Source organism: Klebsiella sp. GB_Kp056, from assembly GCF_040064755.1.
Lineage (GTDB): Bacteria > Pseudomonadota > Gammaproteobacteria > Enterobacterales > Enterobacteriaceae > Klebsiella > Klebsiella quasipneumoniae.
Map to the genome: position 1 here is coordinate 113,149 of NZ_JBEAJA010000038.1, position 40,869 is coordinate 154,017.

44 protein-coding genes and 1 other RNA gene (1 of these 45 only partly in view) are annotated in these 40,869 nt (G+C 56.2%); 15 read left to right on the forward strand and 30 right to left on the reverse strand.

The annotated features are described in order from the left end of the window. On the reverse strand, positions 1-46 hold the 5' end (the start) of the coding sequence (locus tag ABLV52_RS05905; protein WP_050533704.1) for a penicillin-binding protein activator. Its footprint begins 2,063 nt before the window's first position; only the first 46 of its 2,109 coding nucleotides appear in the window; it begins with the start codon at positions 44-46; the stop codon falls past the left edge of the window. A 63-nt stretch (positions 47-109) separates the two neighbouring features. Here ABLV52_RS05905 and rsmI point away from each other — a divergent pair, with 63 nt between their 5' ends. Continuing rightward, positions 110-973, forward strand: a complete 864-nt coding sequence (gene rsmI / locus ABLV52_RS05910; RefSeq protein WP_004144878.1) for a 16S rRNA (cytidine(1402)-2'-O)-methyltransferase — start codon at positions 110-112, stop codon at positions 971-973. 114 nt (positions 974-1,087) lie between these two features. Beyond that, complete coding sequence (locus ABLV52_RS05915; RefSeq protein WP_162550800.1) at positions 1,088-1,990, forward strand: Fic family protein; 903 nt, start codon at positions 1,088-1,090, stop codon at positions 1,988-1,990. Between the two features lie 34 nt (positions 1,991-2,024). Here the strand turns inward: ABLV52_RS05915 and ABLV52_RS05920 are convergent, their stop codons facing one another. The 10 genes from ABLV52_RS05920 to ABLV52_RS05965 form a co-directional block, all read right to left on the reverse strand. Then, positions 2,025-2,798, reverse strand: coding sequence for a DeoR/GlpR family DNA-binding transcription regulator (locus ABLV52_RS05920; RefSeq protein ID WP_008806611.1), 774 nt, complete (start codon positions 2,796-2,798; stop codon positions 2,025-2,027). A gap of 110 nt (positions 2,799-2,908) precedes the next feature. Continuing rightward, entirely contained in the window at positions 2,909-3,952 is a 1,044-nt protein-coding gene (gene gatD, locus ABLV52_RS05925) for a galactitol-1-phosphate 5-dehydrogenase (RefSeq protein ID WP_348890143.1), read from the reverse strand. A 49-nt stretch (positions 3,953-4,001) separates the two neighbouring features. After that, complete coding sequence (locus tag ABLV52_RS05930; protein WP_008806609.1) at positions 4,002-5,384, reverse strand: PTS galactitol transporter subunit IIC; 1,383 nt, start codon at positions 5,382-5,384, stop codon at positions 4,002-4,004. 5 nt (positions 5,385-5,389) lie between these two features. Further along, positions 5,390-5,674, reverse strand: coding sequence for a PTS galactitol transporter subunit IIB (gene gatB, locus ABLV52_RS05935; protein ID WP_002918119.1), 285 nt, complete (start codon positions 5,672-5,674; stop codon positions 5,390-5,392). Positions 5,675-5,700: 26 nt separating this feature from the next. Then, a complete protein-coding gene (gene gatA / locus ABLV52_RS05940) occupies positions 5,701-6,168 on the reverse strand; it encodes a PTS galactitol transporter subunit IIA (protein ID WP_008806608.1) in 468 nt (155 codons plus the stop codon). Between the two features lie 14 nt (positions 6,169-6,182). Next, complete coding sequence (gatZ, locus tag ABLV52_RS05945; protein ID WP_348890145.1) at positions 6,183-7,454, reverse strand: tagatose-bisphosphate aldolase subunit GatZ; 1,272 nt, start codon at positions 7,452-7,454, stop codon at positions 6,183-6,185. Positions 7,455-7,630: 176 nt separating this feature from the next. Then, the gene (locus ABLV52_RS05950) at positions 7,631-8,446 is read right to left on the reverse strand and encodes an HPr family phosphocarrier protein (protein WP_032456650.1); all 816 of its coding nucleotides are present in this window, start codon (positions 8,444-8,446) and stop codon (positions 7,631-7,633) included. A 10-nt stretch (positions 8,447-8,456) separates the two neighbouring features. Then, on the reverse strand, positions 8,457-9,869 hold the full coding sequence (locus ABLV52_RS05955) for a PTS fructose transporter subunit IIBC (protein WP_004206144.1): 1,413 nt from the start codon (positions 9,867-9,869) through the stop codon (positions 8,457-8,459). Between the two features lie 10 nt (positions 9,870-9,879). Continuing rightward, positions 9,880-10,794, reverse strand: coding sequence for a 1-phosphofructokinase (pfkB, locus tag ABLV52_RS05960; protein ID WP_348890147.1), 915 nt, complete (start codon positions 10,792-10,794; stop codon positions 9,880-9,882). Between the two features lie 24 nt (positions 10,795-10,818). Beyond that, positions 10,819-11,673, reverse strand: coding sequence for a tagatose bisphosphate family class II aldolase (locus ABLV52_RS05965; protein ID WP_004206142.1), 855 nt, complete (start codon positions 11,671-11,673; stop codon positions 10,819-10,821). Positions 11,674-12,023: 350 nt separating this feature from the next. On the opposite strand from ABLV52_RS05965, the gene ABLV52_RS05970 reads away from it, so the two are divergent. Continuing rightward, entirely contained in the window at positions 12,024-12,827 is an 804-nt protein-coding gene (locus ABLV52_RS05970; RefSeq protein ID WP_072140524.1) for a DeoR/GlpR family DNA-binding transcription regulator, read from the forward strand. Next, positions 12,827-13,777, forward strand: a complete 951-nt coding sequence (locus ABLV52_RS05975) for a sugar kinase (RefSeq protein ID WP_004206140.1) — start codon at positions 12,827-12,829, stop codon at positions 13,775-13,777. The genes ABLV52_RS05970 and ABLV52_RS05975 overlap by 1 nt, the downstream gene beginning before the upstream one ends. A gap of 54 nt (positions 13,778-13,831) precedes the next feature. On the opposite strand, the gene garD is transcribed toward ABLV52_RS05975, so the two are convergent. Then, complete coding sequence (garD, locus tag ABLV52_RS05980) at positions 13,832-15,403, reverse strand: galactarate dehydratase (protein ID WP_348890150.1); 1,572 nt, start codon at positions 15,401-15,403, stop codon at positions 13,832-13,834. Positions 15,404-15,967: 564 nt separating this feature from the next. On the opposite strand from garD, the gene garL reads away from it, so the two are divergent. From garL to ABLV52_RS06005, 5 genes are all read left to right on the forward strand, one after another. Next, on the forward strand, positions 15,968-16,738 hold the full coding sequence (gene garL, locus ABLV52_RS05985) for a 2-dehydro-3-deoxyglucarate aldolase (protein ID WP_044524826.1): 771 nt from the start codon (positions 15,968-15,970) through the stop codon (positions 16,736-16,738). Positions 16,739-16,764: 26 nt separating this feature from the next. Continuing rightward, positions 16,765-17,655 carry a 2-hydroxy-3-oxopropionate reductase gene (garR, locus tag ABLV52_RS05990; RefSeq protein ID WP_032454164.1) on the forward strand — a complete coding sequence of 297 codons (891 nt, stop codon included), beginning with the start codon at positions 16,765-16,767 and terminating at the stop codon, positions 17,653-17,655. Between the two features lie 248 nt (positions 17,656-17,903). Beyond that, positions 17,904-18,286: RNase P RNA component class A (rnpB, locus tag ABLV52_RS05995), an RNA gene on the forward strand. Between the two features lie 587 nt (positions 18,287-18,873). Next, the gene (locus ABLV52_RS06000) at positions 18,874-19,752 is read left to right on the forward strand and encodes a mechanosensitive ion channel domain-containing protein (protein ID WP_117129065.1); all 879 of its coding nucleotides are present in this window, start codon (positions 18,874-18,876) and stop codon (positions 19,750-19,752) included. Positions 19,753-19,884: 132 nt separating this feature from the next. Continuing rightward, entirely contained in the window at positions 19,885-20,292 is a 408-nt protein-coding gene (locus tag ABLV52_RS06005; RefSeq protein WP_048298394.1) for a Spy/CpxP family protein refolding chaperone, read from the forward strand. A gap of 73 nt (positions 20,293-20,365) precedes the next feature. Here ABLV52_RS06005 and ABLV52_RS06010 read toward each other — a convergent pair whose 3' ends face one another. Both ABLV52_RS06010 and ABLV52_RS06015 read right to left on the reverse strand, forming a co-directional pair. Beyond that, positions 20,366-20,533, reverse strand: a complete 168-nt coding sequence (locus ABLV52_RS06010; RefSeq protein WP_004206134.1) for a hypothetical protein — start codon at positions 20,531-20,533, stop codon at positions 20,366-20,368. A 24-nt stretch (positions 20,534-20,557) separates the two neighbouring features. Continuing rightward, complete coding sequence (locus tag ABLV52_RS06015) at positions 20,558-21,259, reverse strand: pirin family protein (RefSeq protein WP_023291096.1); 702 nt, start codon at positions 21,257-21,259, stop codon at positions 20,558-20,560. A gap of 104 nt (positions 21,260-21,363) precedes the next feature. Between ABLV52_RS06015 and ABLV52_RS06020 the strand changes: the two genes are divergently transcribed. Continuing rightward, positions 21,364-22,260, forward strand: a complete 897-nt coding sequence (locus ABLV52_RS06020; protein ID WP_004144865.1) for a LysR family transcriptional regulator — start codon at positions 21,364-21,366, stop codon at positions 22,258-22,260. A gap of 39 nt (positions 22,261-22,299) precedes the next feature. On the opposite strand, the gene ABLV52_RS06025 is transcribed toward ABLV52_RS06020, so the two are convergent. From ABLV52_RS06025 to ABLV52_RS06075, 11 genes are all read right to left on the reverse strand, one after another. Beyond that, the gene (locus tag ABLV52_RS06025; protein ID WP_017900662.1) at positions 22,300-22,668 is read right to left on the reverse strand and encodes a DUF805 domain-containing protein; all 369 of its coding nucleotides are present in this window, start codon (positions 22,666-22,668) and stop codon (positions 22,300-22,302) included. A 126-nt stretch (positions 22,669-22,794) separates the two neighbouring features. Next, positions 22,795-23,781, reverse strand: a complete 987-nt coding sequence (locus ABLV52_RS06030) for a glutathione S-transferase family protein (protein WP_023291095.1) — start codon at positions 23,779-23,781, stop codon at positions 22,795-22,797. Positions 23,782-23,860: 79 nt separating this feature from the next. Further along, the gene (locus ABLV52_RS06035; protein WP_002917920.1) at positions 23,861-24,253 is read right to left on the reverse strand and encodes a DoxX family protein; all 393 of its coding nucleotides are present in this window, start codon (positions 24,251-24,253) and stop codon (positions 23,861-23,863) included. Positions 24,254-24,613: 360 nt separating this feature from the next. Continuing rightward, positions 24,614-24,910: a YqjK-like family protein gene (locus ABLV52_RS06040; protein WP_023291094.1), complete on the reverse strand. Its 297-nt coding sequence runs from the start codon at positions 24,908-24,910 to the stop codon at positions 24,614-24,616. Then, entirely contained in the window at positions 24,907-25,305 is a 399-nt protein-coding gene (locus ABLV52_RS06045) for a phage holin family protein (protein ID WP_023291093.1), read from the reverse strand. Before ABLV52_RS06045 ends, ABLV52_RS06040 begins: the two co-directional genes overlap by 4 nt. A gap of 2 nt (positions 25,306-25,307) precedes the next feature. Further along, on the reverse strand, positions 25,308-25,613 hold the full coding sequence (locus tag ABLV52_RS06050) for a YqjD family protein (RefSeq protein ID WP_002917916.1): 306 nt from the start codon (positions 25,611-25,613) through the stop codon (positions 25,308-25,310). A gap of 45 nt (positions 25,614-25,658) precedes the next feature. After that, positions 25,659-26,027 (reverse strand): DUF1090 domain-containing protein, encoded by a 369-nt coding sequence (locus ABLV52_RS06055; protein WP_004206124.1) that lies wholly within the window; start codon positions 26,025-26,027, stop codon positions 25,659-25,661. Between the two features lie 149 nt (positions 26,028-26,176). Continuing rightward, a complete protein-coding gene (gene mzrA, locus ABLV52_RS06060; protein WP_072096611.1) occupies positions 26,177-26,554 on the reverse strand; it encodes an EnvZ/OmpR regulon moderator MzrA in 378 nt (125 codons plus the stop codon). A gap of 8 nt (positions 26,555-26,562) precedes the next feature. Beyond that, the gene (gene yqjA, locus ABLV52_RS06065) at positions 26,563-27,225 is read right to left on the reverse strand and encodes a DedA family general envelope maintenance protein YqjA (protein WP_023291090.1); all 663 of its coding nucleotides are present in this window, start codon (positions 27,223-27,225) and stop codon (positions 26,563-26,565) included. A 341-nt stretch (positions 27,226-27,566) separates the two neighbouring features. Further along, positions 27,567-28,343 carry a transcriptional regulator ExuR gene (gene exuR, locus ABLV52_RS06070; protein WP_004206120.1) on the reverse strand — a complete coding sequence of 259 codons (777 nt, stop codon included), beginning with the start codon at positions 28,341-28,343 and terminating at the stop codon, positions 27,567-27,569. Positions 28,344-28,473: 130 nt separating this feature from the next. Next, complete coding sequence (locus tag ABLV52_RS06075) at positions 28,474-29,775, reverse strand: MFS transporter (protein WP_023291089.1); 1,302 nt, start codon at positions 29,773-29,775, stop codon at positions 28,474-28,476. 480 nt (positions 29,776-30,255) lie between these two features. Between ABLV52_RS06075 and uxaC the strand changes: the two genes are divergently transcribed. The 3 genes from uxaC (at position 30,256) to ABLV52_RS06090 (ending at position 33,859) form a co-directional block, all read left to right on the forward strand. Next, positions 30,256-31,668 carry a glucuronate isomerase gene (gene uxaC, locus ABLV52_RS06080; RefSeq protein ID WP_023291088.1) on the forward strand — a complete coding sequence of 471 codons (1,413 nt, stop codon included), beginning with the start codon at positions 30,256-30,258 and terminating at the stop codon, positions 31,666-31,668. Between the two features lie 18 nt (positions 31,669-31,686). Further along, positions 31,687-33,174, forward strand: a complete 1,488-nt coding sequence (locus tag ABLV52_RS06085) for an altronate dehydratase family protein (protein WP_348890154.1) — start codon at positions 31,687-31,689, stop codon at positions 33,172-33,174. A gap of 130 nt (positions 33,175-33,304) precedes the next feature. Then, positions 33,305-33,859 (forward strand): YgjV family protein, encoded by a 555-nt coding sequence (locus ABLV52_RS06090; protein WP_044524823.1) that lies wholly within the window; start codon positions 33,305-33,307, stop codon positions 33,857-33,859. Positions 33,860-33,874: 15 nt separating this feature from the next. Here the strand turns inward: ABLV52_RS06090 and sstT are convergent, their stop codons facing one another. The 5 genes from sstT to ABLV52_RS06115 all read right to left on the reverse strand — a co-directional run bounded on the left by sstT (position 33,875) and on the right by ABLV52_RS06115 (position 38,819). Beyond that, positions 33,875-35,122: a serine/threonine transporter SstT gene (gene sstT / locus ABLV52_RS06095; protein WP_048335387.1), complete on the reverse strand. Its 1,248-nt coding sequence runs from the start codon at positions 35,120-35,122 to the stop codon at positions 33,875-33,877. 267 nt (positions 35,123-35,389) lie between these two features. Beyond that, the gene (locus ABLV52_RS06100) at positions 35,390-36,361 is read right to left on the reverse strand and encodes a TerC family protein (RefSeq protein WP_004188496.1); all 972 of its coding nucleotides are present in this window, start codon (positions 36,359-36,361) and stop codon (positions 35,390-35,392) included. A 272-nt stretch (positions 36,362-36,633) separates the two neighbouring features. Further along, positions 36,634-37,623: a Gfo/Idh/MocA family oxidoreductase gene (locus tag ABLV52_RS06105; protein WP_023291084.1), complete on the reverse strand. Its 990-nt coding sequence runs from the start codon at positions 37,621-37,623 to the stop codon at positions 36,634-36,636. 73 nt (positions 37,624-37,696) lie between these two features. Next, positions 37,697-38,197, reverse strand: a complete 501-nt coding sequence (locus ABLV52_RS06110) for a M48 family metallopeptidase (RefSeq protein ID WP_032454156.1) — start codon at positions 38,195-38,197, stop codon at positions 37,697-37,699. Between the two features lie 19 nt (positions 38,198-38,216). Continuing rightward, positions 38,217-38,819: an XRE family transcriptional regulator gene (locus ABLV52_RS06115; protein ID WP_043520967.1), complete on the reverse strand. Its 603-nt coding sequence runs from the start codon at positions 38,817-38,819 to the stop codon at positions 38,217-38,219. 43 nt (positions 38,820-38,862) lie between these two features. Here ABLV52_RS06115 and ABLV52_RS06120 point away from each other — a divergent pair, with 43 nt between their 5' ends. After that, positions 38,863-39,570 (forward strand): B3/4 domain-containing protein, encoded by a 708-nt coding sequence (locus ABLV52_RS06120; protein WP_348890157.1) that lies wholly within the window; start codon positions 38,863-38,865, stop codon positions 39,568-39,570. A gap of 85 nt (positions 39,571-39,655) precedes the next feature. Next, complete coding sequence (rlmG, locus tag ABLV52_RS06125) at positions 39,656-40,786, forward strand: 23S rRNA (guanine(1835)-N(2))-methyltransferase RlmG (protein WP_180266145.1); 1,131 nt, start codon at positions 39,656-39,658, stop codon at positions 40,784-40,786. The last annotated feature ends 83 nt before the right edge of the window (positions 40,787-40,869 follow it).

The following is a 40,869-nucleotide window of genomic DNA, read 5'->3' on the forward strand; positions in this document are numbered from 1 at the left end:
GCAGACAGCGCGCGGGCTTAGAACGAAGAAATGTTGACGGTACCATAAGTGTCCAGTGATATTTTTTTGGCTCAATGCTCAATATTAAATCGGCAATACGGACGAGACAATGAAACAACACGAATCAGCGGATAATTCTCAGGGGCAGCTCTATATTGTGCCCACTCCGATAGGAAATCTGTCTGATATCACGCAGCGCGCACTGGAGGTGTTGCAAGCCGTTGATTTAATTGCTGCGGAGGATACCCGCCACACCGGTTTGCTGCTGCAGCATTTTGCGATTAACGCCCGCTTGTTTGCGCTTCATGACCATAACGAGCAGCAAAAGGCGGAAACACTTCTCGCTAAACTGAAAGAAGGGCAAAACATCGCGCTGGTCTCCGATGCCGGCACGCCGCTGATTAACGACCCAGGCTACCATCTGGTGCGCACCTGTCGTGAAGCGAATATTCGCGTCGTACCGCTGCCGGGACCCTGCGCGGCCATCGCCGCCCTCAGCGCCGCCGGTTTGCCCTCCGATCGTTTCTGCTATGAAGGCTTCCTGCCGGCGAAATCGAAAGGCCGTCGCGATACCCTGAAAGCGCTGGAAGAAGAGCCGCGCACCCTCATCTTCTACGAGTCTACCCACCGGCTGGTGGAGAGTCTGGAAGATATCTGCGCGGTACTGGGAGAATCCCGCTACGTGGTGCTGGCCCGCGAGCTAACCAAAACCTGGGAATCGATCCACGGGGCGCCGATTGGCGAGCTGGTGGCGTGGGTCAAGGAAGACGAAAACCGGCGCAAAGGCGAGATGGTGCTGATCGTCGAAGGCTTTAAGGCGCAGGAAGAGGCGCTGCCGGCGGCGGCGCTGCGTACCCTGGCGCTGCTGCAGGCGGAGCTGCCGCTGAAGAAAGCCGCTGCGCTGGCCGCGGAGATCCACGGTGTGAAGAAGAATGCGCTGTATAAGTATGCCCTGGAGCAGCAGGGGGAGTAAGCGATGAGCCGTTACCAACCGCCGTTTAGCATCACACCCACGGTCCTCAACCTTGTCGTTGAGATTGGGGAATTGCTTGGGCATTGGTCGGCGAAACGTGGACAAACATCGCCGTTGCTGCGTAAAGAAAACCGCATTCGTACTATTCAGGCGTCACTCGCGATTGAACATAATAGCCTGAGCATGGAACAGGTAACGGCGCTGCTGGAAGGCAAACGGGTTCTCGCGCCGGCTAAGGATATTCAGGAAGTGAGAAATGCCATTCGTGCTTATGAATTAATGCCCGGATGGCATGCGGCAAATATTAGGGATCTTCTGACGGCGCATAAAACGCTGATGACAGGGCTGGTTGATCGTCCTGGCGCTTTACGTGGCGGAAACGTCGGCATTTATCGCGGTACGCAGGTGGTACATATGGCTCCACCTGCTGCTCAAGTCCCAAGATTGATCGCTGATTTACTCAGCTGGCTGGAACACACCGAGCTTCATCCTTTGATTGCCAGTTCAGTTTTCCACTATGAGTTTGAGTTCATTCACCCTTTCGCTGATGGCAATGGTCGGATGGGGCGTTTATGGCAGACGTTGATTCTAAGCCAGTGGCGTCAGGAATTGGCCTGGCTGCCCGTTGAAACGCTGATCCACCATCAGCAAGAACGTTATTACGACATTTTAGGTGTTTGTGACAAAACCAGTGATTGCACGCTATTCGTGACCTGGATGTTGCAAAATATCCTGGCGGCGCTGAAAGAAGGTCTGGAGACTTCATTCGTCGTGTCGGAAGAAATGTCGGAAGAAATGTCGGAAGAAATGTCGGAAGAAATCGACGTTAAAGTAGTTCCACCGGAAAACGCAATTTTGCGTTTGCTAACCGGAAACCCGGAATTGACGGCGAGAGCGCTGGCGGAGATCTTGGGGATATCAGCACGTACGGTTGAGCGCCATCTGCAAGGGCTACAGGCGAAAGGGAGATTGATTCGCATAGGCGCTAAAAAAGGTGGAAGCTGGCTGGTTAAGTAGAACCAGCCGCCATGGTGTTCCACTCAGCGTGCAATCACACTATCTTCAGTTCCACCTTCTTGCTGCTTAACGCTGCGCGGTCATTTTCACTGATACCGTCATCGGTGATTACGCAGTCTATCTTTTCCATCGGCAGTACCTGGTTAAAGCCCCGGCGATTAAATTTACTGGCGTCGAGCACGGCGATAACCTGATGTGCGGCGGCGGCCATCACGCTGCTGATGGAGTAGCCTTCATTAAAGGTGGTGATGCCGTTGGTGGCGTCGATACCGTCGGCGCCGACAAACATCAAATCGGCGCAGATTCCCTGCAGAGAACGTTCGGCAATCGTCCCGTGCATGGAGTGCGTTTTATGCCGCACGGTGCCGCCGCAAACCACCAGGGTGATATCTTTATTTTCCGCCAGGGTAAACGCGGCGGGCAGGCTGTTGGTGATAACGGTGATATTGGTCATCCGCACCAGTGCCTCGGCAATCAGCAGGGTGGTGCTGCCGCTATCGAGGATCACCGTCATACCTTCACGGATCATGGCTACCGCGGCCTGGGCGATGCGCTTTTTGGGATCGCTGGCAAGCTGATAGCGGTCTTCCAGCACCACTTCCTGATTCTCTGCGTCGGTCAGGTCGCTGCCCGCGCGGGCGGCGCCGCCGTGAAAGCGGGTTAACAGCCCTTTTTCTTCCAGTAAGCGAAGATCGGCACGGATCGTTACCTCAGAGATGCCAAAGAGATTCGAAAGGTCTAGAACCAATACGCTGCCCTGCGTATTCACCATATCGACAATTTTGTTCCTTCGTTCAAATGAGTTCATCTTGATTTGCCTGATAATTAACTCATCTCAGTGTAATCGAAGGATAACGAAAGTTGAACGATAATTTTCGAAAGGTTACATGAGCCAGCCCTCAGGGCTGGCTCATGCAGTCAGGAGAGTTTGAGCAGGATTTTACCCTGCATCGGTGCGCCGTTTAGCGCCTGAACTTCACGCGCAAAGCTCTCCGCGTCACCGCGGTGGGCTATTAGCGGTGCCAGCTGCAGGCGTTTTTCTGTCAGCAGGCGGGTGGCCGTTTGCCACTCTTCTCCTGGCCACGGACCAGAGTAATTCATCCAGCTACCGACAATATTCAACTCTTTACGCAGGATCTGCCCGAAGGTGGCGGCCGGGAGGGTTAAATCGTTATGAAGCGTGCCGACCAGCGCCAACTGCGCCCGCGGACCGGCGGCCTCAATCGCCAGCGTGACGGTCTGCGGCGTGCCGGCGGTCTCAAGGACTAACTGGTCGAACTGAATGGCTTCCAGCGCCTGCTGAATCGCCTGGCCGCTCATTTCGCGGCTGTTGAACACTCGGGTCGCGCCAAGGGCTTTGGCCAGCTCCAGTTTCTGCGGATTGATATCGATCGCCGTGACGCTGTTGGCGCCCAGTTCGCGGGCGCACTGTAATGCCAGCAGGCCAATGGTGCCCACACCGATAATAATCACGTTTTTACCTTCGCAACCCTGCGCCAGGTGGAAGGCGTGGAGGCCAACGGTTATCGGCTCGATAAACGCGCCGTCATCAATCGGCATCTGATCCGGCAGGCGGAACAGGTTGGCGCGCTTCACCACCACATATTCGGCGTTGCCACCTTCGCTGCGTGAGCCGACAAACTGATATTGTTTACATAAAGAGAAATACTCGCGCTGGCACTGCGGACACTGAAAGCAGGGCAGCAGTGGCACGCAGGCGACGGCATCGCCGGGCTGCAGATCAGTTACCGCCGCGCCGTAGGATTCCACATAGCCGCTGAATTCGTGCCCCAGCGTAATAGGGTAGTAATGCGCGCCTTTGGCGAAAATGCGCGGGATGTCGGAGCCGCATAATCCGGAACTGACCACTTTGACCAGGACATCGTGTTCCGTTTGCAGCGTAGGGATAGGGCGTTCTTCAACGCAGACGTTCCCCTCAGCATGGATTACCACTGATTTCATAACATTCTCCAGCTATAAGATTCAGGGGAGCGACCGCTCCCCTTTTAGATCAAGACATGCCTGTACTTTGTTGTGGGGCAGCGCTTTTTTCTGCTTTTTCCACCGCGATGAAGCGACGGGCACGACGCCAGGTCAGCAGAACGCCAGTCAGATAGATAATGCCGATGACCGCGAAGCCCACCACGTTCTGCCAGGTAAAGAGCTGGATCAGCAGCCAGGTAATCGGTGAACCGCCCTGGTCCATTGAGGCCACCATACCGCCGGCTTTCAGGGCCCCGGCGTTTGCCGCCAGCTGGGTGTGCAGGCCTATGGTCTGGGTGGCGATCCATAGGGTGATACCCATAATGATGACCCCGGAAATCAATGTGCGGAACAGGTTCCCTTGATGTACCGCGACTGCCATCGCCACGAAGAAGCCGATGGTGGCCAGGTCGCCAAACGGCAGGACCTGGTTGCCAGGAACCACGACGGCGATAAGAATGGTCAGCGGGATGAAGATCAGGCTGGCGGAGACCACCGAGGTATGACCGAGCAGCAGCGCCGGGTCGAGACCAATCAGAAATTCCTGGCCGCCGAATTTGGCCTGCAGACGTTTACGCGCCTGTTTGGCTATCGGTGTGAGGCCATCCATAATCGGTTTGATCACCCGTGGCATCAGCAGCATCACCGCTGCGGTTTTCACCGCAAGCTGGAGAATGCTCTTCAGGTCGTAACCCGCCAGCGCGCCAATCACAAGGCCCATGACGAAGCCAACGGTAACCGGTTCACCGAAGGGACCGAAGCGTTTCTGGATATCATCGGCGCTAAAGTGAATACGGTTAAGACCGGGGATCTTGTCGATGATGGTATCGACAAGCACGGCAACCGGCCCTAAATACGCCGAACTGCCGTGCGGGATCGCAATACCCTCGAGGCCAAAGAAATCGCGGGTATCTTTGGCAAACCAGTCGCCCAGCTTATACACAAAGGCGGCATGCACTACCACGCCGAGAATACCTATCCAGTACGATCCGGTAGCGATATGCAGCATCGCGCCGGTAAAGGTCATATGCCAGATGTTCCAGATATCGACATTCACTACGCGGGTCATACGGGTAACCAGCATCACGATATTAACCACGATGGCCACCGGGATCGCCACCAGGGCGATTTGCGACGCCCAGGTCATCGGTGATGAACCCGGCCAACCGATATCGATCACGTGAAGATTAATCTGGAAATGCTCCGCCATCGCCTTTGCCGCCGGGCCGATGGAGTCGAGCATCAGGCCAATGACCAGGCCGATACCGACGAAACCGATCCCGATATGCAGACCAGATTTGAAACAATCCCCGAGCTTCATCCCCAGTAACTTGGAGAAAATAATGATCACGATCGGCAGCATCACCGTCGGACCGAGATCGAGGATATAACGCATGATTTCGCTAAACATGGCGTTTACTCCGCGAGGATGCCGAGGATTTTCTGTTGTAAGGCTTCAATGCCGACGCCCGAAACGAATGGCATGCCGTGTACCACCGGAATGTCGCCAAAGGTCCGCTCCACGCGCGCGGTGGTGCAGATCAGGTCCGCCCCGTCCATGTAGGTTTCGATTTCATTGACCCGGCACTGCACCAAATCCAGTTCAATATTGTGGTCTGCACACAGCTCTTTAATCTCTTCAGCCGCCATCGTGGAGGTGGCGACGGCACCGCCACAGGCGACGATAACTTTACGTTTCATAGGGTACCCCTTTTATTATCAGTATCTTATGAAGCCACGGCGTTAAGCTCAGGCTCAAGGATAAATTGCTGGAACCGCACCGGCAGCTGATCGTCGGAAGCGGCGAGCAGTGCCTCCAGCGTGTGCGGATTTTGTAGCTCACTAAATAACCGGCGCAGTAGCTTCAGCTGTGCCGCCGGGTTTTCAACAATCAGCGCGATGATGAGCGAAACGTCGATTTCGCCGTCGTCATCAGCGCGCTGAAAAGGAACCGGCGCATCCGGACGAATCAGGTAAATGGCCGGCGATTTGGCGTGGACGGCTTCACAGTGCGGGATAGCGACAGCATGCTGCTCCAGGGCGATGCCGGTGGGAAAAGTCGCTTCGCGTTCGAGCAGGGCGGCGGGATAGCTGTCGTGTACGACGCCTCGCGCCAGCATCTCTGCGCCAATGTGTTCCAGCGCCTGCTGGCTGGAACTGAAATGAATGCCGGTACGAACAAACAGTTGACTCATATATCCTCTTAACTTCAGGCGATTTCAGAAGAACAGCCGTAGCGGTAGGCACGCAGAACATCCTGGATTTTGTCGAGGATCAGCGCGTGCGGCTCGGCGTTCAGTGCATTCAGCGACAGTCGTTCAAACTGCACCGGCATATACTGGCTGATAAGCCCCAGCGGCAGCTTAGCGTCGGTCAGATTAGCGATAAGTTTCTCAACGCTCTGGCGAATACGCGGATGCGGCCAGTAATAACGGATACGGTCGGAAAGACTGAAGTGGATATCGACCATCGCCTGGCTCCAGGTGGGGCGATAGTATTTTTTCCAGTAGCCGGGTTCGTTAAGCATCACTTCGTCGATCACCTCCATCACGCGACTGCGAGACTCCGGGGCGATCAGCTCATTTTCCATTTGGGCGAGGGCAAAGATGGCTTCACGCAGGGCAAAGGTGAGCGCCGGGCCGACTTTCAGGATGGCGAAGTGGTCGCGAACCAGCGCGCGATAAGCCTGGCGGGTTTGGTAGTCGGTGGAGTGCGCTTCGTAGACCATCGGGGTGCTTTCGATCCAGGCGGAAAGCGCTTTCGCTTCCTGCGGCTGGTAATGAATGATTTGCGTATGGTCAAACTCCACGCCTGGCTGCACGACGATGGCGATCACGCGTTCCAGCGCGGCGTCGAGGCCCAGCTTGCGGAAGGCGGCTTCATGGGTTTCGAGCGTCGCGGCGGCATCCTGCGCCCGGGTGACATGTACGCTGCCGATGGTGCTGGCCTCACCGCCGGGAACCGGAACTTCGGTCCCGATGACGTAGGTCAGGTGGCGCTTTTGCTCAGCGCTGGCGGTCTCTTCGGCAGCCTGACACAGGCGGGCGGCGCGCTCAGCAACCACACCAGGATCCAACGGCACCGGATCGTCAGCACAGGACATTGACGCATCAAGATGGATTTTGCTAAAGCCGGCGGCGACGTAGGCCTTGATCAGGTCGATTGATTTTTCCATCGCCACGGCTGCTGGTTCATCTTGCCAGCAGTTCGGCCCGAGATGATCGCCGCCAAGAATAATGCGCTCAGCCGGGAAACCGACGGTACGCGCGATGTTGTAGACGAAGTCGCGGAAATCGGCCGGCTGCATGCCGGTGTAGCCACCAAACTGATTTACCTGGTTGGACGTCGCTTCGATCAGCACCTTGTTGTTGGTCGGCAGATCGAAACGTAACGCCGCTTCGATAACCAGCGGATGCGCTGAACACACTGAACAGATGCCGATATGTTCGCCGGACTTGTGGCGAGAGATAATTTCTTTCATTTACAACCTCCGTTTTCTTTCGAATATATTCGTTATGTTTTGTTTTGGTCGCAAATGGCTTTGTTTTGAATTGTGATCTGTATCGATAAATAGTGATGTAACGCAGTGAAAGGTGTCGTCTTTCGAGACAAAAACGCCCTGACCAGGAAGGCAGGGCGTTTTTAATTGATTGAAAATTAACTAAATAGTCGGGAGAGCCAGCTGCGTTTCGTTTTGACGGTTTCCTGAGAGACCTGCTGCGGCTGGGCGGCAATTTCGCCGAGACCGGCGTTAAAAGCGTCGCCAATGGCTTTTAACGCCTGCTGCGCATCGTTGCCGCTGGCCATAAAGTGCAGACGATGACCCTGTTTGGCACCCAGCGATACGACGCGCATCAGATTTTTGGCATCAACAATCGCGGAGCGCGTATCCAGGTTTTCGACCTGGATTTGCGATCGCCACTGCTTGACGGCTTTCACCAGCACCGCGCTGGGGCGGGCATGAAGACCGTGCGGATTGCGCAGGGTAAAGGTGGCCTCTTCGTCAAAATGCGGCGCGGGTTGCGGTTCTTCGCCTGCCGGCAGAGGGATATCGCCAGCGAGAATTTCCAGCACCGCCTGAGGGGTATCGGCGCGCGTCAGCGCCTCAGGCACCCGATCGTCGCCCAGGGCATGGGTGAGCTGGCGCAAAATATCGAGATGCTCATTGTCCTGAGCCGCAATACCGACAATCAGATAGGCGGTTTGCTCCTCACCCCAGTCAATCCCCTGCGGACAAGCCAGCACCTTAACGCCCGTTTTGAGCACTGCGTCGCGACTGTGCGGCGTACCGTGGGGAATGGCGATGCCGTTGCCCAGATAGGTGCTGATTTGCTCCTCGCGCTCGCGCATGCCTTGCAGATAGGCTGCTTGCGTATGTCCGGCCTGAGTCAGGGCTGCAACGACACGCTGTAGCGCCTCGTCTTTCGTTTTGACCTGACGATCGAAACAAATATCGGCAGAAGTCAGTTGCATAGCGTGCTCCTTATTTCATGGCGCCAGCAAGAGCTGTCGCTTTGTCAGTGCGTTTTTGCCACAGCCGCCAGCATCCCAGCATAAGTGCGCCGCAGGCGGAACCGGCGAGAATGCACAGCACCCACATCAACGGTTTGCTGACCAGCGGCAGGATTAAGAAGCCGCCGTGCGGTGCCGGAACCTGAATATGCAAGCTGTAGCTGAGTACCGCAGAAATTGAGGAGGCGATCATCATCATCGGGATCACCCGCAGTGGATCCTTGGCGGCGAAGGGAATTGCACCTTCGGTAATGTGCGTGCAGCCGAGGATATAGTTGACCATCCCGGCGGCGCGTTCTTCCTCGCTAAAGCCTTTCGGAAAGAACGTGGTCGCCAGGGCGATGACCAGCGGCGGCGTAATGCAGGCGGCAGACACACCGGCCATAAAGAAATAGTTACCTTGCCCCAGCAGCAGCGTACCGGTGACATAGGCCGCTTTGTTGACCGGCCCGCCGAAATCGAAGGAACACATTGCGCCGACCACGATCCCCAGCAGGATGGGGTTGGCTTCCTGCAGAGAACTGAGCCAGTTCATCATGCCATTGTTGATCGCTGCCACCGGCTGGCCGAGCAGGACCATCATCACGCCAATCACCAGGACGCCGATCAGCGGCATAATGAAGATCGACTTCAGCCCTTCGTACTGCCGCGGCAGACCGTCGAGCAGATGACGGATCAGCAGCATAAAATACCCAGCTGCAAAACCGGCGATGATCCCACCGAGGAACCCGGCGCCGGTGGCGTTCGCCAGCAGGCCGCCGACAAAACCGGCAACCATACCCGGGCGGCCAGATATCGACCAGGCAATGTAGGCGGTAAACACCGGCACCATGATCGAGAACGCCTGCTGACCGACTTTCATCAGGGTGGCGGCAATCACGTTATACTGCGGTGAATTCGGATCGGCGGAGTAGATGCCCCACAGGAAAGAAACGGCGATTAAGATCCCGCCGGCGACAACGAACGGCAGCATGTTGGAAACGCCGCTCATCAGATGTTTGTAAATCTGTCGGCCGAAGGATTCTCGCTCATATTTCTCGGCGGGATCCGTCGTCGCGGAGAGTCCCTGGCGACGCTGCGCCTGACCGTTAACGACTTTATTAATTAATTCCGCCGGATGGTGAATGGCTTCTTTAACCGGCACCTCGATAACGGGTAAGCCATTAAAACGTTCGGCATTAACATCTTTATCGGCAGCGATAATTACGCCATAAATATCCTTTAGGTCTTCCGGCGTAATGGCATTTTCTACGCCGGAAGCGCCATTGGTTTCGACTTTTATTTCAACGTTTAATTTTTTCGCTGCGGTTTTTAAGGCCTCTTCAGCCATAAATGTATGAGCAATACCTGTAGGGCAGCCGGTAACGGCAATAATTTTTTTCATAATCGGACCTTTATAATTGGACGATCTGAAGTTGTTGTAATAATTCTTGCGTACGGTTTAATTTGCCAAGCCCGGCGGAGGCGGCAACATCGGCGCCGGTGGCGCTGGCCAGCGCCAGCGCCTGGGGAATATCGTCTGTGTTAAGCCATTGGCTGAGGAACGCGCCCAGCGCGGCATCGCCAGCGCAGGCCGAGCTGACCAGCTCGATTTTCGGGGCCGAGCAGAACCACAGCTGCTCGCCATTCGAAAAGTAGAGTCCTTGCGCGCCAAGGGTCAGCAGCACGTTACGGGCCCCGAGCTGGTGGAGCGTTTGCATTGCTTCGCGTACCCGCCGTGGGTTGCTGACATCCAGACCAAAGATCTCTTTCAGCTCGTCGTCATTGGGCTTAATCAATAGCGGACGCCACTCTAACAGCTGGCGCAGCACCGGGTGGCTGATATCTAAGATGACTTCACACCCTTTTTGCTGACACAGCACTAGAATCTCGCTATAAAACCGGCTCTCTATTCCCGGTGGCAGACTGCCGCTGATAACTAAATAATCACCAGGCGCGACGCACTGTAAATGATAAAGAATTTGTTCTTTTCCTTCATCGTCAATCCGCGCGCCGGGATTTACCAGTTTGTATTCATCGCTGCCGTCGTTAATAAAGATATTAATACGGGTGGGTTCAGCGACCCATGCCGGCGTGACGTTAATATGCTGTTTGCGTAGTTCCTCAACGATATAGCGGCCGGTAAAACCGCCGAATATGCCCATAACATGGGTTGGCTGCTGGTAATGATGTAATACCAGCGAGACGTTAACCCCTTTACCATTCGGGCAATATTCCGTCTGCCGGGTGCGGTTGACTGCCGCCGGCTGGAGCGGATCGCAAAAGATATTCATATCAATCGCGGTATTCAGTGTCAGGGTGTGGATCACGACAAGGCTCCTTCGATTCGCTGATTACAGTTGTCCTTCGCAGCCACAAACGTGAATCACTTTGCGAACGACCTCTTTCATTGCCGCTTTCGCCGGTTTCATATAGTGGCGAGGATCGTTGGCGCCCGGATTTTCCAGGAAGTAGGCTTTCAGTGCATCCGAGAAAGCAATTTTTAGTTCGGTGGCGACGTTGACTTTGCAGACGCCCAGAGAAATGGCGCGGCGAATATCACTATCCGGCAGGCCGGAAGCGCCATGCAGGACCAGCGGAACGTCAACGCGGTCGCGAATAGCCGCCAGGCGCTCAAAATCAAGCTTCGGTTCGGCGGTGTAAAGGCCATGCGCGGTACCGATGGCAACGGCCAGCGAATCAATACCGGTACGAGCGACAAATTCGCGGGCCTGTTCGGGGTTGGTATAGAGCGCATCTTTTGCATCGACCACCAGATCGTCTTCTACCCCGCCCAGACGGCCCAGCTCGGCTTCTACGCTGGCATCATAGCGGTGGCTCAACTCCACTACGCTTTTTACCAGCGCCACGTTCTCTTCGAACGGCGAGTGAGAGCCATCGATCATGACCGAGCGGATCCCTGCCTGGACTTTGCGTGTGATATCAGCCAGATCCTCATGATGATCGAGGTGCAGAGCGAGCGGGAGATCCCACTTTTTCGCCAGATCGCGGGCGATCGCCACCACGTTGCCGGTGCCGGCATAGCTATAGGTACCGGGCGTGCCGGCAAGGATCAGGGGGGAGTGTAGCTCAGCTGCCGTTTCAACGACGACCTGCATAGTTTCGAGGTTATGGATATTGAAAGCCGGCACGGCATAACCCTGTCGTTGAGCTTTCAACAGCATGTTTTTACTGGAAATGATGTACATTTTAGTCCTCTATTTTCAAGTTGTAAGTTATTTGTCTCTAATAACCTTCAATTTGAAAGTAATGTACCGATCGTCTCGGCTTTTAGGTGTGATCAACCGCACACAATGATGAATTGATTTTTAAAATGAAAGTTAATAATATTTTTAATGTTTCTTTTTTAAAGTTTTCGCCGGGAAGGTGTGTTTTTGTAACTATATGATTATTATTTATTATTTTATTTATAGCGGAGTGGGTATACAGCCGCGGTTTGACATTGCACCAGGGAAATTTAAAAATGAAAGTTATTCCAGGAGAAAATAATAAGGCATAAACCGTGGCAAAACCGTCAACCAGCCTGCTGAAAAGGCGCTTGGACATCGCAGAGATCGTTCGTAAGAACGGCGAGATCAAAGTCGACGATCTGGCCGAAATGCTGGCTGTTTCCGGGGTGACAATCCGTAACGATCTCAACTACCTCGAGCAGCAGGGCTACTTGAAACGCTCCTTCGGCGGGGCGATTTATACTGCCCAGGCTGGCGCGCCGGTTGCGGTGACCCGGGAAGCACCGGCCGTCAGGGATAAAGCGCTGGAGACGGAAATGGCTCGCCAGGTGGCGGCGCAGATAGAAGATGGCGAAACGCTGTTTTTAGGTCAGGGTTCTATTTTGCGCAAAGTGATCCCCTTTCTGGCCAACAGAGAAGAGCTTTGCCTGCTGTTAAACGATCTGGGCCATGTCGCGCTGGCGCAGGAGTTTTTAAATGGGGAAACCGTTCTGCTTGGCGGGGTGCTGTCAGGCCAGGGGCGGATTGTGGAGGGCGATCTGGCGCTGAAGGCGTTAGGCCATTACCGCCCTTCACGTGCCCTGATAGCGGTGGATCATATTGCCGAAGACGGCACGCTGAGCGTGCGTAACGAGGTCACAGCACATTTACTAAACGAGGCTGTCGCCCAGAGTAAACGAGTCATTGCGATTGTCGCGTCCCGACCGGTCTATGGCGAGAAACGTTATGCTGTGGGTGAATTGCAACAGATCAGCAGCGTCGTGACCCCGCAGGTGGTCGCGGCAGAGTACCATGCCTGCTTCCTCGCTGCGGGTTTGACCAACAGCTATACCAACAATGAATGCCTGACATGGCTCAACACGGCTTTGCATAAGACAAACCAGGAGCGGTGATGAACGTAACCATTTGCACCATCGGCGAGCTGCTGGTGGAGTTTCTCGCCAAGGAAGAGAATCAGGGTTTTTCCCGCCCCGGTGAATTTTGGGGGCCCTATCCGAGCGGGGCGCCGGCAATCTTTGCCGATCAGGTAGCTAAGCTGGGTTTTGGTTCCGTGCTGTTTAGCTGCGTGGGCAGCGACGCCTTTGGTGAGATGAACATTGCGCGGCTGGAGAAAGACGGCGTTAACGTCAACGGTATCGCCATGCTGCAGAAAGCGACCACCGGTAGCGCCTTCGTCAGCTATCGTAGTCAGGCACAGCGCGATTTTATTTTTAACATGCCCAATAGCGCCTGCGGTTTACTGACCGCCGACCACATTGATGAGGCGCTGCTCAATCGGTGTCAGCATTTTCACATTATGGGATCGTCGTTGTTCTCGTTCCGTATTATCGATGCGATGCGTAAAGCGATTGAAAATATAAAAGGCCGTAACGGGACGGTGTCGTTCGACCCCAATATTCGCAAAGAGATGCTTAACATCCCGGAGATGTCGCAGGCTTTTGAATATATCCTCGACTACACCGATATCTTCCTGCCGAGCGACGGCGAGCTGGATTACTTTGGCCTCAATCCGGAGCGCAATGAGCAGGTCCTGGTTGATAAGCTACTGAAACGCGGCGTGAAGCATGTAGTGATTAAACGCGGGCCGCGTGGCGCCAGCTACTTTAGCGCCAACGAGACACACCATGTCGCCGGCTTCAACGTGCCTGTGGTGGATCCGACAGGCGCCGGGGACTGCTTTGGCGCCACCTTTGTCAGCCTGTTCCTCAATGGCGCCACGCCGCAGGAGGCGCTGAGATGGGCAAATGCCAGCGGCTCGCTGGCGATTAGCCAGCGTGGACCGATGGAAGGTACCTCGACGCAGGCGCAGATCAGCGCTTTTCTTGCCGCACAGCACGCTTAATCAACAAGCCCGGATAAATCCGGGCTGAAGGGGAGTGGGCTGCCAGTGTCGCGATCAGGTTACCGGCGCCGGGTTGAATACCGCCAGTTGGTTATGCAGACCCCATTGATCGGAGAAGGTTTTCTTGCGTCCGCTGGCGACGTCGAGAATAAATTCGAACAGCTTCAGCCCCACCTCCTCAATCGTCTCTTCGCCGGTGGCGATGGTGCCCGCGTTAATGTCCATTAAGTCATACCAGCGGTTAGCCAGCTCGGTGCGAGTCGCCATTTTTATCACCGGTACCGCCATTAGTCCGTAAGGCGTGCCGCGGCCGGTGGTGAACACCTGCACCGTGATGCCAGAGGCCACCTGCTGGGTGCCGCAGACAAAATCGCTGGCGGGGGTGGCAGCGTAAATCAGGCCGCGTTTGGTCGGGCGCTGCCCAGGGGAAAGCACCTCAACGATGGCGCTTTTGCCTGATTTGGCAATCGACCCCAGCGCTTTTTCCACCACGTTGGCCAGGCCGCCTTTCTTGTTGCCGGGGGAGGGGTTGGCGCTGCGGTCGGTTTTGCCCATGTCGAGATAGTTATCGTACCAGGCCATCTCTTCCAGCAGGCGTTGACCCACCTCTTCGTTGATTGCCCGCGGGGTCAGCAGATGGATAGCGTCGCGGACTTCGGTCACCTCTGAGAACATCACCGTCGCGCCGCAGCGCACCAGCAGATCGGAGGCGTAACCCACCGCCGGGTTGGCGGTCACGCCGGAGAAAGCGTCGCTGCCGCCGCACTGCATACCCACCACCAGCTCAGAGGCCGGGCAGGTTTCCCGCTGACGCTGGTTGAGTTTCGCCAGATGGCGCTCGGCGACCTGCAGAATGTCATCGACCATTGATTTAAAGCCCACGTGCTTTTCATCCTGCAGGCTGACGATGCTGGCGCTGTCCACCGGGATGCTTTTGACATCTTCGGTCCCCTGCAGCAGGCGTTCGGGCTGCAGCTTTTCACAGCCAAGGCCAATGACCATCACCTCGCCGCCGAAGTTCGGGTTAAGGGCGATATTGTGGATGGTGCGAATCGGCACCACCGCCGCTGGCGCATTAATCGCTACGCCGCAGCCATAGAGGTGATTCAGACCCACCACGCCGTCGACGTTGGGATAGTTCGGCAGCAGGTCGTGTTCAATGAGTTTCACCACGTAATCGACCACGCCCGCAACGCAGTGCACGCTGGTGGTGATACCCAGCAGATTTTTGGTGCCCACGCTGCCGTCGGCATTGCGGTAGCCCTCGAAGGTGTAGCCTTCCAGCGGCGGTAGCGGGGCGGGCACTTTGGTGGCCAGCGGCAGGGTGTTCAACGGCGGGGCGGTAGGCAACTCCACTAACGACTCGTCAATCCAGCTTCCCTGAGGGATGTCGCGTACCGCGAAGCCAATCACTTCTCCGTAACGGATAATTTCACCGCGGGCAGGGATATCCGCCAGGGCGACTTTATGCCCCTGTGGGATGTGCTCGATGAGCGTCAGGCCGTCCGGGAAACGCGTTCCGGCGGTCAATCCCCGATCGTTGACAATAATCGCCACATTATCTGTTGGGTCAACTTTTATATAAAACGCGGTCGGCGATGGTTGTCGAATTGAAATATCGGCCATTGTCCAGTTATCTCCAAACAGGTGCTAAAAATATAATTAAATGGTCATTCTGGCGCGGTAGAGCAGAATAATGAAATAAAGAATGTCAGGTGTGTCGGCATGAAGATGTGATCTGAATCACTCCTTGTCACCATGGATGCGTGCGGTGGGCGGGCAATCGTAAGAAGTGTGGATTAGCGCCCATGGCTTAAGGCTATCGCCCAATTTAAGCTTTAAAAAATGTGTTTATATTGTGTTTATGCATAGTGTCTGGCGAGTTGGCGCTGACTATACTGAGTCGTGTTTTTGTGACGTCCGATATCTGCATGGTTGGCCTTTGAATCGCGGGTTAATAATTTAGCCGTGACCTAATGAATAATAAAAAATGGTTAATTTGCGATGGGCTTACATTTTCCGGACTCAAGGTCAGGGAATAAAAAAGGACACCCATTCGCCGGTTTACTCTGCGGATAATATTTGGGGTCAGGCGATACGCTTTTCCAGCCTGATGGGGCTCTCTCGCCGGGCTGGTGATATAACGAATGAATTGCAGAAGTTAGCAACGGTTAACGCAAGGTAAAAATCATGGATAACGCAATTTTCCCGAACAAATTTAAGGCCGCGCTGGCGGCTCATCAGGTGCAGATTGGCTGCTGGTGCGCGCTGGCCAATCCGATTAGCACCGAGGTGTTGGGTCTGGCGGGTTTCGACTGGCTGGTACTGGACGCGGAACACGCGCCGAACGACGTCACCACGCTTATCCCGCAGCTTATGGCGCTGAAAGGCAGTTCCAGCGCTCAGGTGGTTCGCGTGCCGACCAACGAGCCCATCATTATTAAGCGCATGCTGGATATCGGCTTCTATAACTTCCTGGTGCCGTTTGTCGAGACGGCTGAACAGGCGGCGCAGGCGGTGGCTTCTACCCGCTATCCGCCGGAAGGGATCCGTGGGGTTTCCGTTTCCCATCGCGGCAATATGTTCGGCACCGTGCCGGACTACTTCGCCCAGTCCAATAAGAACATTTCCGTTCTGGTACAGATTGAGAGCCAGATCGGGGTGGACAACGTCGAGGCGATTGCCGCGATCGAAGGTGTCGACGGCCTGTTCGTCGGCCCGAGCGACCTGGCCGCCGCGCTAGGTCATCTGGGCAATGCCGCCCATCCTGAGGTGCAGCGCGCCATCCAGCATATCTTCGCCAGCGCGAAGAAGCACGGTAAGCCAAGCGGCATTCTGGCGCCGGTGGAGGCCGATGCGCGGCGCTACCTGGAGTGGGGCGCCTCTTTTGTCGCCGTCGGCAGCGATCTGGGCGTCTTCCGTTCCGCAACCCAGAAACTTGCTGATGCCTTTAAAAAATAGTCACCAGGATGAAGAGAGAGAACAATATGACAATCAAAGTGGGTTTTATCGGTCTTGGCATTATGGGCAAGCCGATGAGCAAAAATTTGCTGAAGGCGGGTTACTCGCTGGTGGTGTCTGACCGTAACCCGGAAGCGATTGCCGACGTGATTGCCGCGGGCGCAGAGACCGCGACCACACCGAAGGCGATTGCCGAGCAGTGCGACGTGATCATCACCATGCTGCCGAACTCGCCGCATGTCAAAGAGGTGGCGCTGGGGGAGAACGGCATTATTGAAGGCGCGAAACCGGGCACCGTGGTGATCGACATGAGCTCTATTGCGCCGCTGGCCAGCCGGGAAATCAGCGAAGCGCTGAAGGCTAAAGGCATTGATATGCTGGACGCGCCAGTAAGCGGCGGCGAACCAAAAGCGATCGACGGCACCCTGTCGGTAATGGTCGGCGGCGACAAGGCGATATTCGACAAATATTACGAGCTGATGAAAGCGATGGCCGGCTCCGTGGTGCATACCGGCGACATCGGCGCGGGCAATGTGACCAAACTGGCCAATCAGGTGATTGTCGCCCTGAACATCGCGGCCATGTCCGAAGCGCTGACTCTGGCCACCAAAGCCGGCGTCAATCCGGATCTGGTTTATCAGGCGATCCGCGGTGGTCTGGCGGGGAGTACCGTGCTGGATGCCAAAGCGCCGATGGTGATGGATCGTAACTTCAAGCCGGGCTTCCGGATCGATCTGCATATTAAAGATCTGGCCAATGCGCTGGATACCTCCCACGGCGTGGGCGCTCAGCTGCCGCTGACGGCGGCGGTAATGGAGATGATGCAGGCGCTGCGTGCGGACGGTCTGGGCACCGCTGACCATAGCGCGCTGGCTTGTTACTACGAAAAGCTGGCGAAAGTGGAAGTGACTCGCTAACAAGAAGAGCTCTGCGCGGCCCGGTGGTTATGCCTGGCGCAACAGCATCAGACTGCCACGGCGGGGCGAGCCTGGACGCGGTATCGGCGTCGTCTTCCGCGTGTTTACCTCGGTTGCGACGCAGGAAGCGGCGTTTCGCGCGCGTTGGACAATATTTCTCGTGCGTCGCGCAATAGCGCTGCCGCCCTGCAGGGCGGGATGACGACAGAGGGATGACAACGGGCGGTAAACCCACTATACTGCGCGCCGAAGCTGACCAGACAGTCGCCGCTTCGTCGTCGTCCTCTTTCGGGGGGAGACGGGCGGAGGGGAGGAAAGTCCGGGCTCCATAGGGCAAGGTGCCAGGTAACGCCTGGGGGGTGTCACAGCCCACGACCAGTGCAACAGAGAGCAAACCGCCGATGGCCCGCGCAAGCGGGATCAGGTAAGGGTGAAAGGGTGCGGTAAGAGCGCACCGCGCGGCTGGTAACAGTCCGTGGCACGGTAAACTCCACCCGGAGCAAGGCCAAATAGGGGTTCATAAGGTACGGCCCGTACTGAACCCGGGTAGGCTGCTTGAGCCAGTGAGCGATTGCTGGCCTAGATGAATGACTGTCCACGACAGAACCCGGCTTATCGGTCAGCTTCACTGCTTTATGTCAAAACCCCGCTTCGGCGGGGTTTTTGCTATCTGAATCCGTGACGCGGATGAATGACTGTCCACGATGCTATACCCAAAGAAAGCGGCTTATCGGTCAGTTTCACCGCTTTATGTCAAAACCCCGCTTCGGCGGGGTTTTTTGCTATCTGAATCCGTGACGCGGATGAATGACTGTCCACGACGCTATACCCAAAGAAAGCGGCTTATCGGTCAGTTTCACCTCTTTATGTCAAAACCCCGCTTCGGCGGGGTTTTTGCTATCTGAATCCGTGACGCAGATGAATGACTGTCCACGACGCTATACTCAAAAGAAAGCGGCTTATCGGTCAGTTTCAACTATCTCTATAAAACCTCTCGACGAAGGTGTTTATTTTTAATTTCAGTCGGTTGTAAATCAGGTTTGCAGAATATCCACTTTTAAACAGTTTTTTGGCTGCTTTAAACACCGGATTCGTTAATACTGTCACGCTACGATGTTTTATTGTCTATCCGTTAGTCTCCATTCCCTGATTTGCAGCGGTCATCATTCAGCTTAATGGATAGCAGGTTTATTGGTTATCCAGACAGGAGTGATAGACGTGAAAAATGTAGTATTATTCCCGCAGCTCAAATCGGCAATAGCCTGGCTTATCGGTCATGGTGAAACAATTATGCAGTTTGCCTGGAATATCGTGGCAGCGCTGATTATTCTTTTTGTCGGGCGAATGCTTGCAAAAGTCCTTGCTAAAGCCTTCGAGAAAATTCTCTTACGACGCAACGTCGATGCGACAATCGTTCATTTCTTTGCTGCGCTCGTTCGTTATATTACGATGGCTTTTGCGATAATCGCCGCATTAGGTCGGGTAGGGATTGAGACGTCTTCCATCATCGCGGTTATTGGCGCGGCAGGGCTGGCAATTGGTCTGGCGCTGCAAGGTTCGCTTTCTAACTTTGCCGCTGGTGTTCTGTTAGTCACTTTACGTCCTTTTCGGGCCGGCAATTTTGTACAGGTCGGCGCGATTTCTGGTATGGTGCAGTCCGTACATGTTTTTTCAACAACGCTACTAACCGTTGATAATAAAGAAGTTATTATTCCAAATGGTAAAGTCATCGCCGACAGTATTGTGAATTATTCCTGCCATCCTTTTCGGCGAATCGATCTGACCCTCGGCGTGGCCAGCGAGACTAAAATTGTGCAGGTTAAGCAGGTCATTCAGGCTATCATTGATAGTGAAAAGCGAATCGATCAATCTCGTGGTACTACGGTTCGTCTGCTTGAAATGATGCCGGGCACACTTAACTTTACTGTTCGTGTCTGGGTGAAAAATAGCGAATATTGGGAGACTTATTTTGATTTTCTTGAAGCGATTAAAGAAGCGCTCGATGAACATCAGATCACCCTCGCCGCGCAACGGATGGATATTAATTTAACCTCCTCGACGTTATCGGACCTAAAAATAAACAATGCGGATGTTTAGCTTATAGTTCATTTGACCTATGAATGCATTCAACCCCTTTTACAATTATGTTCATGCTTTTTTACACATCGCCATTATTGTTCAGGGAATAATAGTGCGTCTTATCATGACGCACTTATACAGGATAATAAAATGACAAAAGTATCACGAGCTATATTATTGACCGCCGCCGTTGCAGGTTTTTCGCTGGCGGCGCAGGCCGCGGAAGAGACTGCGCCAGCACCCGCTAAGGACCCTATCGTTCAGCACTTAAAACTGACTTCCGATCAGGTGAGCAAAATTAACAGTCTGCATCAGCAAATGGAAAAAAACGTTGAGCAGATTTCACAGCAAGACATTAAAGATGGCGCGCTGATTAACGTGATTGATTCCGGTAAATGGAATGAAAAAGCGGTGAAGGATCAGCTGGCGGCATTCAGTAAAATTGATCAACAGGTACGTTATTATCGCGTGAAGTACTATTTTGATGTGAATCAGGTACTGACGCCGGAGCAGCGCACCCAGGTGAAAAAAGATCTTGCCGACGCGCTGAGTGAATAATGCCATCAGCCCCTTTCGGGGCCGGTATTAGCGGCAGGCCACCAACGATAGCCGAATCATCCAGGCTGCAGCTTCAGGCGAGACTTTCTTCATCCCGCAGGCGAATCTCCGCCTCGGCGACGATGGCTTCCAGTTCGCTAAGCATCTCATCATAACCAAAGCTGACGACGCCGACGGTTTCCGGCGGCGTCGGGGCTAGCGGCGTCGGAGACGCCTTTTTTCTGTTTTTCTTCTTACTCACTGACAGACTCCATCCCTTCCGTTGTTACACCGGTAAATCTATCAGCAAAGCGCGCAGCGGCGTATCGGCGACGAGGGTAATGTTAGCTTCGTCACGAATAAATGCCCCATCACCACAGGTGAGAGCCTGTTTGGGTTGTTCCTGCGCGACGGCATGGACGGTGCCGTGGATCGACTGCAGGTAGGCGCGCGGGCCATGCAATTGCACGTTGATCTGCTCACCTTTTTCCAGCGCGATGTGATAGACCCAGGCCTGCTGGCGAAGCTGGAGGCTATTATTCCCCCCATCCGGTGAGGCCAGCAGCTGTAGCGGCGCGTTGGCGACCTCGATTTTCTGCTGCAGCGGGTTTTCCCGCTGCGGGCAGGCATCGAGCCATAGCTGCATTCGCGTTAACGACTGCTCTTTGCTCAGATTGTGCTCGCTATAGCTCACGCCAGGCTGAGTGGCGATAATCAACGCGTCGCCGGCCCTGGCCTGCAGGTGATTGCCGTCGCTGTCGCGATACTCCGCTTCGCCTTCCAGAATCAGGTTCAGGATATCGACCTTGGGATACGTTCTGGCCTGGAACGAGGCCCCGGGGGCCAGCACTTCCTGATTGAGAACGCGTAAGGACGCGAAGCCCAGTAATTTGGGGTCGAAGTAGTGGCCAAAGGAGAAGGTGTAGCGGGCCTGCAGCCAGCCGAAGTCTGCTTGTCCGCATTGTTTGGCTGTTCGGGTAGTAATCATGTTCTTGACCTCTCTTTACACTAAATCAATGGTAAAGGTATGGACGCTGTATTGTTAGCCAGATATTCTGCCCGGTATGTTCAAATTTCCTGAATGAGAAAGCGATGGCTAAAGAGAGAGCATTAACGCTGGAAGCGTTACGCGTGATGGATGCGATCGACCGTCGCGGGAGCTTCGCTGCCGCGGCTGATGAGCTGGGACGCGTGCCTTCCGCCCTGAGCTACACCATGCAAAAACTGGAGGAAGAGCTGGACGTGGTGCTGTTTGACCGCTCGGGTCATCGCACAAAGTTCACCAACGTCGGGCGTATGCTGCTGGAGCGCGGTCGCGTGCTGCTCGAGGCGGCGGACAAGCTCACCACCGATGCCGAAGCCCTGTCTCGCGGCTGGGAAACTCACCTGACGATCGTCACCGAAGCGCTGGTGCCCACGCCGGATCTGTTTCCGCTGATTGAGAAACTGGCGACCAAGTCCAACACCCAGCTGTCGATTATCACCGAGGTGCTGGCCGGCGCCTGGGAGCGGCTGGAGCAGGGGCGGGCGGATATCGTTGTCGCGCCGGATATGCATTTTCGTTCTTCCTCGGAGATTAACTCGCGCAAACTCTATTCGGTGCTCAGCGTGTACGTCGCGGCGCCGGACCACCCGATCCACCAGGAGCCTGAACCGCTCTCCGAGGTCACCCGCGTGAAATACCGTGGCGTCGCGGTGGCGGATACCGCGCGCGAGCGGCCCGTTCTCACCGTTCAGCTGCTGGATAAACAGCCGCGCTTAACGGTGAGCACCATCGAAGATAAGCGCCAGGCGCTGCTGGCCGGATTAGGCGTGGCGACCATGCCCTATCCGCTGGTGGAGAAGGATATTGCTGAAGGACGCTTGCGGGTGGTCAGTCCGGAATATACCAATGAAATTGACATTATCATGGCCTGGCGACGGGACAGCATGGGCGAAGCGAAGTCCTGGTGCCTGCGTGAGATCCCTAAGCTGTTTGCCGGCAGATAGTCGAGGACGCTCCTCCCGCTAGCGGGAGGAGCAGGAAGATCAGTAGGAAAAGGGTTTTGGATCGGGCCCGAATCGGTTGTTGCCTTCCGTTCCGCGCTGGCAGTTAAAGATCAGGATCACCAGCCAGCCGATGACCGGGATCAACAGCAGCAGCAGCCACCATGCCGAACGGTCGGTGTCGTGCAGACGCCGAAACTGCACCGCCCACCACGGTAAAAAGACCAGTATGCCATAGATGGTCGTCAGAATGCCTTCGCCGCCCGCCCGCTGCCAGCCCAGCATTTTATCGATGATGCTCAATACGCCGGTCAGGATGAGGTTGACCAGAATAAACATCCAGTACTCTTTGCGCCGCGCACGGCCGCCAAATCCTATATAGTTTTTTAATACCTTGAGATACCAGTCCATTTCTACGCCTCAATTAACCGTCAATCACTTGTTTTTTAAGCGATCGCAATAAGAATAGACGTGAATGAATGGTGGGTAAATATCTGTTTTCTGAATTATTGGGCGCCATCACTGGCGCCCGACGGATCAACGGAAGCGCTGGTCGCGACCGTGTGGTTCGCTGAGATCCTGCTGCGGCCCAATGGAGATGATGCCGGTAGGGTTAATGGTTTTATGGCTGCGGTAATAGTGGTGACGAATATGCGGAAAGCTCACCGTCTCCGCGATACCCGGCATCTGGTAGATGTCGCGCAGGAAACCGTAGAGATTGAGATAATCGCTGATGCGTCGTTTGTCGCATTTAAAATGGGTCACATACACCGGGTCGAAGCGTACCAGCGTCGTCCACAGGCGAATATCCGCTTCCGTCAGCTGATTGCCCGTCAGGTAACGATGCTGACCGAGGATCTGCTCCAGCCGCTCCAGCGAGGTAAACACCGCATCCACCGCTTCGTCGTAAGCCTGCTGACTGGTGGCAAAGCCGGCTTTATACACGCCGTTATTGACGTTGTCATAGATCCAGCCGTTCAGTTCATCGATTTTTTCCCGCAGCGCCGGCGGGTAGTAATCCCCGGCTCTGGCGCCCAGGCCATCGAAGGCGGTATTAAACATACGGATGATTTCTGCCGACTCATTGCTGACGATGGTCTGCTGTTTTTTATCCCATAGTACCGGGACGGTGACGCGACCGGTGTAGTGCGGGTCGGCGTGCAGATACAGCTGATAGAGAAAATCGTGCTGATAAAGGGTGTCACCGGTGGCTTCCGGGAAGCTGTCGTCAAAAGTCCAGCCGTTTTCCAGCATCAGCGGATTGACCACGGAGACAGGGAGAAAAGGCTCCAGTCCTTTCAGCTTACGCATAATTAACGTGCGATGCGCCCACGGGCAGGCGAGAGAGACGTACAGATGATAGCGATCTTTTTCCGCCGCAAATCCCCCTTCACCACTCGGGCCGGCCGCGCCATCGGCGGTGAGCCAGTTACGGAAGGCGGAAACGGAACGCTTAAAACGCCCACCGGTGGATTTTGTGTCATACCAGGTATCCTGCCAGACGCCGTCGACTAATTGTCCCATCTTTATTCCTCCTTCAGACTTCAGATAGCAAAAGCGAGGAGTGGTCTCCTCGCTTTTTCATTCATTCAGTATAGTGCGCTTACCATTTCTTATTCAGTACACGGTCGATACTGAAGGCGCCCGGTCCGGTAATGGCCAGCAGCAGGTAACCGCCAGCGATGGTCAGGTTTTTCATGAACATCAGGGAGTTCACGCCTTCCGCAAAGTTGCTGTGGAACAGGAACGCGGTCAACAGCGTAAAGCCTGCGGTGAACAGCGCGGTGGTCCGGGTCAGGAAACCGAACAGAATCGCCAGTCCGCCGCCGAATTCAAGGAGAATGGTCAGCGGCAGCAGCGCACCCGGTACGCCCATGGCTTCCATATACTGCTGGGTTCCCGCATAACCGGTGATTTTGCCCCATCCTGCAGTGATAAACAGAATCGGCATCAGAATGCGCGCTACCAGTACACCAACATCTTCTAATTTTTTCATTTCTTACTCCAGAAAACCCAAAGGGCGGCGGTTTTGTTTTTTAGCGCAATCCCGCGTAGTTACGCGGTGTTGCTGTCGATGGAGAGGATAGTAGCGAGGCGGAGAGGGAATTGTTAGCAAGGAAAACTGTAGATCTAGTTCAAAGTTTCTGAGTAATCAGTAAGAGGGGGCGAAAAATGCCTCAACGCGATAGGTCACGACCGGCGCTGGTAAAGGCCTGGCCGGGCGGAATGGTGTGGGATCAGAAGTCTGGCTGACCGCGGATGGCGGCCAGGGGGCAAGTTTTTACGCACGGCGTTGCGTATCGGGCGAGGAAGTGGCAGAGCGGGGCGCCGGGAAAAGCGCCCGCGCTCCGGGCGGCTAACGGACTGCCGACTGGCGCAGGATCCCGCGGACCAGCCGCCAGGTACTCCATAAACCCAGTCCGCGTTTGGTCCAGCGCATTAAAAAATGCGGGTGTCGGACGGACCACACGGCCATCAGACCGCTGCCCACCATCAGCCACGAACGTAAACTTAGCAGCGTATGCCAGCCGCGGTCTAAGGGCGCCGTCGCTTCCAGCCAGTGGCGGCGACAGGCGCTCAGCTCCAGCCGTTGCTGCTGGATCTGGCGCAGCAGCTGCGCCTTTTGCCGTTCACGCTCCTGTCGGCCATTCATGGTTTATCTTCCTCCAGAAGGGCACGGTCGTTCTCCAGCTCTCTTCGCGTCAGGCGCAGCAGCGTGGAGCGTCGCGCCTTACGTAAGGTAAGGATACCGACAATCGCGGCGGCGAGAAGCAGCACGACGGTGGTGGCGATCATGACGTGCAGGCGGTACTGAGCGTCAACGGCCCAGATAACCAGCACCAACAGACTCATGAGGCCAAACGCGGCAAACAGCAGCGTCAGTCCGGTCATGATCAGCAGCTGGAAGAGGTTGGCTTTCTCCTCCTCCAGCTCCACGACGACCAGGCGCAGCCGTGTTTCCACCATTTCGACCAGCAGCGTAACGATACGCTGGCCAATGGAGAAGACGCGCTGACCCGGCCCCTGCGTGTGTTGAGTATTCGCCATAATCAGCGACGCGACAGCAGGACACCCAGCACCAGCCCGACGGCGGCGCCAATCCCGACCCCTGTCCACGGATTTTCGCGAACATAATCATCCGCTCGCGCGGCGGTCTCACGAGTTTGACGCAGAATCGCTTCGCTGGTCTCACCCAGACGGGCGCGGCTCTCTTTCAGCGCGCTCTCGGCTTTACTGCGCAGTTTACCCATCTCTTCTTTCGACTTGTCCGCCGAGGAATTCAGTACTTCCTCCAGGGTGTCCGCCAGCGTTTTCAGTTCTGCACGAAGGTCGTCAGTCACATTCTCTTTAGCCATGTCGTTCTCCTGTAGCGTGGTCCGTATTGCGAAAGTTAATAGTGATTAGTAATCCCGAGACTCCAGCGTTTTCAACTCCTGTTGCGCTTCATTGAGTTTATGCTGGCGTTTGTTGATTTTGTCCGCATCGCCTTTCTTCCGGGCTTCCTGCAGATCGCGCTGACGTTCAGCGATCTCTTCCCGCTGTTTGGCAATTTTTTGCTGATGATCGGCTTTGAGTTTACTGTCGCTGCAGTTCTCCCGTACCTGGCGTAGCGCGGTATTTAGCCCATCAATGCGACTTTGATTGTGATGCTTTTCGGCATAGCTGATCTCTCGTTGAATATCCTGCTCTTTTTCCTGGCAGGGAGAGGCGGCTATGGCGCTGGCGCTAAGTGAAGACAGGGCCAGAAGCAGAGCGATGCGGTGTTTCATGGATAGTACCTTCCATTGTCTTAGGGGATACCCGGAGGATAAACCCGTTCCCGTTGGTAAACGTGAATGCGTTGATTCACGCAGGTTTAAGCATAGTAACAAATGCGGGAAACCACCAGACTGCGTTGAAAACGCAGTCTGACGGCCGTTTACCCGAGCCGATGCGGCGCGTCGCGCAGGCGGGATAACCAGGCGGTGGGCGAGTTATCGTCTTCCAGCAAGGCGATAATATAACCATGAGGCAGAGCGCGGCCGAGAACCTCTTTCGCCGCCGCGCCCTGGGCGGTGGAATCAAACTTAATCAGCAGGCCATCCTTTTGCGGCGTAATACTCTTGAAGCGGATACCGTTGGCGTCGAGGTGATGCCAGACGGAGAAACCATCCGGCATACTGACGCCCTGGCCAACCGGACGGATCGCCAGCGTGGCCTCTTGCTGCTGCACCGCCAGCCAGAGCCAGAACAGCGCGCAGAGCAGAAGAGAGCCACCCAGCAGCCAGCTGAGCTGGCGCAGGGAAGGGCGTTTTATGACCATCATTAGCCCCGGCTTCTGTATTTTTTCTTCCACAGCACCACCAGCGAGCCGACCAGTCCGAAGACCAACAGCGCAACCGGCAGGAGCATCAGGCAGGACATCAGCTGATCTTCATACTTAAGGAATACCGGGGTTTTGCCCAGCAGATAGCCCAGCGAGGTCAGGATGAGCACCCACAGCAGGCCGCTCATCCAGTTAAAGAACTGAAAGCGGGCGTTATTGAGGCCGGAAAGCCCGGCGATGGTCGGCAGCAGCGTGCGCACGAAGGCGATGAAGCGGCCGATCAGCAGCGCGGAGAGTCCATGTTTATGAAACAGGTGATGCGCGCGCTGATGATAGTGAGAGGGCAGATGCGACAGCCAGTTTTGCACGATCCGCGTATTGCCCAGCCAACGCCCCTGGATGTAGCTCAGCCAGCAGCCGAGGCTGGCGGCGGCAGTGAGCAGCAGCAACGTTTCCGGAAAGCCCATCGCCCCTTTGGCGATCAGCACGCCCACGAGCACAAGCAGGCTGTCCCCCGGCAAAAACGCGGCAGGCAGTAACCCGTTCTCAAGGAACAAAATCATAAACAAGACAAAATACAGCATGCCAATCATGGAGGGATTCGCGAGCGTTTCGTAATCCTGAGCCCACAAGGCATTCAATAACTGGGTTAATAGTTCCATTCACGATTCCTGGTACATCGGTTAACGGCACGTCTGAGCGCGCGGCATGTAGGGCGACAAGATTTTTATGAGATTATGGTCGCTGCTTCGGCGCTCTGAACGCTTCCCTGTATAAAATTGAAGTAAGTCGATACCTACTCCCAGAACGGCAAAATGCATCTAATTGTAACAAATCACCTGACTTTCCGTCAGAGAAATTGCAAGGTGTTGCTCGTTGATTTTGCTGATTGCGGCGATGGGAGGCGAGAGGATTTACACAGGCTGACACTATATATGTTTTGCTTACCCCAGCCTGCCTGGGGAACAGGCGCGCAGGGGCCGCGCGCCGGGGGGATAAAGGCTTATTTCGCGCCGTTGGCCGCTGTATCGAGATGAACCACCGGGTTTTCGGCAAATAAGTAGCGATCGGCATTAAATTCAAAGTCGTCGCTGGTTTCGTTAAACAGCATTTGCTTGGTATTTTCCAGATGCTGCCACATCGCCAGTTTGGCGGCGTTCGGATCTTTACGCAGCAGAGCCTTCAGGATCTGATCGTGGTCGTCGCACCAGTTATCGACGGTGCGCAGATCGATATGCTCATGCAGCTTTTTCCAGTACGGGTTATGCACGCGCTGGGTCCACATTTTTTCCACGATCGCCGCCAGGGCGCTATTCTGCGTGGCCAGCGCCACCTGGACGTGAAACTGCAGATCCCATTCGGAGTCGCGGAAACACTTTTCGTTGCGCGCTTTCTCCTGAATCTCCATCAGCTTCATGATGTCCTGCTTGGTCACCTGAGTGGCCGCGAATTCGGCGATATTGCTTTCAATAAGCTGCCGCGCCTGCAGCAGCTCAAAGGGGCCATAGTTGGCGAACTCCAGGCTTTCATCGGCCACCTGCTGGTATTTCGGATGGTTGGAGATGACGTGAATGCCCGACCCTTTGCGGACTTCGACATAGCCTTCCACTTCCAGCATGATAATGGCTTCACGAACCACGGTGCGGCTAACGTTTTTTTCATCGGCGATAAAGCGCTCGGCGGGCAGCTTATCCCCTACAAGGTAGACACCTTGTTCGATGCGCGTCTTCAGCTCAGCGGCAAGTTGCTGATAAAGACGGCGTGGTTCAATGATTTCCATATTCGCTCCCGCAAGATGGCGACAATATTCGATTTGTTATACCACTTTTACGCGATTTCCACCACTGGCAGGGATGAAAAAGCCGCCTGAGAAGGCGGCTTGGCAGGCGATCACCTCAGCATAAGCGTCTCTAACTCTGGGTGGCCGGTTTGCGGCTGCTAAGCGGCGTCGTGTCATCGTCAGCCGGTTTGTTTTTCAGCACCGTCCAGATGACCAGCGCGCCCAGCAGGTCAAAGACCGCCAGTACCGCAAACAGCGGGCTGAAACCGATGGTGTCTGCCAGCGCGCCGACGACCAGGGCGAACATGGTGCTCGCCAGCCAGGCGGCCATCCCGGTCAGACCGTTGGCGGTAGCGACTTCGTTACGGCCAAAGACGTCGGAAGAGAGGGTAATCAGCGCCCCGGACAGCGCCTGGTGAGCAAACCCGCCGATGCACAGCAGGGCAATCGCCACGTACGGGCTGGTGAACAGGCCGATCATCCCCGGGCCAATCATCAGCAGGGCGCCCATGGTGACCACCATTTTACGCGACACGATCAGGTTAACGCCGAACCAGCGCTGGAACAGCGGCGGCAGGTATCCACCGACGATGCAGCCGAGGTCGGCGAACAGCATCGGCATCCAGGCGAACATCGCGATCTCTTTCAGGTTAAAGCCGTAAACCTTAAACATGAACAGCGGGATCCAGGCGTTAAAGGTCCCCCAGGCCGGCTCGGCGAGGAAGCGAGGCAGGGCGATACCCCAGAACTGACGGTTGCGCAGGATCTCCCACGGCGACATTTTCTTCGCATTATTGGTCTGGTGTTGAGACTCCTGGCCGCCAATGATGTAGTCGCGTTCTTCGTCAGATAATTTCTTCTGGTCGCGCGGGTGTTTGTAGAAGATCAGCCAGGCGATGGCCCAGGCGAAGCTCAGAACCCCGGAGATAATGAACGCCATCTGCCAGCTGTGCATGACGATCGCCCACACCACCAGCGGCGGCGCGATCATGGCGCCGATAGAGGAACCTACGTTGAAGTAGCCCACCGCGATAGAGCGCTCTTTTGCCGGGAACCATTCGGAGCTGGCTTTCAGCCCGGCGGGGATCATCGCCGCTTCCGCCGCGCCCACCGCGCCGCGGGCCAGCGCCAGTCCGCCCCAGCTGCCGGCGAGGGCGGTCGAGCCGCAGAATATCGCCCAGGCGATAGCGAAGAAGGCATAGCCGACTTTAGTCCCCAGAATATCAAGGACATAACCTGCGACAGGCTGCATGACGGTATAGGCAGCGGAATAGGCTGCAATGATATAGGAGTACTGTTGGGTCGAGATGTGTAACTCTTCCATCAGCGTCGGCGCGGCCGCCGCCACGGTGTTACGGGTCAGGTAGCCCAGCACGGTGCCCAGCGTCACCAGTGCGATCATGTACCAACGTAACCCTTTAATTTTACGCATGTAAACCTCATCGTCTGTAATTTCTCCGCACCAGGTGCGGCCTCTCCTGACGGCGATACGCGGTCGGGAAAGCGAAACGGAGGGTTCAGGAGGGCGGTCCCCTCTGGCCCGAACCTTACCATCAGTTGTTATGTAAAAAGTCGGTATCCATTCCGTATAAGCCGATGCCATAAACACCGGTAAAGCATTCCGTCGGTTTATATGTTGCGACGGCAGAAAGATAACTTGTCATACAACTTTAAAAGTTGAGTGCTGTCACAAAAGCGGGAAAGTTAGTGTGGTCTTTATGATTGGCGAAGAAAGCCAGATACGGCGCGCTCTGGCGAGATGTTTGCCGCGCGCAGACGGTTTTTTTTATCAGCGTTTATTGATCTAACTCACGAAAAACAGTTCGGTCTGTAGAAATTGGTGTGATAACTTTGTCAGCATTGTAGTCAATCATCTGAAAGGCTCCCGCTCCGGAGCGAAGAGGACACACGAATGACACCGTTTATGACCGAAGATTTTCTACTCGATAGCGAATTTGCCCGCCGCCTGTACCACGATTACGCCAAAGATCAGCCTATTTTCGACTACCATTGCCACCTTCCGCCGCAGCAGGTTGCCGAAAATTACCGTTTCAAAAATCTGTATGACATCTGGTTGAAAGGCGATCACTATAAATGGCGCGCAATGCGCACCAACGGCGTGCCGGAGCGTCTGTGTACCGGTGATGCCTCCGATCGCGAGAAATTTGACGCCTGGGCAGCCACCGTGCCTCACACGATTGGCAACCCGTTATACCACTGGACCCATTTAGAGCTGCGTCGCCCATTTGGTATTACAGGTAAGCTGCTGTCGCCTTCCACCGCCGATGAGATCTGGGACCAGTGCAATGCGTTACTGGCGCAGGACGCCTTCTCCGCCCGCGGGATCATGAAGCAGATGAATGTGAAGATGGTCGGCACCACCGACGATCCGATTGATTCCCTGGAACACCATGCGGTTGTCGCCAAAGACACTTCATTTGATATCAAGGTGTTGCCGAGCTGGCGCCCGGATAAAGCGTTCAACATCGAGCAGGCGACCTTCAATGACTATATGGCTAAGCTGGGTGAAGTGTCGGACACCGATATTCGCCGTTTTGCGGACCTGCAAAGCGCGCTGACCAAACGTCTGGACCACTTTGCCGCTCACGGTTGCAAAGTCTCCGACCACGCCCTGGACGTGGTGCTGTTTGCGGAAGCGACTGACGCCGAGCTGGACGCCATTCTGGCGCGTCGCCTGGCTGGCGAAACCCTCAGCGAACGCGAAGTGGCGCAGTTCAAAACCGCGGTGCTGGTGTTCCTCGGCGCAGAGTATGCCCGTCGCGGCTGGGTGCAGCAGTACCACATCGGCGCGCTGCGCAATAACAACCTGCGTCAGTTCAAACTGTTAGGCCCGGACGTTGGCTTTGACTCGATCAACGATCGCCCGATGGCTGAAGAGCTGTCTAAGCTGCTGAGCAAGCAGAACGAAGAGAACCTGCTGCCGAAAACCATTCTCTACTGCCTGAACCCGCGCGATAACGAAGTGCTGGGCACCATGATCGGTAACTTCCAGGGCGAAGGGATGCCGGGCAAGATGCAGTTCGGCTCCGGCTGGTGGTTCAACGATCAGAAAGACGGCATGGAGCGGCAGATGACCCAGCTGGCGCAGCTCGGCCTGCTGAGCCGCTTTGTCGGGATGCTGACCGACAGCCGCAGCTTCCTCTCCTACACCCGCCACGAATACTTCCGTCGTATTCTGTGCCAGATGATCGGCCGTTGGGTGGCCGCCGGCGAAGCGCCTGCGGATATCGCGCTGCTGGGCGAGATGGTGAAAAACATTTGCTTTAACAATGCGCGTGACTATTTCGCCATTGAACTGAACTAAGACCAGAGGTCGGTTGATATGCAATACATCAAAATCCATTCGCAGGATAACGTCGCGGTCGCGCTGGCGGATATGACGGCCGGTAGCGTGGTGACGATCGACAATGACCCGGTCACCCTCGGTCAGGATATCGTTCGCGGACACAAGTTTGCACTGCGCGCTATCGCGAAAGGGGAAAACGTCGTTAAGTATGGGTTGCCGATTGGCCATGCGCTGGCGGATATCGCGCCGGGCGAGCATGTCCATGCGCACAATACGCGCACCAATCTCAGCGACCTTGACGCGTATCGCTATCAACCGGAGCAGGTTGCCCAACCGCCGCAGCCAGCGGATCGCGAAGTACAGATTTATCGTCGCGCCAATGGCGACGTCGGGGTGCGCAATGAGCTATGGATCCTGCCGACCGTCGGCTGCGTCAACGCCATGGCCCGTCAGATGCAGAACCGTTTTCTGAAAGAGGCGAACGGCGCCGAAGATATCGATGGGGTGCATCTCTTCAGCCATACCTACGGTTGCTCACAGCTCGGGGACGACCACATCAACACCCGCACCATGCTGCAGAATATGGTCCGCCATCCGAACGCCGGAGCGGTGCTGGTGGTGGGCCTTGGCTGTGAAAACAACCAGGTGGATGCTTTTCGCGAAACGCTGGGCGAGTATGATCCGCAGCGCGTGCACTTTATGGTTTGTCAGCATCAGGACGATGAAGTGGAGGCAGGGGTGGCGCATCTCCACCAGCTGCATGACGTGATGCGTCAGGATAAACGTCAGCCGGGCAAGCTGAGCGAGCTGAAGTTTGGCCTCGAGTGCGGTGGGTCGGACGGCCTGTCCGGCATCACCGCTAACCCGATGCTGGGGCGCTTCTCAGACTATGTGATCGCCAACGGCGGCACCACCGTGCTGACCGAAGTGCCGGAGATGTTCGGCGCCGAACAGCTGCTGATGAGCCACTGCCGCGACGAAGCGACCTTCGACAAGCTGGTGACCATGGTCAATGACTTTAAGCAGTACTTTATCGCTCACGACCAGCCTATTTACGAAAACCCTTCGCCGGGCAACAAGGCCGGGGGGATCACCACCCTCGAAGATAAGTCGCTGGGCTGTACCCAGAAAGCGGGCTCAAGCCAGGTGGTGGATGTCCTGCGCTACGGCGAGCGTCTGAAGGTACATGGTCTGAACTTGCTGAGCGCGCCGGGCAATGATGCTGTCGCCACCAGCGCGCTGGCCGGCGCCGGCTGCCATATGGTGCTGTTCAGCACCGGCCGCGGCACGCCGTACGGCGGCTTTGTGCCGACGGTAAAAATCGCCACCAACAGCGAGCTGGCGGCAAAGAAAAAGCACTGGATCGACTTCGATGCCGGACAGCTGATCCACGGCAAAGCGATGCCGCAGCTGCTGGAGGAGTTCGTGGACACCATTGTGGCTTTCGCCAACGGCAAACCGACCTGTAATGAGCGGAATGACTTCCGCGAGCTGGCCATCTTTAAAAGCGGTGTTACCCTGTAAAGGCGCATTCATATTGGCGCCCGGGCGGCGTTGATCGCGCATTGGCCTGATAGCGCAGCGTCATCGGGTAAGCAACAGCGGCGTTTCAGCCTGTGAAGCGCCGTTTGTTTTTTTCTCTCAGGGAGCTTTCATGACCGCATATTGGCTGGCCCAGGGGGTCGGCGTCATCGCCTTTCTTATCGGCATTACCACCTTTATCAACCGCGACGAACGTCGCTTCAGGCTTCAGCTGGCGGTCTATAGCGGCGTTATCGGCGTCCATTTCTTCCTGATGGGCGCCGCGCCTGCCGGGATGAGCGCCGGGCTTAATGCGCTCCGCACGGTTATTTCCCTGCGCACCCGCAGCCTGTGGGTGATGACGCTCTTTATCCTGCTGACGCTGATCCTCGGCCTTGGCAAGCTGCAGCATGCTATGGAGCTGCTGCCGATTATTGGCACTGTCGCCAGCACCTGGGCGCTGTTTCGCTGTAAAGGGCTGACCGTCCGCTGCGTGATGTGGTGCTCCACCGCCTGCTGGGTGACGCATAACCTGTGGCTGGGTTCCATCGGCGGGACGCTGATTGAAGGCAGCTTCCTGATCGTCAACGGCCTGAATATTATTCGCTTCCGCCGGATGCAAAAGCGGGGTATCGATCCGTTCAGGGTTGAAAACGCGGTGCAGGAAGAGAGCCCCTCCGCGCGGTAGCGGAGGGGAAAGGCATTAGCTACGCAGGGCGTTTTTCGCCAGCTGGTCGTCTTCCGCCATGCAGGCGGCGGCGGTAAACAGGGCGTCGGTGGAGGAGTTCAGCGCGGTTTCGCAAGAATCCTGCAGCACGCCGATAATAAAGCCGACGGCAACCACCTGCATCGCCACATCGTTCGGAATACCAAACATATTACAGGCCAGCGGGATCAGCAGCAGCGAACCGCCCGCCACGCCGGAGGCGCCGCAGGCGCACAGCGAAGCGACCACGCTCAGCAACAGCGCCGTCGGCAGATCCACCGGAATATTCAGCGTATGGACCGCCGCCAGCGTCAGCACGGTGATCGTGATTGCCGCGCCCGCCATATTGATGGTTGCCCCCAGCGGAATGGAGACCGAATAGGTATCGCGATCCAGGTTCAGCTTCTCACACAGCGCCATATTCACCGGAATATTAGCGGCGGAGCTGCGGGTGAAAAACGCGTAGACGCCGCTTTCGCGCAGACAGGTCAGCACCAGCGGATAGGGGTTGCGGCGGAGCTTCCAGAACACCAGCAGCGGATTAATCACCAGCGCCACCAGCAGCATACAGCCCACCAGCACCAGCAGCAGCTGGGCGTAACCCCACAGGGTTTCAAAACCGGTAGTCGCCAGGGTGGAAGAGACCAGACCGAAGATCCCCAGCGGCGCAAAGCGGATCACCACTTTAACGATAAAGGTCACCGCGTGGGAGACATCGTTGATCAGGTTTTTAGTGGTGTCGTTACCCTGGCGCAGGGCGAAGCCAAGGCCCACCGCCCACACCAGAATACCGATATAGTTGGCGTTCAGCAGGGCGTCGATCGGGTTGGACACCATGCTCATTAACAGGCCGCGCAGCACCTCAACAATCCCCGACGGCGGCGTGATGCTGTCGGCGGCGGTGGTTAAGTGCAGGGTCGAGGGAAAGACAAAACTGAACAACACCGCGGTCAGCGCCGCGCTGAAGGTGCCCAGCAGATAGAGAAACAGAATGGGGCGGATACTGGTTTTTTGTCCGTGCTGATGGTTGGCGATCGAGGCCATGACGAGCATCAATACCAGCACCGGCGCTACCGCCTTTAACGCGCCGACGAACAGGGTCCCCAGCAGGCCGACGGCGATAGCCGCAGGCTTAGAGACCAGCGCCAGCAGCACGCCAAGTACCAGGCCGACTAAAATTTGTTTCACCAGGCTGCCTTGTGCCAGGCGGGAAAGCCACCCTGATGAGGGAGTGCGTGTGGTCATAATTCATTCCTTCCAGTGATGTAGCAAGCCATCCCAGCCACGTATTATTTGTTACGTTTATGTCAGGATGTAAGTATATGTTTGCATAGTCGAGTATACGGAAAGAATGACGGGCGGGAAGCGCAAAATACTGTGATTTTAATCTGGATCTTATTTTTTAACTATGTAGCAACATAATTGTGACATGAGCAGGCATTATCGTTACGAAAAGATCTGCTATAGCCGATTACCGCGCCGCCAGCGGGGGCCGACGGCGCGCCAGGCAGGTTACTCAGGCAGTTTGCGCTGCTTGTCGTGCTGCTTGTTGACCCAGGCGTTAATCAACAGCGTGACGGTCAGGATACCACCCACGACCCCCAGCGAGATGGCGACCGGGATATGGTAGAAATCGACGATCAGCATCTTCACGCCAATAAACACCAGGATCACCGACAGGCCATATTTGAGCATTGAGAAGCGCTCAGCGACCCCCGCCAGCAGGAAGTACATGGCGCGCAGGCCAAGAATGGCAAACAGGTTCGAGGTCAGCACGATAAACGGGTCGGTGGTGACCGCGAAGATCGCCGGGATACTGTCGACGGCGAATATCACATCGCTCAGCTCGACCAGAATCAACACCAGCAGCAGCGGCGTGGCGAACAGCACCCCGTTTTTACGGGTGAAGAAGCGCTCGCTCTCGATTTTATCGGTCATTCGCAGATGGCTGCGGATCCAGCGCACCAGCGGTTTGTCGCCGATGCCGGAATCATCCTCTTTCGCCAGCGCCATCTTCACGCCGGTAAACAGCAGGAAGGCGCCGAAGACGTACAGCAGCCAGTCGAACTGGGAGATAAGCCAGCTGCCGGCGAAGATCATAATGGTGCGCAGAACTATCGCCCCGAGGACGCCATACACCAGCACCCGGCGCTGCAGTGCAGGCGGCACGGCGAAGTAGCTGAACAGCATCAGCCAGACGAAGACGTTATCGACCGCCAGCGCTTTTTCAATCAGATAGCCGGTGAGGAAGGCCAGGGCCTGCGGATCGGCGACGGCGCGGCCCTGGGTTTGCACCAGATACCACCAGAACGCGGCGTTAAACAACAGAGAAAGTGTGACCCAGAGGATAGACCAGCCAGCGGCCTGCTTCATGGTCATGCTATGCGAACCGCGTCGTCCCTGAAGCAGCAGGTCGATCGCCAACATGATCGCGACGACGACAGCGAATCCACCCCATAGCAACGGCGTGCCGACAGTATTCATTTGATATTCCTTACATAAAAACAAAAACGGCTGACGTCGGAAGACGGCAGCCGCTGCGCTTTTATGCATAGACCTCGCCTTCCGGCAAGGTCTCACTTACAACAACCAAAGTTCATCGCGATGGGCTTTGGTAATTGCCCGGCGACCGGATGCGGTGTTACACGCATCGTAATGACGATCGGCCGGCAAGGAAGTTACTCCCCTTTGCTCGTAACAAAATATGTCACGGGGCGGTTTTCGTCAATGGCGGCCAGACGGGCCTTTACACTCTTTTACGCCAGCGGCTGCGTATCGGCCGGGAAGATCACCCCGGTCTGGCGACGAATTTCGCTCGACAGTTTCGCCGTGATACGGCTCACTGCCAGGCCCGGATGGTCGACATCCTCTGTTTCCACCAGCCGCGCGAAGGTCTCCGCCTCGTACAGCATAGTATTGATATGCTGCGGCTGCGTCAGGTCCTGGGCTTTGCCGCCGCGCGGCACAAACGCCAGCTTCTGGCACTCGGAGATTTTTTCGATCACTAATACGCCGTCTTCGCCCTGAATTTCACTGGGGATCGCCGAGTCGCTCACCTTGGAATGATGCAGCGTCACGTCGAAGTCGCCGTAGCTCAGCACCACGGTGCCCTGGGCGTCCACGCCGCTGTCCAGCAGGCTGGCGGTGGCATGAACGGCCCGCGGTTCGCCCCACAGCGCCACAGCGGACGCCAGGCAATAGAAGCCGATATCCATAATCGAACCGTTGGAGAACGCCGGATTAAAGGTGTTGGGGTTTTCGCCGTCGAGATAGCGCTGGTAGCGCGAAGAGTACTGGCAGTAGTTAATGAAGGCTTTACGCAGTTTACCCACTTTGCCGAGGGTTTCCTTCAGCAGCAGAAAGTTGGGCAGGCTGGCGGTTTTGAAGGCTTCAAACAGCACCACGTTGTTGGCTTTCGCCACCGCGATGGCCGCCTCGACCTCCTGCAGATTCGACGCCAGCGGTTTTTCGCAAATGACGTGCTTTTTGTGGCTCAGGAACAGCCGCGTCTGCGGGAAGTGCAGGGAGTTCGGGCTGGCGATATATACCGCGTCAATGGCGTCGCTTTGCGCCAGCGACTCCAGCGAGGTAAACAGATGCTCGACCGGATAGTCATTGGCGAAGGCTTGCGCCTGTTCGAGGCTGCGGGAGTAGATGGCGGTAAGTTTATATTTGCCGGTTTCATGGGCGGCATCGACAAACTGCTTAGTGATCCAGTTTGTGCCAACAACTGCGAAACGTATCATAAACGGTGACGAACTCCATTAAAGGGAACCTGTCGTCACTCTATCATGCCCCCATGACAAAACCAGTGCGTGACTACGCAGAACGATTTAACGAAAGGTGCGTCAGCCACAGGCGGGTGTCGAACTCCAGCTGATGGTACTGCGGCTCCATATGGCAGCACAGCTGGTAGAAGGCTTTGTTGTGCTCCTTCTCTTTCAGATGCGCCAGTTCATGGACCACGATCATCCGCAAAAAGTCCTCCGGCGCGTCGCGAAATACCGTCGCCACGCGGATCTCCGCTTTGGCTTTCAGCTTGCCGCCCTGAACGCGGGAAATGGCGGTATGCAGGCCGAGCGCATTGTTCAGCACGTGGATCTTACTGTCATACATCACTTTGTTGATCGGCGCCGCGCCGCGCAGAAAGCGGTTTTTCAAATCCTGGGTGTACTGATATAGCGCTTTATCGCTGTTAACGTCGTGCCCATGCGGATAGCGCTTTTGCAGCACCTCTCCAAGGCGGTTTTGCTCGATTAATGTGGTCACCTGCGCCAGCAGCGATTCAGGATAGCCCTGTAAATAAATGAGTTTTGTCATCGTCTTATCATTATGTCTGTCAGGAGGGCAGTTCAGCCACGGTCATGGTAAAGACCAGCGGCGCGGGCCCCGCATTCCGGTACCCGTGCTCTGTTTCGGTACGGGCCACCGCGGATTCCCCGGCCGCCACCGTGCGGCAGGTCTCGCCAAGCGTCAGCGTCAGCGCGCCGGCTTCCACGTGCAGCAGCTCGAAGGTCGTCGCCGGATGGCCGGGCGAGGTAAAGGCTTCGCCGGGCTGCATCTCCCAGCGCCACAGCTCAATCATATTCGGCCCGGCGGTGCCGGCGAGGAGCCTGGCGCTGCCCCCCAGCGGGCCTTGCCAGAGGGTGGGGATCTGCTCGGCGGGAATAATATGCAACGCGGGTTCGCTAGCCACATTGACAATATCCGCCACCGAGACGCCCAGCGCGGCGGCGAGTTTGCAGAGGATCGCAATGCTGGGGTTGGCGGCCTCTTTTTCCATCTCGACCAGCATGCCTTTGCTGATGCTGGCCCGGCGCGACAGCTCGTCCAGCGACATTTTTTTCGCTTTACGGTAGGCCTTCAGCCGCGTGGCGACGGCGCGACTTACCTGGTCGACATCAGATCCTGAATCGGTCGTTATATTGACTTTTACGTTCATTGGTCACTATGATGAAACAAATTGGTCATTACAGGATTATCGAATGCGTAGCGTAACGCCGTCAATCGAATCTGCGGTCAGCCGCCTGGCGCCGGGCTTTCGGGCATTAAGTATTGTGGTGGAGAGCGCGCCGGTGGCCAATCCCGCCGTCGCGGAACAGGCGCTGGCCGAGGCCTGCCTGGCGGTGCAGCAGGATGATGTGCCCTGGGCGCAAGCGCACCTGGCGGCATGGGATGAAGCGTTCAGCGCCTTCGGCGCGAAGGCGAAACGTACCCCCTGTTCGGCGCAGGCGCTGCGCAAGCGGGTGCTGAAAGAGGGGAGACTGCCGGCCATCGATCCGGTGGTGGATATCTACAACGCGATCAGCATTCGCTATGCCATCCCGGTCGGTGGGGAAAATCTGGCCGCCTACCGTGGCGAACCGCGGCTGGCCATTGCCCGCGGCGATGAGCCATTCGATACGCTGAAATCGGCAGAGCCGGTGGTGGAATATCCGGAGCCGGGCGAAGTCATCTGGCGGGATGATATAGGCGTAACCTGCCGACGCTGGAACTGGCGGCAGGGCGTACGCACCCGGCTGGACAGCGGCGCGCAGACGATGTGGTTTATTCTCGAAAGCCTGCCGGCGATGCCGTTGTCGGCCCTGCATGAGGCGGGAGAGCGGCTGGTAGGCTATCTGCAGCAGCTGATGCCCGGCGCCCGCGCCTCGATAACGCTGCTGCGAGCCGATGACGAGGGCGATCTACGCTGAGCGGCGATGATCAGCGATCTCTCTTCAACTGGACAGGATTTGCGTATAAACTCGCGGGTTTTACTATTCCGGAGGCGGAGAGGCGATGAGCCAGGCAGAGTTAAACGGTGAGTTATTCACATTAGAGCGGTTCCCACCTAACGCTGAAGAAGAAGCGCTTCAGGCGTGGGAAGCGGCGGATGAATATCTGCTGCAACAGGTGAATGACGTCGACGGCCTGACGCTCATCTTCAACGATGGCTTCGGCGCGCTCGCCTGCGCGCTGGCGGAACGCAACCCGGTGAGCATCAACGACTCCTTTATCTCCGAGCTGGCGACCCGCCACAACCTGCGGATGAACGGCATTGATGAAGAGAGTGTGCGTTTTCAGGATAGCCTGAGCCCGCTGCCGGCCGCGCCGGCGCTGGTGCTGATTAAGGTGCCAAAGCAGCTGGCGCTGCTGGAACAGCAGCTGCGCGCCCTGCGCGCAGTGGTGACGCCGGAAACCCGCATTATCGCCGCGGCGAAAGCGCGCGATGTGCATAACTCGACGCTGGCGCTGTTTGAAAAAATCCTCGGCACCACCACCACCTCGCTGGCGTGGAAAAAAGCGCGTCTGATCCACTGCGTTTTCACCGCCCCTGAGCTTGCCGATGCGCCGCAAACCTACAGCTGGAAGCTGGACGGCACGCCGTGGACCATCCACAACCATGCCAACGTCTTTGCCCGCAGCGGTCTGGATATCGGCGCGCGCTTCTTCCTGCAGCATTTACCGTCTGATTTAGAAGGCGAGATCGCCGATCTCGGCTGCGGCAACGGAGTGATTGGCCTGCAGGCGCTGGCGCAGAACCCCCATGCCCGCGTGATGTTCACCGATGAGTCGCACATGGCGGTGGCTTCCAGCCGGTTGAACGTTGAGCACAACCTGCCGGACGCTATTGACCGTTGTGAATTTATGGTCAACAACTCGCTCTCCGGCATTGAGCCGGACCGCTTTACGGCGATCCTGTGCAATCCGCCGTTCCACCAGCAGCACGCCATTACCGACCATATCGCCTGGCAGATGTTTAACGACGCTCGCCGCAGCCTGAAATACGGCGGCGAGCTGTACGTCGTCGGCAACCGTCATCTCGACTACTTCCGTAAGCTGAAGCGCGCTTTTGGTAACTGCACGACGATTGCGACGAACAATAAGTTCGTGATTTTGAAAGCGACGAAGGTGCGTAAGCAGCGCTGATCCGTGTGGCTATTTCCCCGGCTTGCGGCTGTCGCCTTAGCCGGGCTACCGACTGTCGCCTTAGCCGGGCTACCGACTGTCGC

Bases quoted from the DNA above. Each gene is read 5' to 3' on its own strand.
- ABLV52_RS06075 (WP_023291089.1), bottom strand. From the start codon at position 29,775: ATGCGTAAAATTAAAGGGTTACGTTGGTACATGATCGCACTGGTGACG.
- garL (WP_044524826.1), top strand. From the start codon at position 15,968: ATGGATAACGCAATTTTCCCGAACAAATTTAAGGCCGCGCTGGCGGCT.
- ABLV52_RS06115 (WP_043520967.1), bottom strand. From the start codon at position 38,819: ATGAACGTAAAAGTCAATATAACGACCGATTCAGGATCTGATGTCGAC.
- rlmG (WP_180266145.1), top strand. From the start codon at position 39,656: ATGAGCCAGGCAGAGTTAAACGGTGAGTTATTCACATTAGAGCGGTTC.
- ABLV52_RS05930 (WP_008806609.1), bottom strand. From the start codon at position 5,384: ATGTTTAGCGAAATCATGCGTTATATCCTCGATCTCGGTCCGACGGTG.
- yqjA (WP_023291090.1), bottom strand. From the start codon at position 27,225: ATGGAACTATTAACCCAGTTATTGAATGCCTTGTGGGCTCAGGATTAC.
- rsmI (WP_004144878.1), top strand. From the start codon at position 110: ATGAAACAACACGAATCAGCGGATAATTCTCAGGGGCAGCTCTATATT.
- ABLV52_RS06050 (WP_002917916.1), bottom strand. From the start codon at position 25,613: ATGGCTAAAGAGAATGTGACTGACGACCTTCGTGCAGAACTGAAAACG.
- ABLV52_RS06110 (WP_032454156.1), bottom strand. From the start codon at position 38,197: ATGACAAAACTCATTTATTTACAGGGCTATCCTGAATCGCTGCTGGCG.
- ABLV52_RS06085 (WP_348890154.1), top strand. From the start codon at position 31,687: ATGCAATACATCAAAATCCATTCGCAGGATAACGTCGCGGTCGCGCTG.
- ABLV52_RS05920 (WP_008806611.1), bottom strand. From the start codon at position 2,798: ATGAACTCATTTGAACGAAGGAACAAAATTGTCGATATGGTGAATACG.
- uxaC (WP_023291088.1), top strand. From the start codon at position 30,256: ATGACACCGTTTATGACCGAAGATTTTCTACTCGATAGCGAATTTGCC.
- ABLV52_RS06055 (WP_004206124.1), bottom strand. From the start codon at position 26,027: ATGAAACACCGCATCGCTCTGCTTCTGGCCCTGTCTTCACTTAGCGCC.
- ABLV52_RS06100 (WP_004188496.1), bottom strand. From the start codon at position 36,361: ATGAATACTGTCGGCACGCCGTTGCTATGGGGTGGATTCGCTGTCGTC.
- ABLV52_RS05965 (WP_004206142.1), bottom strand. From the start codon at position 11,673: ATGTACATCATTTCCAGTAAAAACATGCTGTTGAAAGCTCAACGACAG.
- garR (WP_032454164.1), top strand. From the start codon at position 16,765: ATGACAATCAAAGTGGGTTTTATCGGTCTTGGCATTATGGGCAAGCCG.
- ABLV52_RS06025 (WP_017900662.1), bottom strand. From the start codon at position 22,668: ATGGACTGGTATCTCAAGGTATTAAAAAACTATATAGGATTTGGCGGC.
- sstT (WP_048335387.1), bottom strand. From the start codon at position 35,122: ATGACCACACGCACTCCCTCATCAGGGTGGCTTTCCCGCCTGGCACAA.
- ABLV52_RS06020 (WP_004144865.1), top strand. From the start codon at position 21,364: ATGGCTAAAGAGAGAGCATTAACGCTGGAAGCGTTACGCGTGATGGAT.
- exuR (WP_004206120.1), bottom strand. From the start codon at position 28,343: ATGGAAATCATTGAACCACGCCGTCTTTATCAGCAACTTGCCGCTGAG.
- ABLV52_RS05950 (WP_032456650.1), bottom strand. From the start codon at position 8,446: ATGCAACTGACTTCTGCCGATATTTGTTTCGATCGTCAGGTCAAAACG.
- ABLV52_RS06090 (WP_044524823.1), top strand. From the start codon at position 33,305: ATGACCGCATATTGGCTGGCCCAGGGGGTCGGCGTCATCGCCTTTCTT.
- gatD (WP_348890143.1), bottom strand. From the start codon at position 3,952: ATGAAATCAGTGGTAATCCATGCTGAGGGGAACGTCTGCGTTGAAGAA.
- garD (WP_348890150.1), bottom strand. From the start codon at position 15,403: ATGGCCGATATTTCAATTCGACAACCATCGCCGACCGCGTTTTATATA.
- ABLV52_RS06105 (WP_023291084.1), bottom strand. From the start codon at position 37,623: ATGATACGTTTCGCAGTTGTTGGCACAAACTGGATCACTAAGCAGTTT.
- gatA (WP_008806608.1), bottom strand. From the start codon at position 6,168: ATGAGTCAACTGTTTGTTCGTACCGGCATTCATTTCAGTTCCAGCCAG.
- ABLV52_RS06015 (WP_023291096.1), bottom strand. From the start codon at position 21,259: ATGATTACTACCCGAACAGCCAAACAATGCGGACAAGCAGACTTCGGC.
- gatB (WP_002918119.1), bottom strand. From the start codon at position 5,674: ATGAAACGTAAAGTTATCGTCGCCTGTGGCGGTGCCGTCGCCACCTCC.
- ABLV52_RS06035 (WP_002917920.1), bottom strand. From the start codon at position 24,253: ATGAAAAAATTAGAAGATGTTGGTGTACTGGTAGCGCGCATTCTGATG.
- ABLV52_RS06040 (WP_023291094.1), bottom strand. From the start codon at position 24,910: ATGAATGGCCGACAGGAGCGTGAACGGCAAAAGGCGCAGCTGCTGCGC.
- ABLV52_RS06120 (WP_348890157.1), top strand. From the start codon at position 38,863: ATGCGTAGCGTAACGCCGTCAATCGAATCTGCGGTCAGCCGCCTGGCG.
- ABLV52_RS06045 (WP_023291093.1), bottom strand. From the start codon at position 25,305: ATGGCGAATACTCAACACACGCAGGGGCCGGGTCAGCGCGTCTTCTCC.
- gatZ (WP_348890145.1), bottom strand. From the start codon at position 7,454: ATGAAAGAAATTATCTCTCGCCACAAGTCCGGCGAACATATCGGCATC.
- ABLV52_RS05975 (WP_004206140.1), top strand. From the start codon at position 12,827: ATGAACGTAACCATTTGCACCATCGGCGAGCTGCTGGTGGAGTTTCTC.
- ABLV52_RS06005 (WP_048298394.1), top strand. From the start codon at position 19,885: ATGACAAAAGTATCACGAGCTATATTATTGACCGCCGCCGTTGCAGGT.
- ABLV52_RS06030 (WP_023291095.1), bottom strand. From the start codon at position 23,781: ATGGGACAATTAGTCGACGGCGTCTGGCAGGATACCTGGTATGACACA.
- ABLV52_RS05955 (WP_004206144.1), bottom strand. From the start codon at position 9,869: ATGAAAAAAATTATTGCCGTTACCGGCTGCCCTACAGGTATTGCTCAT.